Below are 57,380 nucleotides of genomic sequence, written 5' to 3'. Positions count from 1 at the left end.
GCGGAACTCCTGCGCCCCGAGAGGGGACGCGACGACGAGCACGAGGGCGGCGGAGGAGAGGAGATGACAGGCCATGCGCCGGGCTTTCCACCCTCGCCCTGCCCCGTCAAGTCTTTGGGAGGCGGTTCATCCCCCCGGCAGGCGAACTTTCCAGCGAATCCGACAAAACACTAGGATTATACAAGACGGGGCTTGCCGCCTTCCTCTAAGGGTGCCTGCAGGAACGTCCGGCATATCCGGCCGGAGCGTCTCGACATGCCGGGCATCCGGCGCAGCCCGGCGATCATCGCCGGATACAGCCAGCTGATGAGGGTCATGCGACCGGCGTCGGGCCAGCGGAAAATCGACACAACCTTTGGAAGCACTTATGACCCCTCGACCCGAGGCCACCGCGCGCGCCCGTTCCCTCCCTCGCTGCCTGAAGGCCCTGCTACTGGGGTGCTCGGCTCTGGTGACATTGCCGGGCGCCGCACCCGCGCAGGACGCCTAACCCCAGGACCCCAACGCCTACCGCCTCTCGCCCATCATCGTCGATGCCGGCGCCGCGGCCGATGACGACGCCAATTCCATCGTCGCGCAGGAGCTGTGGGTGGGCGGAAAGGTCGCCACAAGCCTCCTCGACACGCCCGCCTCGGTCTCGGTTGTCACGCAGAAGGAGATCCGGCAGCGCAACGCGACGACGACCGAGGAAGTACTGCAATATTCCGCCGGCATCGTCTCGGACTACTACGGCAGCGACGACCGCAACGACTATTTCCTCGTCCGCGGCTTCCAGGCCTCGACCTACCGCGACGGCCTGACCCTCGGCTCGATGCGCGGCGTGCGGGAAGAGCCCTTCGCCTACGAGCGGGTCGAGGTGCTGAAGGGCGCCAACTCCACCCTTTTCGGCGTGTCCGATCCCGGCGGATCGGTGAACTTCGTCACCAAGGCGCCCCAGTTCGCCCGCTTCGGCGAGATCTACGGCCAGATCGGCACCCAGGACCACAAGGAGATCGGCGTCGATTTCGGTGACGTGCTGAACCCCGATGCCACGCTCGCCTACCGCTTCACCGCCAAGGTCAGGGACAGCGCGCTCGACTACGACACGTCGCGCGACGATGAAACCTTCCTGATGGGCGGGCTGAGCTGGGCGCCGAGCGACGCCACCACCCTCTCGCTCATCTTCGACCATCTGGACCGCGACGGCACGCCCAACAGCGGCGGCTACCCGCTGGATCGCGAGTACGACCGAAGCAACTTCTTTGGCGAGGCCGGCTTCAACGACCATGACGTCGAGCGCGACACGCTGACCGCGATGCTCCGGCACGAGTTCGGCGGCGGGCTGAGCCTGAGCGCGAACCTGCGCTACAGCGACCTCAGCGACGACTTCGGCTACATCTATCTGTCGGATTTCGCGGGCCGAACCGGCACGGAGCTGTCGCGCTTCTACTTCGGAACCGACAGCACCGCCGAAGAGCTGATCGGCAACGCGATCGTGCAGTATGACACGAGCTTCGGCTCGACTGACAGCAGCACGCTGATCGGGATCGAATATCGCGATGCCTCGACCAGCCAGAGCTCCTACTACGGGTCCGCGGGCGTCATCGACATCGCCACCGGCATCGCGACCGGCGTGCCGTCCGCCCTTGCGCCCTACGAAGAGCGCGAGAGCAACTACAGGACGAAGTCCCTGTTCCTGCAGCAGAACCTGTCCTTCGCGGACCGGATCGTCGCCACGGTGGGCCTGCGCCACGACTGGCTGGATCTGACCACTCGCGGCCAGAGCTCTGGCGTGGCCTTCGACGATGCCGACGACTTCTCCGAGACCTCGATCCGCGGCGCGCTGACCTACAAGATCACCGACGAGATCTCGACCTATGTCAGCTATGTCGAGTCGGTGGCCCCGCCCGCGATCGGGGTCGAGCCCGAGCGCGGCGAGCAGTATGAGCTGGGCGTGAAATATCAGCCGGCGGGCATGAACGCCCTGCTGTCGGCGGCCATCTTCGATCTGACCAAGAACAACATCACCATCCCGGTCGTCATGGATGACGGTATGATCGAGCGGCAACTGATCGGCGAGACCCGCGTGCGCGGTTTCGAGATCGAGGGCAAGGCCGAGATCGCCGAGAACTGGGACGTGATCGCCGCCTATTCCTACCTCGACGCCGAGGCCACTCGGGCCGTGGTGCGCGGCACCGACGTCTCGGGCAACCGCTTTGCCAACGTGCCCGAGCACATGGCCTCGCTCTGGGTGAACCGCACGCTGCCGGCGACGGACGGGCGCGGCGAGATGACCTTCGGGGTCGGCGCGCGCCATGTCGGGTCCTATCACTACGCGCTGCAGAACAACACCGGCAAGAGCGAGGCCACGACCCTCTTCGACGCGGCCTTCAGCTACGAGATCGCCGAGAACACCGGCATGGGCATCAATGTGAGCAACCTGTTCGATGACCAGCATGTCGTGGGGCGCGGAACGGCCGACTACTACAACCCCGGCCGGACGATCACCGCCACGCTCCGCCGGACCTGGTGAGGTGCACCGCCCCGTCCGTTCCCTCGCGGATGGGGCAGCGGCACGGCGCGGCTAGCGCTGCGCCTCCATCAGGCGCGCCCGGCGCCACGCGCCGGGCGTCTCTCCCGTCACCTGCCGGAAGACGCGGGTCAGGTGCGCCTGATCGGTAAAGCCGAGACGGCCCGAGACTTCGGCCACGCTGAGGCCGCTTGCCAGAAGATCCTGGGCCAGTTCCACCCGCTGCCGCAGCTGCCATTTCAGCGGCGTCTCGCCGGTCGTGTTCTTGAAGAGCCGCGTGAACCAGCTTTCCGACAGGCCGACGCACTCTGCCATGTCCGCCACCGACAGGCTCTGTCCGCCTCCCTCGTGGAACCGGGCCACAAGCCTGCGCATCTGCCCGCGCGTCAGCCGCCCCTCGGCACCTCCGGGCCCTGCGGACTTGCCAAGATCCAGGACCCCCGTGACCAGCGCGGACACGAGGCTCTCGGCATGAAGGGGATGGCGATCGGGCGCGCAGGTCTCATCGACGACAAGCCTGGCCAGCGTCTCGACAAGGGGTTCTGCCCCCGTCTCGACCGGCCGCGCGAGGATGTCGAGGGCCTGCGCGCGTCCCACGGCTGGCGCCAGCATCTTCAGCAGCCGCTCCTGCTGGAGATGGATGTCGAGATGCGAGAAGCTGTGGTCGGCCGTGAACCGCGTCCACATCGGCAGACCCGCCGGAACGAACAGGACACGCTCCAGCGGTCGGCTTGAGCGCAAGTCGCCGCTGTCGGTCGACATCAGGATCGAGGAGACATCGTTGAAGAAGACCATGATCCGGGGCCGGTCCGAAAGGTAGTAGCCTCCCGCACCGCGCTGGCCCGAAGCCTCCCAGAAGACGCTCGTCATGCCGTCGAGGAGACGCCAGCGGGCCGGGCCCCTGGCGCGGATGCCTTCGGTCTTTCCGACAAATTGGTGATGAAAGCTCATCCAGCTCGGGCTCCGCAATCGCAGAAGGGATCATGGGCTGGCTGGCGGACAGGACCTGCGGTCATGCCCGGTGGCTTTTCGGCCCGCAACCACCGGAGGCGGCCGCCACCGGGGCACGCAGGGCCTGTCATTTCATGAAGGGCAATGGGCAGCGCGTCAAGGCTCGGGGCCCGCGCAGCACTTTCGGGCAGGCCAGGGGCCAGTGGCGCAAGAGCGGCGCGCCCGCACGTTTCGCCCGTGGGGGCACGCCCGCGCCGCCCGAGCCTTCGGACGGCGCAATGTTTCCAGGTCGGTCCCCGATCAGATCCGGCGCGGACCTCGGCTGCGCGGTCGCGGCCTACTCCATCTTCCCGATCGACCAGAACAGCGTCTCGCCCGAGCTGTCGTCGGTGCCGTCGTTGTCGGTCACGACCCAGCCCTCGCCGGCGGCGTCGATGGCGAAGCCCTCGACCTTGTCCACCACATAGCCGTTCAGCACCTTCAGATCGGGGATCAGGTCGCTCACCGTCTCTTTGGTGACAAGCGGCAACTCACCCCCCAGCGGCGCGGGCTTCAGCTCGGCCAGCGCGACGCGGGTCAGCTTCTTCACCGCGGCCCTGTCGGCGATCTGGTTGTCACGCTCGATCAGATAGGCCCAGTCGCCATGCACCGTGATCTCGGACAGACCCATCCAGGCGCCCTCGGCCGGCGCATCCAGCGGATAGCGCACCGCGCCCCAGCTGTCCGCCTGCGTGTCATAGGCCAGAAGCTTCACCTGACCCTTGGGGTCGTCCTTCCACTCGCGCTGCACCGCCATCCAGAGCACCTCGCCCACGCGCGTGATCCCCTCGAGGCCGAAGCGCGTCTCGCCGGCGAGCAGCTCGGCGGGCAGCGGGATCTCTTTCCGGATCTCGCCCTTGCCATCCACATGATAGAGGGCATGCGGCACCAGCCGGTCGCTGCGCCCTTCGGAGGCCAGCCAGAAGCCGCCCTCGCCATCCGTCGCGATCCCTTCCAGATCCAGCTTCTGCGCCGGCTGGCCCGACCGAAGGACGGGCAGGCTGTCCACGATCCGCGCCGGCTTCTGCGTGGCGTCGATCCGGTAGATCGTCGGCGCCATGCCGAAGACGCTGTCGGAAACGGCAAGAAGGTCGCCCGGCCTCTCGCCCGCGGCCAGCCCCGAAAGCGCGCCCCAGCCAATCAGCGGATCAGAGCCTTCCGAGGTGAGCATCGGATAGGCCGCAGGCCCTTCGGCACGCTGGTAGATCATCACATGCGCGGGTGCGAGCCCGTCCTCGCGCAGGTCGGCCTCGTTCGCGGTCACCAGCAGGTTGCGCGACGGGATCGCCACCAGACCTTCGGGCGAAACCCCTGAGGGCAGCAGTTGCAGAAGTTGCGGGGCGGTCAGGTCGCTCAGGTCATAGACCGCCACGACCGAGCCGCGCTCGGAGGCGACGAAGGCCAGGGGCGTGCCGTCGAAGGTGGCCACCTCGACCGACTCGATCTCGACCCCCTTCGATCCCGACCGATGCTCGGGGTAGTGGCCGATCGCGGCGATGGCCCGTTCGAGGCTGGCGCCCGACTCCCAGACCACGGTGCCGTCCTTGTGGAAGATGGTCCAGCCGCGCGAGCCGCCTTTCCAGTCGCCCTCGTTGGCCGTGGCGAAATGGTCGGCATCGATCCACTTGATGCCATCGGGTTCGCGCAGGCGGCCCGGCTGGCTGGCGGTGAAGCTCATCGCGCCGTTCTTCCTGGTGTCGATGCCGTCAAGATCGACGGCGCCGGCGGAAAAGTGGCTGATCGCCCCGTCGGCGCCGATCACCACGATCTCGTTGTTCTCCTGCAGGGTGACCGCGATCTCGCCCGCCTCATTGATCGAGACGAACTCGGGTTCGGGGTCTTCCGGGGCGATGGCGGCAAGCCCGGTCAGGTCGATCTTCTCCATCGCGGCGCAATCGGCCTCGCCGTCGCGGATCGGCAGCTTCACCACGAAGCCCGCGGGCATCTGCGGCAGCGCGCCGTCGTTCAGGTCCTCGTCGCGCTCGTTCTCGATGGCGATGGCGAGGAACGAGCCGTCCGGCGCCTTGGCGACCGAATCCGGCTGCCCGCCCAGATCGCAGCTGGCCACTTCCGCGCGTCTGGCAAGATCCACGGTCACCAGCCGGCCCGAGGGCGCGGCGAAGCTCTCCGAGGTGTTCACGGCGGCAAAGACCCGCTGGCCAAGGATCACCGCCGTCGTCGGCTCGCCGCCCATGGCGATCGTGCCCAAGGGCTGCGGCGCCGCCGGGTCGGTGATGTCGATCAGCCCGATCGCGCCCAGCGGGCTGTCGGTATAGACCAGCGTCAGGCCGTCCTCGGACGCCGAGACGATCTCGGCCGAGGAGGGGCGGGTCCGGTCCTCGCCTTCGACCATGTTCCGCGGCGTGGCAAAGCTTGCGATCCGGTTGAAGCTGATCTCGGCGGCCGCGGGCAGCGCCACGCCAAGGGCGACGACGGAAGTCATGGCGGCGAGTGTGTAGGTCATCGGGCATCCTGTCTCGAAACGGTTCCAGACAGATCGCCGCAAACGGTGACGTCCGCATGACAACGGCGGATCTTCATCGACCCACCGACAGTTCGGCTCGGCCCCTCGACAAGCGCGGCCCCTTCTTCCACGATGGCGGCAGATCTTCCCGTACGAGGCCTCCCATACCTGTCCTGCTGGCTGCCCTCCCGATCCTCACCGTGCTGCTCGCCATGGCGGCGCTCGGACGTTCCGCCGTCGTCGCCGGTGCCGCCGGGCTGGGGGTGGCGCTGCTTCTTGCGGCGACGAGCTTCGACCTGACGTCCGGCTCGGGCGGGGCGGTGACGGTGCCTCTGGCGGCGCGCGGCATCGGGGCGGAAGTTCTCCATTCCACCGCCACCATCCTCTGGATCATCCTGCCCGCCCTCGCGATCTACGAACTGCAACGTAGATCGGGCGCGATCGACCGCATCCGGGACCTTCTCACGGGCCTCTCGAAGGACCGGCGCATCCTGGTCCTGCTTATCGCCTGGTTCTTCGGTCTCTTCATGGAGGGTGCGGCGGGCTTCGGCACGCCGGTGGCGCTGGGGGCGCCGCTGCTTGTCGGCCTCGGCATCCCGCCGGTGCGGGCCGTCGTGCTGGCCCTGCTGGGCCACGCCTCGGGCGTGTCCTTCGGGGCCGCGGGCACGCCGCTGCTGACGCAGGCGGCCATCACCGGCGTGCCGGTGGGAGAGATCGCCCTGTTCGCCGCGCTGCTGCACGCCGCAACCGGGGGCGTGCTTCTGCTGGCGCTGCTGTGGCTCGCGGACGGGCGGGCGCTCTCGCGCGGGGATCTCGGCTGGGGGCTTGCGGCCGCCGCCTGCTTCTTCATTCCCTCGGTGGCCCTTGCCGCGCTGACGGGGCCCGAGCTTGCCACGCTCGGCGGCGCCCTTCTTGGCTGCGGGGCCTTCGTCCTGCTGCTGCGGCGCCTGTCTCCGGTGGCGGGCGCCGAGCGTCCGCGCGCCGCCCATCTGGCCGATCTGGCGCCTTATCTTCTGATCCTCGCGCTGGTGCTGGCCACCCGCATGATCCCCGCCGTGCAGGAACCGCTGTCGGCCGCGGCGCTGCGCTGGACCCTGCCGGGAGGTTTCAGCGGCGGTTTCCAGCCGCTCTACCATCCGGGCACGATGCTGGCGGCCGGGCTGGTCGCCGGAGCCCTGCTGACCGGCCGGGGGGCGCTGCTCCTGCCATCTGTCGCCGCGGCGTTGCGTCAGCTTCTGCCGGTGGCGTTGGCGCTTGTCATCATGCTGGCCCTTGCGCGGGTGATGGTCCATTCGGGCATGGTGGGCACGCTGGCCACCGCGGCCGCGCGGACGGGCGAGGTCTGGCCGATGCTCGCCCCGGCGGTGGGGGTGCTCGGCACCTTCGTCACCGGCTCGGCCACCACCTCGAACATCCTGTTTTCCGAGTTCCAGCTCTCCACCGCCGCGGTTCTGGCCCTTCCGCTGCCCGTGATGCTGGCGGCCCAGACCTTCGGTGCGGGCATCGGCAACATCGTGGCGCCGCACAACATCATCGCCGGCTGCGCCACGGTCGGCATCAAGGGCCAGGAAGGGCGGATCCTCGCCCTCACCCTCGCGCCCTGCGCTGTGGCCGTGCTGACGGCGGGCCTCCTGCTGATCGCGGCCTTTGCGCTGCCTTGAGCAGGTCGAGGCTTGCGCGCCCGGCGCCCTCGATCCGCCGGCAGGCCGCGGTCACGCCGCGCGCAGGGCGATGATGTGACAGGAGGGCAGCGCCTTGAGGGCCTGCCCGATCTCCTGCCGGTCCATCAGGCAGAAGGCGGTGCTTGCGGCATCCGCCACCGCCGCGCTCGGGGCGGTCACGCTCACGAGGCGCCAGCGCGCGGGCGCCGGCGCGCCCGTCCGCGGATCGAGGATGTGCCCCGCATCGCCCGAAGCGTCGAAGGTGGTCCCGAGCGGGGCGGAACTGGCCAGCGCCGACTGGCGGAGCATCACGCTTCCCTGCCCCTCGGCCAGCGCCACCGGCCAGCCTTGTCCGTCAGCCTGACCGCCCGGCGCGACAAGCTCTCCGGTATCGACCAGCACATCCGTCAGCCCCTCGGCCCCGAGGAGGGCCGCGATGCGGTCCGCGATGTAGCCCTGCGCGATCCCGTTCAGCGTCAGCGCCATCCCCGGCGCGAGACGGACGCCGCCCGTTCCGAACTCCACGCTCTCCCAGCCGACAAGCCTTCGCGCAGCGGCGATTTCCGCGGCCGAGGGCGGCGCGCCCGCCGCATGACGCTCGGCATGAAGACGCCAGAGCGGCTGGATCGTCGGGTCGAAGAGGCCGCCCGTCGCGTGATGCAGATGCGCCGCAAGGCTCAGGCATTCCAGCAGTTCGGGCGGCGGCGCGGGGATATGGCCCGCGCGGTTGAGGCGCGCGAGGTCCGACTCGCGGTGAAGGCTGAAGATCCCCTCGAGCCGCGCGATCTCGGCCAGCGCGCGCCGGCCTATGGCATCGGCGTCGGGATGGGCGAGCAGGATCTGCACGCCGGTCCCGAGGGCCTGCCCGCGGATCCGCGTCAGCGCGGGCGCGGCAAGTGCCGGACCGGCCACGAAGGCCGCGGCGCTGATCGACAGGAAACGGCGGCGGTTCATGCTGTCACTCCGTCCTCGGGGCCAGCCGGCCCAGCATATCTTCGTAGTCTTCCTCGTCTCCTCCCGCCTCCGGGGCGGGTGCGAGGAGGGATTCGTCGCGCACCTCGGCCAGCGTGACCACCTGCCCTCCGTGCCGGGCCGCAAACGCCTCGGCCGCCGCGCGATCCGAGAAGGGCACGAGTTCCGGTGCGCCCATCCCCCCCGTCGCGTCCGAGGCGGTCACGAACAGCGCCCCGTCGGTCGCGATCCAGTTCTCGGGCCCCGGCTCTTCCCAGCTCGCGCCGGGGGCGCCCATGTCGTTGACATAGACGGCCCGGATCGCCGCGCTCTGCTCGGGCATCCGCTGGTAGGCGAGCGCGTCGCGGACCTGACTGAAGAAGAGCGGCGGGCCGAAGTCGAGATGCACCTGCGCCTTGGGGCCGGGATGTTCGAGAAGGTTCATCTGGCAATAGTGCCCCACCGCCTCGGGCGTCAGGGCCACGGGCGCCGGCAGGGGCGCCTCCTCGCGGCAGCTGGCCAGAAGAAGAGCGGCAAGCAGCAGGCGCTTCATGGCGTGACCCTCCGGAAGGCTCCGACGGCGAGGCCGAAGGCCAGCACCGGCCAGAGCAGCACCGAGGCCAGCGCCTGCAGCGGCGGGATCGCCGCGGCCGCGCCACCCACGCCGGCGGCCGCCGCCGTCGCGTCGGAGGCCGCGAGATTGTAGAGCCGGAAGGCATCCGCCGGATTGCCCAGCAGCAGCCACGGGAAGACGCGGGTGGTGAAGGCGCCGCCATCGTCCGCCACCACCGCCGCCAGTAGCCCCAGATCCCACAGCACGATCAGCGCAAGCCACAGGCCGATGGCCATGCCCGCCGCCGCGCCGGGGCGCCGCGCCACGGCCGAGACCGCATAGCCCGCCGCAAGAAAGGCAGCCCCCAGCAGGAGCGAACTCCAGAACAGGCGGAAGAGCGCGGGCAGTCCCGCGGTCGCCTCGGGATCCACGCCGAGCGCGGCGCATGCGGCAAGGCCGTAGCCCACCGCCACGGCCAGAGCCAGAATGGCCAGATGAGCCACGAACTTCCCCAGCAGCAGCTCGGCCCGCGACACGGGGTAGGTCAGGGCCAGCGGCAGCGTTCCGCGCTCGATTTCGCCCGCCACGGCGTCGAAGGACATCAGAAGCGCCACCAGCGGCACCAGATAGACGGCAAGGCTGGTCAGGCTGGCCACGGTCACGGACAGCCGGTCGATGCCCAGCTCGCCCGTGGGCGCCGAGCCGGCCGCAGCCAGCACCAGCGAGAACAGCGCCATCAGCAGGGTGACGATGGCCACCCAGCGGTTGCGCAGCGCGATGCGCGCCTCGGCCGCGGCAAAGGCAAGGATGCGGCTCATGACGGCCTCCGGCTGTAGTGGCTGTAAAGGTCCTCGAGGCTCGGCGGCAGGATCTCGACATCCTCCACCATCGGGCCCAGTGCGGTGATCGCGCCCAGCCGGTCGAGCTTTTCGTCGGGCGCGCAGGACAGATCGACGGTCACGCCGTTGCGCCGCCCGCCCTTCAGCCGCTCGGCCACCTCGTCGGCGGCCCCCGGCCGGGCCGAGACCTGCAGCCGGATCGGCAGCGCCGCCTGCCGGCGCAGGTTCGCCAGCGTGTCGTTGGCCATCAGCCGTCCGCCCGACAGGATCACGATCCGGTCGGTCCGCGCCTCGACCTCGGTCAGCGCGTGCGACGACAGCAGGATCGCCGCCCCCTCGGCCGAAAGCTCGGCCAGAAGCGCGTAGAAGTCGCGCCGCGAGACCGGATCAAGGCCGCTGGTCGGCTCGTCCAGCACCAGAAGCCGGGGATGCCCGATCAGCGCCTGCGCCAGCCCCACCCGCTGCCGCATCCCCTTGGAGTAGGTGCCGATCCGGCGGCCGGCCGCCGCCCCGAGACCCACGCGGTCGAGCAGGTCGCCCGCCTTGCGCGCATCCTCGCCCCGCAGCCGCAGGTAGTGCCGCAGCGTCTCGAGGCCGGTGAGGGCCGGATGAAAGGCCGCGTTCTCGGGCAGGTAGGCCGTCACCGCGCGGGCGGCGCGGCTGCCCGGCGCATGGCCGCCCACGGAGATCCGACCACGGTCGGCGGCGATCAGCCCGAGCACGATCTTCATCAGCGTGGACTTGCCCGCGCCGTTGTGGCCCAGCAGCGCCACGCGCTCGCCCGGCGTGACGGACAGGCTGATGTCATCGAGGGCCGTCAGCCCGCCAAAGGTCCTAGTGACCTGCGAGAGTGTCAGCATCGGGAGTCTCTCCTTGTGGCCAGGGGGGCACGGCCGCCTCGAGGCGGGCCGCGGCGTCGGGCACGGGAATGTCGATCGCGGTCATCAGCGGATGCGAGTCGCGCACGCCGCCGGGCAGGGTCGCGGGAAAGCTCGCCTGGCTCCAGCGGATGAGCTGCACGGCGGGCGAGCCCACCAGCAGCGCCGCCGCGGGCTGCGACCACAGGATATGGTCCATCAGGTCGTTCGGCCGGAAAGTCGCATCCGCGATCCCGTCGCCGTTCAGATCGAAGGCCGGATGGTCCGACCAGAAGTTGCCGCGGCCCGCATGGCTCCATTCCACGCTGCGCGAGCTGACATGCTTGACCTGCGTCCGGTTGCCGATGAAGGCGTTGCCGGTCAGCGTGTTCTTCTCGGAGCCCGCGGTGAAGTGGATGCCGATGGCGCAGCCCGCGAAGCGGTTGTCGTGGATCACGTTGCGGTGGGCGTTGTAGATGAAGGTGCATTTGCCGGTGCCGCCGCGCACGAGGTTGCGGGCCACCTCGGCGTTGTTGACGTAGTTCAGCATCACCCCGTGGTCGCGGTCGCGCAGGCTGAGGTTGTCCGTCACCGTCAGATGGTGCGAATACATCAGCGCATAGCCAAGGTGGTTGCCGATCGAGACATTGCCCGTCACCTCGGAGTGGTGGGCATACATGTAGTGGATGGCGAAGCGCAGGTTCCGCATGGTGTTGTTGCGGAAGATGTTGCGCTCGGAGACATTCACGAAGATCCCGTCGCGGCCGAGGCTGATGTCGTTGCCCTCGACCACCAGCCCCGGCGCCATCCAGACATAGACTCCGTTGCCGCGGGCGGGCATGTGGGCGTCCGCGCGCCCCACGATCACGTTGCCGCGCACCGTGGCATCCACCGCCCCGTGGATATCGACCCCCACGAGGTTGCCCAGAAGCCGGTTGCCCTCGACCAATGCCCGGTCGCCGCCCTTCAGCAGGCGGATGCCCGAGTCGATCTCCTCGTGGGACGAGCCCGAGCCCACGATCTCCAGCCCCGCCAGCGTGACGTCGGGCGCGGTGACGGTGATGACCGAGCCGCTGCCGCCCCCGTCGATCACCGCCCCGGCCCGGCCGCGGAGCGACAGCGGCCGGTCAAGCAGCACCGGCCCGTCGTGACGGCCCGGTGCCAGGATGAGCACGTCGCCGGGGTCAGCCCCGGCGACGGCGGTCTTCAGCGCCCCGGCCTCGGCCGGCACCAGCCGTTCGGCCGCGGAAAGCGGTCCGGCCAGCAGGCAGAGCGCGAGGGCAAGGCGCAAGAGCATCGTCAGGCCGCCTTCGGCTCGACGAACATCCGGCCGCGCATCTCCATGTGGAGCGCGTGGCAGAACCACTGGCAGTAGTACCAGTAGACACCCGGCTGGCCCGCGACGAAGGTGACCGAGGCGGTGGCCATCGGCCCGACCTCCATCGCGACGCCGTGGTTGCCCATGGTGAAGCCGTGGGTCAGGTCGTCCACGTCGTCGAGGTTGGTGACGATCACCGTCACCTCGTCGCCCTCGGTCACGGTGAACTTCTCGAGGCTGTAGCTCGGCGCCACGCCCGACAGATAGACCCGGACCTTGTTGCCGTCGCGGATCACCTCGCCGGCGAACTCGTCGATGTTGACGCCATCCTTCTCGGCCTGCGCGCGCGCATCGGCCCAGGTGGGGTCGTTGCGGTCCCAGACCGAGCGGATGTTCATCTTCGAGGCATGGACCGCGATCGCGTCGTGGGGCTCGGCGAAGGTCGGGCCGTCATGGACGAGCACCATCTCGTCGCCCGAGATGTCCACCAGCTGATCGTTCTCGGGCTTGAGCGGGCCCACGTTCAGGAAGCGGTCCTTTGAGAACTTGCAGAGCACAACCAGCCACTTGCCGTCGGCTTCCAGCGTCTCGCCCATCGAGGTCTTGAGGTGCCCCGGCTGGTATTGCACATCGAGCTTCTGCAGGATCGGATCGACCTTCTCGCCGTTGTAGGCGCGGATGGCCTTGTCGATGTTCCACTTGACCACCTGGCTGTCGAGGAAGAGTGAGGTGTAGCAGTTGCCCGCGCCGTCGAAGGCGGTGTGCAGCGGCCCGAGGCCCAGCTCCGGCTCGGCGACCACGGTCGAGCGTGGCTCGGCGCCCTCGTAGAAGACCGCATCCAGCTTGCGGACGTCGATCACCGTCACCGTGGGCGAGAGCTTGCCGTTGATGCAGAGGTGGATCCTGTCCGGCGCCATGTTGCAGCCGTGCGGGTTGTTGGCGATCGGGATGTAGCGGGTGTAGTTCTTGTTCTGGCCCTTGCGGCCGTCGATCACCTTGACGCCGTTCAGTTCCTGATAATCGCCCGCGGCGATGCCCTTCTCGATCTCGGCGATGTTGAAGACCACGACATGGTCCATCTCGGCTTCCATCATCTCGCCGAGGTTGGTGCCCATCTCCGAGTTGTAGGAGGTCGAGAAGGCATATTTGCCTTCGTAGTCCGCGTCGGTGTTGTCGAGGTTGCCGGAAACCAGCACCTGCCACGCCACCTTCATCTCGTCCGCGTCGATGGCGGTGAAGAAGTTGACATATTGCGACGGATCGTCGAGCACCGTGCCGTCATTGACCATCGGCGCCTCGTCCTCGCCGTTGGCAAAGACGTAGTTGGTGCGCGGCCATTTCTGCGGACGCAGGCCGTGGATGCCCTTGGCGTTCGGGATCTCGAGGATCTTGTCGGTCTTCATCACGTCGCAGCGCACGCGGGCGACGCGGGTGTTGGCCTTGTCGTTCATGAAGAGGTAGCGGCCGTCGTACTTGCCTTCGGTGAAGGACATGTGGACGTGGTGCAGGTCGCCGTTGTCGTGGACCTTCTTGCCGTTCGCTTCCAGATATTTGCGGGTCTTCTCGGTCATGTTCTCGGTCATGACCTTGATCGACTCGTTCGTCTGTCCCCAGCCGGTGGCCGAGCAGCGGTTGAACACCGGCACCCGCATCAGCTCGCGCATCGAGGGGATGCCGAGGATGCGCATCTCGCCCGTCTGCCCCGAGGACCAGAAGCCGTAATATTCATCGAGTTCGCCCGGAGCGAGATGGGCCTTGGCGGCCGCCGAGGCCGCGCCGGTGGCTGCGACGGTGGCAAGGCCCGCGCCTCCGGCCAGCATCGCCGCCCGCGGCGCCAGAGCGCCGAGCGCCGCCCCTCCGGCCGTCGCACCGAGCAGGCCGCGCCGGCTGATGCCTCCCCGTTCCTTGTCAGACATGGGCTTTTCCCTTCACGTTTGGATGGTTCTGGATGGCTTGCTCCAGCGCCTCGCGCACGGCGGCGGTGTTCGCCGAGGCCGTCTCGCGGCGCTTGAGTTTCTTGATCACCACCGGGCAGGTGGTCTTCGACTGGTAGTGCACCTGACAGTTGAGGCAGTTCAGGCACTCGTTCGGGTTGATCTCGCCCGTGGGATGGATCGCCTGCACCATGCAGTCGCGGGCGCAGGTCTGGCAGGGATTGCCGCACTCGCGGTAGCGCTTGAGCCAGTCGAACATGCGGATGCGGGCCGGAATGGCGAGGCCGGCGCCCAGCGGGCAGAGATAACGGCAGTAGAAGCGCTCGACGAAGAGCCCGATCCCCAGCAGCACCAGCGCATAAAGGACGAAGGGCCAGGCGCGGTCGAACTTGAGGATGATCGCCGTCTTGAAGGGCTCGACCTCGGCCAGATGCTCGGCCTGCTCGATCGAGGCGAGGCTCACGCCGAAGAGGCCGAGGAAGAGGATGTATTTCACCGCCCAGAGCCGTTCGTGCAGGCCCCAGGGCAGCGTCACCTGCGGGATGCGGGCGAGCTTCGCCAGCCGGTTCGTCAGCTCCTGCAGCGCGCCGAAGGGGCAGAGCCAGCCGCAATAGGCGCCGCGTCCCCAGAAGACCAGCGCGGCGGCCACCGAGAACCACAGGATGAAGGTCATCGGGTCGAGCAGGAACGCCTGCCAGCTGAAGCCGTCGCGCAGCGAGCCCACCAGCGCCATGAGGTTGACGACCGAAAGCTGGGCGTTGGCATACCAGCCGAGGACGACGAGCGTCGTGGAGAGGAACGCGATGCGGAACCAGAAGGTCAGCCGCGCCGAGGCGGTCAGGAACGACTGGAAGAAGAAGGCGGCCGTCAGCACGCCGAGCATCGTCAGAAGCGCCGCGATCCGGCCGCGGTTGTCCTGCCAGATCCGCTTCCAGAGCTGGGCCTGCGCGGCGGCTTCGGTCTGGGGCCCTGCGCTGACGGCGGCGGCGGGGGCCACGGCGCGCAGGTAGCGGGCGGGAAGCTGGTAGCCGAGGTCGAAGGTGGTGAAGACCTTCTCGATCGGCCCCACCTCGCGCTGGACGAGAAGCTGGATGCGGAAGGGCTCCGCCGGATCGAAACCCGAGTCCGCGGGAATGCGGAACAGGTCCATCTCGGTCATCTGCGGCGCGCCGGCGGCGGCGATGGCGCCGAGGCGGCGGTGCATCCGGTCGCGGAAGCGGATCGAGACATCGCCCTGCACCAGCACGATCCGGTCGAAGATCCCGCCGCGGACATAGCCCGACCCCTTGTAGGAATAGGCTCCGCGTCCGGCGAGCATCAGCACATGATCGCCCGGCTGCACCCACTGGCCAAGGTTGGCCTGTTCCGCCTCGCCCAGCAGGCTGCGCCCGATCCCCGGCACGCTGACAAGACCCGCAACCATGTCGATGAAGGTGGCTTCGTCCGCCCCGGCATGGGGTCTTGCGGCCGCGCGCGGGTCCGAGTGGGCGGCGAAGGCCGCGTTGATCTGGGCCACATCCAGCGACAGGCGGCGCAGCGTGCCGTCGCCCGTCAGGCTGAGCCAGTCGGCGGGCGCCGCGGCCTCTGGGTCCAGCTCGAGGCGGGGCCCCTGACGGGCCGCCTCGGCCGCGAGCCCGCCGAGACCCAGCGCCCGCGCGACCTTCAGGCCCGAGCGCACGATCGAATCGTCGATGACCATGATGGTGACGGTCGCGCCCGAGATGATGTCGATCTCGTGCGCCGCCCCTTCCTCGGCCGCCTCGGCCACCAGATCCATGCCGACGTAGCCGGAGACCATCTTGCGGATCCTGGCGTCCGGGATGCCCACGAGGACGATCGGCTCGGAATGCTTGACCAGCTCGACCCCGCTCACGCGGCCATCGAGGCCGACCGCCATCAGCACATGAATGGGCTTGCCGGAATAGCCGGTCGTGCCGACGAAGTCGGAGGTGACAAAGGCGTAGCCCAGCGTCTCGGTCCCCTTCAGGACCGGAACCACCGCGATGTCCCCGCGCAGCGGGCCGTAACCGTCGGCGCCGGGAACCAGTCGGGCAGCCGGAACCTCGGCCGCGAACCGCGTGATGAAGGGCTCGTTCGCCTGCGCAAGCCCCGTCAGGAGCAGGAGGGTGGCGAGGGCTGCAAGGAGCCGGAGGAGGATGGCACGGCCCGGGGCCGGAAGAGATGGCATGGCTCAGGCTTTCTCGGGCGGGGGACCGCGGGCCAGGATCACGGCTTCCGGCCTCGGGGCGGGCGATGGAGGTGGCGCGGCCGCGTCGGGCGCGCGGCCGCCCGTGACCCAGGCCGCGGGCGTCGGGCCCGGCAGCACCGCCGCAAGCGTCCCCGTGCAGGCAGTGCAGGACGCCGGGCAGCCATCCGCTTCGGGATCGACAGGCTGGCCCGCCCGGTCCATCAGGATCGTGGACAGACCGCCGTCATGGTCGCAGATCACCATCTCGACCAAGGGCCCGCGCGCGGCCATCCGCACGGCCGCTGCGGCCGACGAGGCCAGCGCCGTCGCCAGCGCAAGGGCCAGCGCAAGACAGAGGCAGAGAGGGAACAGGCGGCGCGTCATGCCATAGCCCTAGCCGCCGCCTCCCGCCGCGACGTTGATAAGGATCAAACAATCTATCTCTTTATGGGGTGCCGCGTGCCGCCCTTCGGAACAGGGGCGCACCTTCGGCAATGGCCGACAGCGCAGCCGGTCTGGCCTCGCGTGGTCCGGTCGAAAGAGGATCGGCTGCTCCGTTGCGCGTCCGGGCACATGGGTCGGTCAGCGCCGCCACGTCCGAACCGCCGGCGGGGTTCCGGCGCCCCGGTCGCCGCCTGCGCCATGTGGTCAAGCGGGCCTTTTGGTCACTCCACCTGCTCGTAGAGCAGGCTGGTGGCCTCGACATCGGCCAGACGGGTGAGCGTGGCCAGTGTCGTGGCGGTTGCGCTGCGGTTCTCGCTTCGGATCAGGACCACGAGGCGTCCCTCCTGCACCAGGGCCACGGCGCAGCCGGGGATGGAGAGGACCCGCCGCATGACCGCCTGCTCGCGGCCCGGACGCACCCGGAGCAATGCGCTCGAGATGTGGGCCTGCGGCCTTCGTCCCTGTCCGGGACCCGGCCCGCGCTCGCTCTGGACCGGTGCGGCGAACCTCGACATTCTCTCCCCTCCGTTGACGGATCGCATGGGCACGGGACGCCGCACCATCGCGCCCGAGGGCCAAGGGTCGCGTCGAAATCCGGGACGGGGGCCGGACTCAGCCGTGAAAGAGGAACCGCGCGGGCGATCAGGGGACCGTGCGGGAGCCTTCAACCGGCGCAGCCGGAAACCCAGTGTCTTGGACGATACTGGATACCGCGGTTATAAGGATACTTTGGTATGCCCCTTTTTGCAACGCGCAAGGGCAACGCGCGTCCGGTTGCCGCGGGGCGGGCCGCTCCGAGGAATGCGTCGCTTGGCGGGAACGGAAGAGGCGCTGGCCGGTTCAGCGGCGGACAAACCGGCAGCAGGACGGGGCAACCCTCGAAGACGGGCGAGCCCTGCCCCACATCACGCGCGCGAGTGCCCGGCAGACCACCGCGGACCTGCATGAGGGCGGCGCAAGTGATCGGGCCCTGCCATCGCGACCGCAACCCGCCCGTTCCCGGGCACCCCGAGGAGGAGACCATGACCATGATCCGCACCCTGACCGCAGCCGCCACGGCGGCCACCCTGCTCGCCACCGCCGGCTGGTCGCAGCAGGCCACCACGAACGATCCCGCCGACTTTGCCCAGATGGCCGGCGTGTCGAACATGTTCGAGATCGAGTCGAGCCGTCTCGTGCTCGAAAAGCAGCTGGACGATGTCGAGGTGGCCGATTTCGCCCGGCACATGATCGAGGATCACACGATGGCCGGCGAGAAGATGATGGCCGCCGCCGCCGAAGAGGGGGTGAACGTGCCGACGGCGCTCGACGACGAGCACCAGGCCAAGCTGCAGGAGTTGCAGCAGGCCGAAGGTGACGCCTTCCGGCAGGCCTACGTTCAGGCACAGGTCGAAGCCCATGAAAAGGCGGTGACCCTGTTCGAGGGCTTTTCGCAACAGGGTCAGGAAGGGCCGCTGCGAAACTTCGCGGCCGAGACGCTGCCGACGCTGCAGGAGCATGAGCAGTCGATCCGGGCCATAGCGAACCAGGCCGCCCAGTGAACGACCCGGCAGGCCGCCCGGTCCCGGCGCGTCGGCGCCGGGCCCTCCCGCCGGCAACAGAGCGGGGCCGCGAAGGCCCCGGCTTTCCCCTTGCCGCGGGGATCCTGCTCGGCCTCGGGCTGGGGGGCTTTTTCGACGGGATCGTGCTGCACCAGATCCTCCAGTGGCACCACATGGCCACCAGCGCCGGCTATCCGCCGGACAGTGTCGAGAACCTCAAGCTCAACACCCTGCTTGACGGTCTCTTTCACGCGGCCACCTACATCTTCACGGTCGCGGGCCTCGTGCTCCTGTGGCGGGCGGCGCGCGAGCGGCACAGCCCGTGGCGCGCCAGCGCCCTTCTTGCGACGCTGCTGATGGGGTTTGGCCTCTTCAATCTCGTCGAGGGGATCGTGAACCACCACATCCTCGGCCTGCACCATGTCAACGAGACGGTGCCGCGGGACCAGTGGATCTGGTGGGATGTGGGCTTCCTGATCTCGGGAGCGGCGATGCTGGCGGGCGGATGGGCGCTCTGGCGGCGGGCGAACGCGCCGCGGCGCCCCTAGCGGCCCGCGCCGCCGAGCATCCCGGCCAGCCGCCCGACGTCGACCGGGACCGACCAGAGGAACCCCTGCCCCGCCTCGATGCCAAGATCGGTAAGGATGCGGCGCTGCATCTCGGTCTCGACCCCCTCGGCGATCGAGCGCAGCCCCATCCCGCGCGCGATCTCGGCGATGGCCGCGACGATGGCGCGGTCGTCGCGCCGCTCGGCAAGGCCCGCCACGAACTGCCGGTCGATCTTGATCTCGGCCACGGGCACCTTCTTGAGATGCGCCAGCGAGGCATGGCCGGTGCCGAAATCGTCGAACGACAGGCCAAAGCCCCGTCCGACCAGCCGCTCGAGCACCTCGGCCGCCCCATCCGTCCCGCGCCCGACGAGACATTCCTCCGTGATCTCGAGCGCGAGGTGCTGGCCGGTGATCCCGCGGGTCTCGAACATGTCGATCGTCTCGAGCAGCGTTTCGGAGGACTTGATGTCGTCGGGATGCAGGTTGAGGGCGATCTTCGGCGCGCGAACGCCCTGCCGGCGCCATCGGCCGATGTCGTCGGCCACCGTCTCGGCGATCTGGCGCGACAGGGCGGGCAGCAGCCCACGCTCGGAGGCGACGCCGAGGAACCGCTCGGGCGATGGCGCCTCAGCGCCGTTGCCCGGCCAGCGCACGAGGGCCTCGGCGCCGACGATGCCGCCGTCGGACAGGGAGAACTGGGGCTGGTAGAGGACCGTGAAGGACCGCGCATCCAGCCCGGCGCGCAGGCCCGCCTCGATGCCGTCCTCTTCCGCCGCGCGGCGCTGAAGATGGATGTCGAACTGCATCGAGCGGCCGCGACCGCCCTCCTTCGCGCGGTTCAGCGCCAGATCGGCCTTCAGCATGAGGTCGGCCGGGTCTGTTCCATCGCCGGGGCAGAGGGCCGCGCCGATCGAGGCCCCGGCGCGGATGATCGGGCCACCCAGTCGGGCCGGGCGGTTCAGTTCCCTGAGCAGCCGCCCGCTGACGGCCGAGATCGCCTCGGCATCGGGAATGTCCCTCAGGATCACGGCGAACTCGTCGCCGCCCACCCGGCCGATGATGTCCTTGCGCGCCAGCGCCCCGCGCAGGCGCTGTGCCAGTTCGGCCAGCAGCTTGTCGCCGACCCCGTGGCCATAGAGGTCGTTCACGGTCTTGAAACGGTCGAGATCCAGCAGGAGCAGGCCAAAGGACTCTCCCGACGTCGTCTGACGCGCCACGGCGGCCTGCAACGCCTCGTGAAAGGCCTTGCGGTTGAGAAGCCCCGTCGCGAAGTCGATGTTGGCCAGCCGATGATTCTCGTCTCGCGCCTGCCGCAGGCTCTCGACCGCCTCGGAGAGGGCGGCCACCGACTCGTCGCGCTGCCGGGCGGTCCGGCCGGCTGTATAGGTGAAGTAGGCGAGGTAGGAGCCATAGACGATCGCATAGGCCGTGACCGGCCAGGCCACCCCCCATCCGCCGAACTGGAACGAGAAGACGACCGCCGAGAGGATCGTCCAGACATAGGCGAGCGAGGCGACGAAGGCGCGGTGCAGCATGAAGGCGCCCCCCGACAGCATCCCCGTGCACACGAGCAGCACCAGCATCTCGTCGCCCGCGCCGTGAAAGGCCACCACATGGATCGGAAGGGCGGCCCAGGGCGCGGCCAGCACGACCGAGGTCAGCACCAGCCTGCGGGCCGCGCGCCGGGACACGCGCGTGATCTGTCGGCCGGCGGCCTTGGCGGACATGCGCACGAAGATCATGCAGAGGACGAAGACCACCGACAACCAGAGCGTCGTGAAGAGGGCGTTGTCCGCCCCCACCGTCGCGGCCGCATAGACCACCGCATTGACGGCCGTGACCGAAGCCCCCGCAACGGTCCCGCTGATCACGCTGGCGGCGTCTTCGGGGCTGGGATGCAGCGTCGCGGCCCGGAGGGTCACCTCCCGGACCTTGCGCAATCCCTCCCGCACTGGCTCCCCCGACCTGTTCACCCAAATCCCCCCGGCTCGGATCGCAGTCTCAGGCCTTCTGCCTTAAACAACCGTATGCGGCGGCAGGAGACGGGTGATCGCATCGGACAGGAGAGCATCCGTCACCGACCTCGCCGAAAGCGTGTGCCCAACCTGCGGAAGTTGGATGTGGCCCGACCGGCGGCGGCCGGAGCCGATCCTGCGAGGCACCCTGCGCCACCTCTCCTCGGGACGCCTGCATGAGCGGGCCAGCCGTCCGGCCACAGGACAACGGCGGCTGTCAGGCCTCAGTCGGCAGCGAGACCCGGCAGCGGACGCCCTCGGGCTCGAAGCTGACGTCCGCCCCGCCGCTTTCGGCATAGGCAAAGGCGTTGCGGATCACCGTCTGGCCAAAGCCCCAGCGCGTTGGCTCGGCGACCACGGGGCCCCCGCGCTCCAGCCACTCGAGCCGGACGATGCCCGCAGGGCAGTCCTCGCGCGGCAGGCAGCGCACCGACACGGTTCCGCCGGATGCCGAGAGCGACCCGTATTTCATCGCGTTGGTAGCAAGTTCGTGGATCACGAGGCCGAGCGCGATGGCCGAGCGCGGTTCGATCTGGACGTCGAGAACCTCGATCGTGACGCGGCGGGACTGTCCTTCGTTGTAGGGCGCCAGCTCGCGCAGCAGGATGTCCCGGATCGAGATCTCGTTCCAGGATTTGGCGGCCAGCAGGTTGTGCGTCGCCGCCAGCGCCTGGATGCGCGCGGTGAAGGCCTTCTGGTAGCCTTCGAGCGTGTCCTCGTAATGCATCGTGCGGCGGCTGATCGACATGACCAGCGCCAGCGTGTTCTTCACCCGATGGTCGAGTTCGCGCAGCAGAAGCTGCTGATGACGCTCGGCCGCCTTGCGCTGCGACAGATCGACCATGGTGATGACACAGCCGCTGACCGGCTCACCCGGCACCTGCAGCGGCGCCGCGCTGATGAGGTAATAGGGCGTCCCCTCCCGCTCGGCCGCCACGGCCTCGATCCCCTGCACCGGGATGCCCTCGATCGCCTGCGCCACGATCTCGCCGATCGAGAGCAGACCCGCGGCCTCGGCGATGGTCAGGTCCATCACCCGCGCAAGCGGACGGCCGATCGCGTCCGTGCCCAGCAACGCGGCGGCGGCCCCGCTCAGGTGCGTGATCCGCCCGTCGGTGTCGCAGACGAGGACGGGCTCGTTGGCGCAGGCGATGATCGCAAGCGCCGCCTTCTCGTTCTGCCGCGCCTTTTCGGCCGCAACCTGTTCGGTCACGTCGGTAAAGGTGACCGCATAGCCCGACACCGTGCCCAGCCGCAGCTTGCCGCAGGAGAGAACCACCTGACGCCGGGCCTCTTCGGGGCCGATCAGGATCCTGCGCCGCTCGAGCCGGCCTGCGAGGATCTCGGCCTCGAGCCCCGGATCGCCCGCAAGTTCCCCCAGACCGATCCCCTCAAGCTCCGCCAGTGGCCGCCCCAGAAGACCCGCAAGCACCCCGTTGGCAAACAGCACGCAGCCCGAATCGTCCAGCGCGGCGGCCCCGATCTCCATCATCTCGATGAAGCTGCGGCATATGTCGGGATCCCCGCCGATCATGTACACGTCGCTGTCGTCCGAGACGCCGACCACGAGCGCATCCACGTCACCCTGCCGGATCGCCAGCAGCGTCTCCTCTGCCTCGCGCAGGCGACGCCGAAGATCGTCGATCTCGGACAGGTTCATCGCCATCACTCCAGGTCGAGCTTCAGGTTCACCAGCACCTGCTCCTTGTCGGACAGGTCGCCGATGATCTTGCGGATCGGAACCGGCAGTTCCCGCACGAGCGTCGGGATCGCCACGATGCTGTGCTCCTTGGCGAGACGCGGGTTCTGCTTGAGGTCGATCACCTCGACCTCGTACTGGCCGGGCAGATCCTGTTCGCAGATCCGGCGCAGGTTGCCAATCGCGGCGAGTGACTTCGGCGTCTGGCCGGCAACATAAAGAACCAGGCGGCGCACGCTCATTTCCCTCCCTCCGCGGATTCCGGCACAAAACGGTCGGCCCCGCGGCTGCGGGCCAGCTCGGCCACATCTTCGGCGCGCTGGCGGTTCTGGATCTCTTCGGAGGCCAGAAGCGCCTGCAACGCGATTTCCTCGGCCCTCAGTTCCGCCTCGAGCGCCTCGATCTGCGCGCGCGCGCGGCGACGGCGCTGCTCGATCTGCTGCTGCAGCCGGCCGCTCTCGGCAAGCCGCTCGGCCTCGAGACGCCGCAGGCGCGCCTCCTCGGCCTTCCGTGCCGTCCCCGTCAGCGCCCCGCCCTCACCCAGATGCGGAGGAACGAGCGATATCCCCTTGTCACTCATTACGAATTCCCGAACCTGATTGGAATGGGCAGTGCCCCGCGCCTTGAGCAGATAGAGCTCGCGGTTGAATTCGCCATTCACCTCGCGGTTCAGCATCAGCACCCAGCCATCCATCAGAGAGGACATGCCCGCGTCCGTCGTCGCCTCCTCCCGTCCGTGGGCCAGATGGGTGAAGATCCCCGTGATGCCGCGGGCCTTGAGGAAGTCCACGATCCGCAGCAGCATCGACTGGACCTCGAGCGGATCGCCGCTTTCGGTGAAGGCCGAGATCGGGTCAAGCACCACCACTGTCGGCTCGAACCGGATGACCTCGCGCAGGATCACGGCAAGATGCATCTCGAGGCTGTAGAAGGTGGGCCGCGCCGCCATGAATTGCAGCAGTCCCGCATCGCGCCAGCGCCCGAGATCGAGCCCCAGCGAGCGCATGTTGCGCACCGCCTGATCGGCGGCCTCCTCGAACGAGAAGTACATCGCCCGCTCGCCCCGCTCGCAGGCGGCGGCCGCGAAATGGGCCGCCAGCGACGACTTTCCCGAACCGGCCACCCCCGAGACGAGGATCGACGATCCCCGGAAGAACCCGCCCCCCGTCAGCATCGCGTCAAGGTCCGGCACGCCCGAGGCGATGCGCTCTTCGTGCACCTGATGCGCAAGGCCGATCGAGCTGACCGGCAGGACCGAGAATCCGTCCGTGTCGATGAGGAACGGATATTCGTTGGTCCCATGCGCCGTGCCGCGGTATTTCACGATTCGCAGGCGCCGGGTGGAAATCTGGTTGTGGACGCGATGATCGAGCAGGATCACGCAATCCGACACATATTCCTCAAGCCCCTGCCGCGTCAGCGCCCCGTCGCCGCGCTCGGCGGTGATGACGGTGGTGAGGCCGCGCTCCTTCAGCCAGTCGAACAGGCGACGGATTTCGGCGCGCAGGATGGCGGGCTTGGAAAAGGCCGAGAACAGGCTTTCGATCGTGTCGAGCACGACCCGCTTGGCCCCGACGGAGTCGATCGCCAGTTCCAGACGCAGGAACAGCCCCTCGAGATCATAGTCCCCGATCTCGGCTACCTCCGACGGATCGACGGCGATATGCTCCATCGCGATCAGCCCCTGATCCATCAGGGCGTCCAGCTCGAATCCCAGCGAGGCGACGTTGGTGACGATGTCCTCGGGCCGTTCCTCGAAGGTGACGAAGACGCCCGGCTCGTCGTGCTGGCGGACGCCATTGATCAGGAAGGTCGAGGCGAAGAGGGTCTTGCCGCAACCGGCCGACCCGCAGATGAGGCTTGGACGACCCGTCGGCAAACCGCCCAACGTGAGGTCATCAAAGCCCTGGATGCCCGTCGGCGACTTGCCGACACCAAGCTGGGAAGACATTCCTACTATTGCCCCGGTCCTTGAATGCATGGATGCGACAGTTGGCGACAGTTACTTTTTCGGAGAAGTATCACTCGGAAGAAGCCTTTCTCAACCGCTGTCGTGCATGGCTCGCAAAAATAGGGCCGCATAGGCCACCGCCGGAAAGATGATTGCGCCACGCGCGCAGCGCCAATGCGGAAGGTGTCTTACCGGCGCGAAGCTGGTGCCGGCGGCGCGGTGCAGGGGCGGTTCGTGTCCGGCAGGGCGCAGGGCCGACGGCCCCCGTGCCCGCCTACGGCGCGGCCTGATCGGGGGGCACCCCAAGGCGCGCACGGAATCGCGCCATCTCGCGCGGCTCGGGGCATGTGCCGGTGTAGATCTCGACGTAGTTCGGGATGCGCGAGAGGCGCGTCTCCATGGTCTCCTCGGCCCGCATCGAGATGTAGCCGATCTGGACCAGATAGACCGTTCGCGCTCGGACATCGGCATCCTGCGCCGCATGGCCCCAGCGCACGAGCATGTCGGACAGGGCGGCCAGCCGCCCGGCGTCCGCCGCCTCGACGGCGGCCGCCATGGCCGGGTCCTGCAACGCCCAGCTGCGCGCCGCGAACTCGAACCGGGCGTCGAACCGACCCGACAGGAAACAGGCGAGCACGTTCAGCATCGCCTCGGATCCGCTGTCGGCATATTCGCCGCAGGCCGCCACGAGCGGGACGGTCGTGGCGGCGGCCCATTGCGCGCGCAGCGCGTCAAGAACGTCCGCCCGGTCCTTGAAGAACCAGTAGAAACTCGTCCGCGCGAGCTTCATCCGTGCGGCGAGGGTCATGATCTTGACCGATTCCACCCCGCCCTCGATCAGCGACTCGTAGGCGGCCTGAAGCCACGCCTCGCGCGAGCCGCGCAACCCCGTCTCGACTGCCGGTTCATCCATCCCCTACTGGTAGGCGGCCCCGCCCCGGCGTGCAAGCGCATCTCCTGCGGTGAACCGCGGACGGGTTCCTTCGACGGATCAGTGCGGCACGATCACCGGCCGTCCCTCGCGCGAGGTGAGGATCTCGGCACCGATGCGCCAGACGCGGGCGACCTGTGCCTCGTTCAGCACCTGCGCCGGAGGGCCCGCCGCCGACAGGTGCCCGTCCTCGACCAGAAGCAGCCGGTCGCAGAACCGCGCCGCCATCGTCAGATCGTGGATCGCGACCAGCACGACGCCGCCCGTCTCCTCGGCATGGTCCCGCACATGGCGCAGCACCTGAAGCTGGTGATGCAGGTCAAGCGCGCTCGTCGGCTCGTCGAGGATCAGCAGCACCGGCCGCCGCAGCAGCCGCTGCGCCAGCAGGACCAGTTGCTGCTGCCCGCCCGAAAGCGCCTCCATCGGCCGGTTCGCAAGCGGCGCCAGCCCGAGCCGCGCCAGCATCCGCTCGGCGGCCGACACCTGCTCGGGCCGGATCCGCCAGCCCAGCCCCTCCCGGAGCCCCAGAAGCAGACACTCCAGCACCGTCAGCCGAGAGCGCACGGCGAAGGCCTGCGGCAGGAAGCCCACCTCCTGCGGGGACAGCGCCCGCTCTTGCCAGCGGACCGATCCGCCGGCCGGCAAAAGCCCGGCGACCGCGGAAAGCAGGGTGGACTTGCCCGCCCCGTTCGGGCCAACCACCCCCGCCACGCAGCCGCGCGGCAGGCAGAGGTTCACCGGCGCCAGCACCTGCCGCCGGCCCCGCCAGACCGAGAGATCGGAAAGAACCAGCGTCATGGGCGGCCTCCGTCGCGCAGGATGACGGCCAGCAGCATCGGAACACCGGCAACCGCGGTGATGATGCCGACGGGGATGACGGCGCCGGGCGAGAGGATCTTGCCGATCACCGAGGCCGCGACCAGAAGGACCGCGCCCATGATCGCCGCAAGCGGCAGGGCAAAGCGGTGATCCTCGCCCACCATCCGCCGGGCGACATGCGGGGCGATGAGGCCGATGAAGCCGATCGTGCCGGTAAAGCTCACCGCGCCCGCCGTCAGCAGCGCGACCAGCACGAAGGACCGACGCCGCAACCGCTCGATGTCGAGCCCCAGGCTCGCCGCATTGGCCTCGCCCAGCCGGAGCGCCGTCAGGCTCCAGACATCGCGCGCAAGGACCGGCACCGCCACCGCCATGATCAGCGTGATCGCCTGCACCGAGGTCCAGCTCGCTTTCAGCAGGCTTCCGAACAGCCAGAAGACGATCTGCTGCAGCACCTCGGGCGCGGCAAGGAACTGCAGGAGCGACTGGAGCGACTGGAAGAAGAAGAGCGTGGCGATCCCGGCCAGCACCAGCACCTCGGCCGAGGCACCGCGAAAGCGCGCCACGGCATAGACAAGGCCGCAGGCCAGCAGGGTCATGGCGAAGGCCGAGGCCGGCACCACGATCCAGATGGCCAGCGGCAACAGACCGCCGAACATGATCCCGAGCGCCGCGCCGAAGCCCGCCGCCGCCGAGAAGCCAAGCGTGTAGGGCGAGGCCAGGGGGTTGGCGAGGATCGTCTGCATGACGAGCCCCGAGATGCCGAGGCTGGCGCCGACCAGCACCCCCGTCAGCGTCTGCGGCATCCGCAGCTGCCACAGGATCGTGGCGGCCGCGCGGTCGAAGCCGTCGGGCCCGGCCAGCAGCGCCTCGGTCACCTTCCCGAGCGAGAGCCCCGAGGGGCCGGTCACCAGATCCGTCACCGCCAGCACCAGCAGCGCGAGCAGCGCGGCGCCAAGCACCGCCAGCCGTGCAGCGCTTTCGCGTCGGCCGGCCCCTGCCCTTGCAGTCAGCGCGACCGTCATTTCGACCGCACCATGAACGGGCCTTCCGGCGCCACGGGCAGCCAGTCGCGGTAGAATTGCGCAAGCTCGGCGGCCGGGTCCACATCGGCGAAGGCATCGGGATGGATCGCCTTGGCGACGTAGCGGACGAAGGCAAAGTCCGACAGCGTCCGCGACCCGCCGTGATAGATGCCGTAAACCCGGCCCTCGCGCGCGGCGGGCAGATCCGTCCAGCCCGGCCGACCGAGATAGGCCGCGATCCGCTCCTGTGCCAGCGCCTCGTCCTGCCCGAAGCCGAGAAGCACCGCCTCGGGCTTGTTCCGCCACTCGGAGCCCGCAAGCAGGATCACCTCGGGCTGCTCGGCCAGCACATATTCCGGCGAGAGGGGCCCCCAGTTCTCGATCTGGCCCGCCGCGATGTTGCGGCCGCCGACCATGTCGATGACCCCTGCCCACATGCCGCGGCCGTAGGAGTTGCCGATCTCGGCCGGCCCCTTCTGGGCAAGCTCGACATAAACGCGGCGGGCATCCGGCCCCGCCTGCGCCACACGATCCAGCGTGTCCTGCATCCGCTCCTGATAGAGGGCGGCCAGTGCCTCGGCGCGCTCGGCCTGCCCCGTGACGGCCCCCAAGAGGCGGGTGGAGGCGACATGGGTCGCAACCGTCTGGGCGTTGTAGTCGATCGCGACCACGGGAATCCCCGCGGCCTCGATCTGCTGCACGCCCTCGCCAAGCGCGTCGAATTGCCAGGTGGCGAGAATGGCCAGATCGGGCCGGGCGGCGATGACCGCCTCGACCGAGAAGGTGCCGGATTCGACATCTCCCACGTCCGGAAGGTCGGCGAGCGAGGGCAGCGCGGCGGTGTAGGCCGCCCATTGGCCGGGGCGCCAGTCGGCCCAGGGCCCGCGCGAGAGGGCCGCGATCCGGCGCTCGCCGCCGGGGCCCGTGACGGCCAGGAAGTCTTCGTAGTTGAAGCCGAGAAGCACATGTTCGGCGGGGGCTTCGAGGGTGACGCTGCGGCCGCGCAGGTCGGTGACGGTGATCTCGGCCATGGCCGGAAGGGCGAGCGCGCAGAGGGCGCTCCCCAGCAAGAGGGTGAATTTCATGATCCTGTCCGGGTTCAAGAGGCGCACGGGGGCGCCGTTCGGGTTCACACGCGGGCGAGACCCGAGGCCGGGGGCGCGCGTGCGCGCAGGATCACGGGCGGGCGGAACCCGCCCGGCGACGAGGGCGGCGGCAGAGCCAGCCGGGCCACGCGCAGCGGCGTGAACTCCGCGCCGCAGCCAGCCCCGCCCGGCGAGGCCGCGGCAATCAGGTGGCAGAAGAGGCAGGACTCCCCGGTGCCGCCGGCGGGCGTGCTGTCGCCATCGTGGCAGATCTCGACGGGAAGCAGGAACGCCGCCAGCAGGGCCTCGGAGCGATGCGGCGCCGCGGCCGGACGCGCGCCCAGCAGGGCGAAGGCCGCGACCAGCGCGAGCAGCAGGGCCTGCATCCAGGGGCGGCGCCCGACCATCAGCAAGGCCGCTTCCCCACATCGCCCGGCCGGGCCGGCTGCCGCCCGGTGCCCGGCCGAGGGGCCGGGAGCGTGAGTGGCAAAACAGAGATGCGGGATCGCCCTTTCATGCCTCCTTCTACCACGGCAGCGGCGGCGTGACTTGTGCCAAATCAAACTTCCGCGCGACGCAGGCAGAGGCGCCCGTGCCCCGGGATCAGGCGAGAATCAGGCGCCCGCGGCCGCGACGGCAGCACCACCCGGATCGCGTCACGTCCCTTGGCCTGCAAGGCTTTGCAGATGTCCCGCCATCGGCCCGAGATGCCGCGCAAGCGGCGAGTTCCTGCGCCAGACCAGGCCAAGCGTGCGGCGGGGCCGCGGCTCCCGCAGCCGCGCGATGGAGACGGACGCCGAAGCCGTCTCGAGCGGGATGGCCATCTGGGGAATGAGCGTCACCCCGATCCCCGCCCCTACCATCTGCACCAGCGTCGAGAGCGAGCTGCCCTCCATCAGGTCCGAGGGGGCCGCAGGCATGTTGCAGAAGGACAGCGCCTGATCGCGGAAGCAGTGGCCCTCCTCCAGCAACAGCAGCCGCATCTCGCGCAGGCCCGCCGAGTCGGGAACCGGCCTCCCCTCGTCGGCCAGCGGACGCACCAGCATGAACTCCTCTTCGAGGATCGGCTCCTCGTGCAGCAGGGGCTCGGACACCGGCAGCGCCATGATCGCCGCATCGAGGCGACCCTCGTTCAGGTCCGCCAGCAGCTTTCGCGTCGTGGCTTCGCGCGGACGAAGATCCAGCCGCGGATGATGGCGGGCCAGAAGCTGGATGATGGCCGGCAGCAGATAAGGCGCCACCGTGGGGATCACCCCCAGCCGGAAGCGCCCGTGCAGAGCCTCGCCCGACGCGCGGGCCAGCTCTCCCAACTCATCCACCGCGCGCAGGATCTCGCGCGCCCGCGCGACGAAATCCTCGCCGAGACTGGTTAGCCGGATCCGCTTTGGCCCCCGTTCGATCAGGGCGGCGCCCAGCATCTCCTCAAGCTCCTTCATCTGCAGCGACAGCGCCGGCTGCGTGATGCGGCACGCCTCGGCGGCGTGGCCGAAATGCTGGTGCCGGGCCAGAGCCTCGAAGTAGCGAAGATGCTTCATCGAGATGTTCATCATTAGCGCAACTCATCGCAATCATCAGAAATACAAAGTAGCCTAAATGGCCGGATCGGGCTATCCGTCTTTTCGCGCGCAGAGCCGCCCAGCGGCTCGCGCTTCAGGGGAAAGATGGAGTCGCGACATGGACGGAAACGGTATCGGTTCGACCGGCAAATGCCCGGTAATGCATGGTGGCAACACCGCCATGGGCACCTCGAACACGGATTGGTGGCCGAATGCGCTGAACCTCGACATCCTGCACCAGCACGACAGCAAGACGAACCCGATGGGGCCGGGCTTCGACTATCGCCGGGCGCTGCAGGGGCTGGATGTGACGGCGCTCAAGCGTGATCTGCACGCGCTGATGACCGACAGCCAGGACTGGTGGCCGGCCGACTGGGGCCATTACGGCGGGCTGATGATCCGCATGGCCTGGCACGCGGCCGGGTCCTACCGCACCGCCGACGGCCGCGGCGGCGGCGGCACCGGCAACCAGCGCTTCGCGCCGCTGAACTCGTGGCCGGACAACGTGAACCTCGACAAGGCCCGCCGGCTTCTGTGGCCGGTCAAGAAGAAATACGGCAATGCCATCAGTTGGGCCGACCTGATCATCCTCGCCGGCACCGTGGCCTACGAGTCGATGGGGCTGAAGACCTTCGGCTTCGCCTTCGGCCGCGCCGACATCTGGCACCCTGAAAAGGACACCTACTGGGGCGCCGAGAAGGAATGGCTTGCGCCCTCGGACAGCCGTTATGGCGATGTGGCCGATCCGGCCTCGATGGAGAACCCGCTGGCCGCGGTGCAGATGGGCCTGATCTACGTGAACCCGCAGGGCGTGAACGGCGAGCCCGATCCGTTGCGCACGGCGCTCCATGTCCGCGAGACCTTCGCCCGGATGGCGATGAACGACGAGGAGACGGTGGCGCTGACGGCGGGCGGCCACACGGTCGGCAAGTGCCACGGCAACGGCGATGCCGCGCTGGTCGGGCCGGACCCCGAGGCGGCGGACGTGGTCGAGCAGGGGCTCGGCTGGATGAACCACTCGACCCGCGGCGTCGGCCGCAACACCGTCACCAGCGGCATCGAGGGCGCCTGGACGACCCATCCGACCCGGTGGGACAATGGCTATTTCGACCTGCTGTTCGGTTATGAATGGGAGCTGCGCAAAAGCCCGGCCGGCGCCTGGCAGTGGGAGCCGATCGACATCCGCGAGGAAGACAAGCCGGTCGATGTCGAGGATCCCTCGATCCGCTACAATCCGATCATGACCGACGCGGACATGGCGATGAAGATGGACCCGATCTATCGCCCCATCGCCGAGCGGTTCCACCGCGACCCGGCCTATTTCTCGGAGGTCTTCGCTCGCGCCTGGTTCAAGCTGACCCACCGCGACATGGGTCCGAAGGCGCGCTACCTCGGGCCGGACGTGCCGCAGGAAGATCTGATCTGGCAGGATCCGGTTCCCGTCGGCCGCACCGACTATGATGTGGCCGCCGTCAAGGCGCGCATCGCGGCCTCGGGCCTCTCGGTGGCCGAGCTGGTCTCGACCGCCTGGGACAGCGCGCGGACCTTCCGCGGCTCGGACATGCGGGGCGGCGCCAATGGCGCGCGGATCCGGCTGGCGCCGCAGAAGGACTGGGAGGGCAACGAGCCCGCCCGCCTCGCAACCGTGCTGGGCGTGCTCGAGGGCATTGCGGCCGAAACCGGGGCGAGCGTCGCCGACGTGATCGTGCTGGGCGGCAATGTGGGGATCGAGCAGGCGGCCCGCGCCGCGGGCGTCGAGATCACCGTGCCCTTCGCGCCGGGCCGGGGCGATGCGACGGACGAGTTGACCGACGCGGCCTCGTTCGACGTGCTGGAACCGATCCACGACGCCTTCCGCAACTGGCTGAAGAAGGACTACACCGTCAGCCCCGAGGAGTTGATGCTCGACCGCGCCCAGCTCATGGGCCTCACCGCGCATGAGATGACGGTGCTGCTGGGGGGCATGCGCGTCCTTGGCACCAACCACGGCGGCACGAAGCACGGCGTCTTCACCGACCGCGAGGGTGCGCTGACGACCGACTTCTTCGTCAACCTGACCGACATGGCCAATGTCTGGAAGCCGGCCGACGCCAACCTCTACGAGATCCGCGACCGGCGCACCGGCGCGGTGAAGTGGACGGCGACGCGGGTCGATCTGGTCTTCGGCTCGAACTCGGTGCTGCGCGCCTATGCCGAGGTCTATGCCCAGGACGACAGCCGCGAGAAGTTCGTGCAGGACTTCGTGGCGGCCTGGACCAAGGTGATGAACGCCGACCGCTTCGACATCGCCTGATCCCGCGCGACAGGCCAAGGCACAGGAACAGGGCTGCCCCCGGGGCGGCCCTGTTTTGCGTCGTCGCGGCCACGCGCCTTCGATCGCTTGCTCACCAGCTGCTGGCGCCGCTGCGGCGGCAAGCCTGCGCGGGCGGACCTCATGGGTTGCATCGCAGCTCATGCCCTGCATCCGTCCGCCGCGATCTGCCGGATTGACGGCAGTGCCCGCGATGGCGATACCGCCCTTGCGGCGCCCTCACGCCGTGGGGCCCGCTGGCGGCCCGACGACAGAAGGACCCCATGACAGGATCGGCCAGCACCTCCCGCAGCCTCGCACTTCTGGCGGTCGTCCTTGCGGCGATCCTCTGGGGCACCACCGGCACGGTGCAGAGCCTGCTGCCAGCCGACCGCGAACCGCTGGTGGTGGCCGCGATCCGGCTTGCCATCGGCGCTGCAACCCTGACGATCATGGCGCTGTTGGCGCCCGCCAGCCGACGGGCCTTCGCCCATCTGCCCTGGCGGCCGGTTCTGGCGGCCGGGGTCTTCATCGGCCTCTACAACCTTCTCTTCTTCGTCGCCGTGGTCGAGGCCGGCGTCGGTGTGGGAACCGCCATCGCCATCGGCAGCGCCCCGATCTGGGTCACGGCCTACGAGGCCCTCGTGCTGCGCCGCCTGCCCGGCCCCTTGCGCGCCGCCGGCCAGGGACTTTCGATCGTTGGAGCCGCGCTTCTCGTGACCGACGCAGGCGCCGGCGCGGCCTCGACGATCGGGGTCCTGCTGGCGAGCCTGGCCGGCGCGTCCTATGCCGCCTATTCGCTTGCGACAGGACGGGTCGGCGGCGCCGTGCCGGCCGGCACGCTGGCCGCCTCCACCTTCCTCGTCGCCGCCATCGTGACGGCACCCGTTCTCGCACTGGTGCCTGTCGCCTGGGCGGCGGATCTGCGGGCGTGGCCGGCGCTCCTCTTTCTCGGCACGATCACGACCGGGCTTGCCTACGCGCTGTTCACGAGGGGGCTGGCACGGCTCACCACCTCGACGGCCGTCACCCTCTCGCTCGTCGAGCCGCTGACCGCCTGGCTCCTCGCCATCCTCGTGGTGGGCGAGCCTGTCACCACGCAACGCTTCCTTGGCGCGATGCTGATCTTCGTGGGCCTCGCCATCGTGAGCCTCGCCCCGAACCGGGGCGCGGAGCGCGCCGCGTGAGGCGAGTCTCGGGGGCGCGCCCCCTGTCCGACCGATGATTCCCGGCCTCTTCCGGCCAGGGCGTGCGACTTGTCCACAAGAAACTGCGCGCGGCGGATCAGGGCCGCGCACATTGGCGCAGGCCGGAAAATCCGCCATCCGTTGCCAAAAAGCGAACGATGCCATGGGATTGCAGCCGTGTTGTCATGAAGTTGTAGATTGACTTCCGTCATGTAGCGGCGACACTGCCTGCGTCGCTCTGGCGGCAATGGTGCAGGAAGAGGAGGACTGCCCCATGATACCCGAACCGACTGAACGGCGCCGAGCCCTGTTCCGCAGCCGAAGGGGATCGATGCCGCATGAAGTGGAGAGGTCGGCAGCCCCGCCCGACGCGACAGCCGAGTCGGGCTGCGTCTGGAAGTCTGCGGGGCTCTGCCCGGGTCAGCATCAGGTCGATGCGAACGGCCGAATGGTCTGCCTGTGCGCGCAGGTGCTGATGGCGCCCTCGCCCGACCGGGTGATCGACACGCTGACCGATCTCGGACTGAGTGACGAGCAGATCGGCCGCTATTTCCACATCCCGGTGAGCTGCGTCACGGCGTTGCGGCGCCCGACCTGAAACCAGCTCCGGCGATGGCGTAGCCTCGCCGGAGTCTCATCCGAACCAGCCGCTCGAACAGGGCCTCGATCCGCTCCGGCGGGCCCGAGGATCGGATCGCCATGCGCCCCGCCTGGCCGATCCGGCCCCACTGGACCACGAGCGAGCCACTCTCGAACAGGTCCCGTTCCTTTCGGATCAGGTAGAAACGGAAGCAGTTCCGCTCTGGCTCGATCTTCTCAAGGCGGATCTCCATGCCGGCCCCCTGCTGCACAGGCCTTCAGGAAAGCCGTCGCAGCCGTTTTGCGCAAGCGCGATCCTGCGACAATGCCGCATTGAAGCGGGAAGGCGCCGCTTTCGGACATGCGTCGCGGACAGGACGAAGCCACTCTTGAAGATGGAGCCCCTCCGCCCGAGCGGTGCGCAGCTCTCGGCCCGTATCCGCCGGGCCCGCTCTCGCACAGGTTTCGCGGCCACCGTCAGCCGGCTGCGACACGGGTGCGCGGGCTGAACAGACGACGGCACCGACAGAAGGTTGGGGACTAATCGCGCCTCTGTCGGTGCCGGACCGGGCGGGCCTTCTGGCGCAGGCCCTTGAGTCTGCCGGTGCTGCCACCTTAGGTCGGCGCCATGGCCGTGCATTGACGGGCAGCAAGAGGAACCGGCGACAGCCTGACGCAGCCTAGCGCTTCCGGGCGGCGACATCCTCAAGCAGCAGCGCCTCTTCCGCCGTTCGGCGCATGAGGCATTCCGAGGCCACGACCATCCGGTCGGGCTTGCCGCGACGCCGCATGGCTTCGAAGAAGCACCGCTTCTCGCTCCAGTCCTTCCAGGCCTCCTGCATCTTCTCGAGATCCTCGGTCATGCGTGGCGCACCCTGCGAGATGGGCTTGGCAAATTCCACATCGCGCAGGGCGGCCTCCTTCATCGCCGCCTCATAGGCATGGCCCATTCGATCGCGCCACCAGTTGGCTTCGGCGGCCATGCAGGCTGCGGCCTCGACCTCGGTCGCGCCCTTCGTCTCACGACGGCAGAGGTCCGCAGCCAGGCCGATGCAGGCCTCACGCTGCGGTCCGGTCTTCTTGCCCGAGAGACAGTCCTCGATCCTCTCGGGGTGAAAGGGAATGGGCTGGGCCGTCAGGCTCGCCGGCGCGGCGAGCATCATCAGGATCAGCGCAAGGCGCGGCATGGAGGGGCGCAGGCACAACATGGCAGCTCACTCTTTCTGAACGATCGCCGCGACGAGTGCGCGGCCTGCGCAGGATAGCCCTGCGGCCGCGCCTGATCCTGTGACAAGGTCACGCGGACCGAGGCCCGTCAGTGCCGCGCGCCGCTCCTCATGTGAAGCATGAACAAGTGCCGCCAAGTCCCTAAAGATATGGCTCGATCAGCTCACGAATTGCGACGCGTGCCCGTAGCCGGCTGGCCAGGAGATACATCCCTCCGAACTTGCGCTGGATGTAGAAGGTCTCGACCGGCGGCAGATGGTGGACCTCGCGCCGCTCGCCGATCTCCATCCCGAGGTCGCGCAGACGCAGCGCCACGTCATTCGCGCCGAAGTCGAAGCAAGCCGCGCGAAGCGGCTCCATCGAGATCTCGAGCATCTGCAGCATCAAGGCGCGCAGATCCGTGGGCACCGCCTCGGACAGGAAGCCAAGTTCGAACATCGCCGCCTGCATGGCGTCGCTCTCGCCAGCGAGGCCCGCGTGCAGGAGCATGCGGTAGCCCTCGGCCATCTCCGTTCCGACCTCGCGGGTGGCGCCGAAGTCGAGCAGCACAACCTGACCCGTGGAGGGATCGTGTCGGTAGTTGGCGAAGTTCGGGTCGGTCTGCATCAGGCGGAAGTCGAGCAGCTCGCGGAACATCAGCCCGATCAGAAGCCGCATGACCCGGTCACGCTCCGCCTGCGGGGCCTCGAACAGATCCTCGACGGGGTTGCCCGCGACATGCGCCATGGCAAGCACGTCGCGCCCGGTCAGACCCTCATGCAGCGCGGGCACCCGAAACTCGGGCGCGCCCGTCAGGAGCGCCCCGAAGCGGGCGAGACAGCGCCCCTCACGCTCATAATCCGCCTCCTCGTGCAGCTGCCGCTTGGCCTCGGCCAGCATCTGCGCGAGGTCGAGGCCCTTTGGCAGGAGGCCCGAGATCCGCATCAGCGCCGCGACATTGTCCACGTCGCTGTCGATCGAGCGGCGCACCCCCGGATACTGGACCTTGATCGCCAGATCCTCGCCCTCGACCGTCGTTGCCCGATGAACCTGGCCGATCGAGGCCGCCGCGATGGGCCGGACGTTGAAGGTTCGGAACCTGCGGTGCCAGTCCTTGCCCCAGGCCGCGTCCAGCACGGTTCGGAGCTGCCGGGGCGGCATGTAATGCGCCTCGGACCGAAGCCGCGCCAGAATGTCGGCCAGTTCGGGCGGCAGCATCTCGCCCGCATCCATCGACAGAAGCTGCCCCACCTTCATCGCGGCGCCACGCATCTGCGACAGCTGCTCGGCCAGCCGCGCGACATTGGCGGGCGTCAGGATCAGATCGCTCATCACCGGGCGCCGCCCCTGCGCGAGCTGCCGGGCGCCGTGCAACGCCACATTGCCGGCGATGCCGGAGGCCAGGCCCCCGAATCGCGCGAGGCGGGAAATCCGGCCGCTCGGAACGGACAGGGCGCGGGGTTCGGGTCGATGGCTGGACACGATGCGGAGCTCTATCTGGGATGCCGAAAACATAGGTCGGACGGGGCCGTTCACAACGGCAGACTGCGGCATAGTGGCCACAGAACCTACTTTCGTCGGTGACTTGGTCACCCGCGGACAATCCCGCTTGATTGTGTCACAATGACACTCTATCGCCTTAGGATAGGAAGGGTTACAACCCTTAGTAGATACCACCTGCAGACGAGCGGATCCCTCTGAACCTATGCGAAATGATGTGTCCATGGTGCCGAGTGAACAAGCCCAGCCAGAGCTGGTCAGCAATGCCGCCTCCGTCCAGATCTGCCGGGCAAGAGCGCAGACAGCCAGGAATGGCGAGGGACGCCGCAGCGGCATCCGCCCGCTTGCCAGCTACCGGTTTGAAAGCTGGCGTCCCGGCCCCTCGTTCTGGGGCCCGGCAACCGATCACCATGAAGGTCCGCTGCAGGTTGAGCATGTCCTTCTGTCGCTCACCGGGCCGATGATCGTGGCTGCATCGGTGCTGATCAGCATCTTTCTCATCGTGACCTGAACGAAAAGGCGCGGGCCTTGCGGCACCGCGCCTTGCCTTGGCTTGTGGCAGGCGGCCTCAGGCGACCTTGGCCCGCTCGAACGCCGCGTCGATCTCGTCATCCCCATGAAGCTCGAAGTCGAAGCCGCCGCCGCGCACGCGCTGTGGAACAAGCGTCGGAGCGGACCTGCGAAGCTCGGCAGCAGGAGCGATGGGCGCGGGTGCGCTGCCGGCGCTGACGCGGAAGTAGCTGACGGCCTGGCGCAGATCCTCTGACCGTTCGGACAGGTCGGCGGCGCTGGCGGACAGTTCGCTGGCCGCCGCGGTGTTCTGCTGGGTCACCGTATCGAGCTGCTGGATGGCCATGCTCACCTGTGAAGCTCCGGCGGCAAGCTCTTGCGACGCCACCGATATACCCGAAACGAGGTTGGCGGTTTCCTCGATGTCGGGCACGAGGCCCTCGATCATCTTGCCCGCCGTCACGGCCGAATGGGCGGTGCCGGTCGAGAGGTTCGAGATCTCCGCCGCCGCCGCCTGGCTCCGCTCTGCCAGCTTGCGCACCTCTGCGGCGACCACAGCGAAGCCGCGGCCATGCTCGCCGGCCCGCGCCGCCTCGACGGCCGCGTTCAGGGCCAGAAGGTCCGTCTGACGCGCGATCTCCTGCACGACGAGGATCTTCCCCGCAATCGAGCGCATCGCTTCGACCGCGCTCGAGACCGCATCGCCGCTCTGGCGTGCGGCATGGGCAGAGCCTGTGGCCACCTGCTCGGTGCGCGACGCATTTTCCGCGCTCTGCTTTATGGTTGCCGCCATCTCTTCCACCGAGGCGGACGCCTGGACCGTGGCGGAGGCCTGCTCGTTGGCGCCCTGGCTCAGCTGCTCGGACGTGGCCGCGACCTCGGCGCTGCCCGCGGCCACCTGTCCGACGGCGGTGGTCACCCGCGACACCACTTCGCGCAGGCGCAGCACCATCCCGTTCAGGGCCGCCAGAAGATCGGTGATCTCGTCATTGCCGCGCAGCGCCGCCGTTTCGGTCAGGTCGCCGTCGGCTACGCGCCGCGTCACCTCCAGCGCCCGCGCGAGGCCCCGCCCGATCGAGAGGATCAGCCATGCCGCCGCACCGATTGCGATGATCGAGGCCAGCGTGATCGTCCCGCCCATCAGCATGAGGGTCTGAAACCGGGCCTGCTCCGCCGCCGCCTGCATCTGGTGCAGATGCGCGATGCTGCCATCCCGCAGCCCCTCCATGATCTGCATCCGCGTATTCTGAAGACGCGAGAAATAGTCGCCCCACAGAAGCTTGCGCGCCTCTTCGGTGCGGCCGCCCTCCGAGAGGAGCAGCGCCTTGTCGTTCACCTTGATCGACTGCTTCCACAGCTCCTCGTATTCCGCGAGCTTGTCCTGGTCAGCGGGGGGCGAGACGGCCACCAGCGCGTCGAACGCCTCGCGCATGTTGACACGCGCCTGGGCCACGGCCTCCATGTCCCGCGCCTTGCCCTGCGGCGGCGACAGCATGTGATCGCGGATGGCGCCCTTCATGCGGAGCTGTTCGGCGTTCAGCCGCTCGGTCAGCCGCACGCGCTCGAAGTCGCGCTCGACGAGCGTGTTGATGTCCTCGCTCAGCCGGTCGATCGTATAGAGCGCATAGAGGTTGGTGCCGCCCGCCATGGCGAAGATGACGAGGAAGGTCGCCCCCAGCTTGTTGCGGATCGAGAATCTCATGTCGGGTCTTTCATGAAGTGGCCGGAGGGCGCGCTGGCCGCCGGCGGATAGAAACGGGGCAACCGACAGAACTCTGCCCCCACTGGTCACCATTCCGCCTCAGCCGAGGACCTTCTTCATTACGGCCAGCAGCTGCGCCTGGGTGAAGGGCTTCACCATCCAGCCAAGGGCTCCGGCCTCGCGCGCCTCGGCCTTCAGCTTGTCGGCCGACTCGGTCGAGAGGAACACGATGGGCGTGCCCTTGCCCTCGGGATGGCTGCGGTAGGCGCGGATGAAACCGAGGCCGTCGAGACGCGGCATGTTCTGGTCGGTGAGGATCGCATCGACGCGGCGCGAGAGCGCGACCTCTAGGGCCTGCTGACCGTCCGAGGCCTCGATCACCTCGTACCCCGCTTCGCGAAGCGTCAGGGCCACCATGCATCGGATCGAGGGTGAATCATCCACCGCAAGGACCGTGCGCGTCATGGCGTGCCCCCTGATCCTGCCCGATTCCCGCCGCCCCGGCTCCCGCTGCTCTGCATCTGTTGTCCTTGCCCTTGCTGCACGGGCCGATGCCGTGCTCAACTCTGGCGAGATGAACGACCGGGCGCGGAAACATTTTAAGTGCGCGGCGTGAGAATCTCCCTGCCCCGTGGCCAGACGCCGCAGCCGCCCTTCCCTTCGCAGTGGGAAGATTGCGGGATACCGCAGGTCATTGCCGTTGCGTCACAGCCTGAGGCGCGGCGCGGGAAGCCCCTCGGCCCCCGCCTCCAGCTCGAACGTCTGCCCCGAAAGCGGATGGTCCGCCAGGGCGGTCTCGCTCATGCCCTCGCGGGCCGAGGTGACGAACATGCGGCCTCGCTCGGTCAGGCAGGGACAGGTCACCTGTGGCGCAGGCAGATCGAGCGCGCGATCGAAGCGCCCGTCGGGCCGGTAGCGGGCGACGCGGCCCGCCCCCCACTGCGCGCTCCAGATGCCGCCCTCGGCGTCGGTGACGGCCCCGTCGGGCGACAGGCCCGGAAGGTGTGCCAGGAGGGTCGGCTCCCCCAGCGGCCAGCCCTCTGCATCCAGCGCAACCGTCATGAGGCACGAGCGCGGCGTGTCTGCAAAGTAGGCGCGCCGGCCATCGGGGGCAAAGCAGATCGCGTTCGGGATGGTGAGGTTGGCAAAGAGCCGGCTGATGCGCCCCTCGTGGAAGCGGTAGATCGCCCCGGAGCCGGGCTCGGCGTCCTTCCCCATGGTCGAGATCCAGAAGCCGCCCGCCGGATCGGTCCGCCCGTCGTTCGAGCGGGTGCCGGAGCAGTCCTCTTCCAGAGCCACGATCCGCTCCCGCTGCCCCGTGGCGATCTCGAACCGCCAGAGGCCGGTTTCCGAGGCGATCAGCAGCCGGTCCCGGTCAATCCAGCCCGCAGCCGACACGGCTTCGCCAAAGCTCCATTCGGCGGGCTCGCCGCGGATCCGGGCCATGAGCTTCCCGGCCGCGATGTCGAACCAGAAGGGCTCGCGCCGCTCGGGGTGCCAGAAGGCTCCTTCGCCCAGGGTGCAGGGGCGTGCGTCGAGGATCATGGCGCGCTGCTCCGGTCAAAGGCTGCGACGAGCGTCCGCGCCCGTTCGGCCACCTCCGCGGCGCTGCGACCGGGGCGGTAGAGGGCTGTGCCGATCCCGAAGCCGTCGGCCCCCGCCCTGCGCCAGTCCTGCAGATTGGCCTCTCCGGCGCCCCCCACGGCAAAGACCGGCAGATCCCGCGGCAGGACCGCCCTCAGCGCCTCCAGCCCCGCGGGCCCGAGAAGCGTCGCCGGGAAGAGCTTGAGCGCGTTGGCGCCCGCCCGGATCGCCGCGAAACATTCAGTCGGGGTGAAGACGCCCGGGATCGAGATGAGCCCCGCGGCCCGCGTGGCCGCGATGACCTCGGGGTTGCAGTCGGGCGAGACGACGAGCCGCGCCCCGGTGGCCGCCACACGGGCCACATCCTCGGGCGACAACACCGTGCCCGCCCCGATCAACGCCCGCTCGCCAAGGCGGCGGACGAGGCGCTCGACGCTCTCCAGCCCGTCGGGCGAGTTGAGCGGCACCTCGATCCGGTCGATCCCCGCCTCTACCAGCGCCTCGGCGACGGGCTCGGCTTCGGCGGGCGTGATGCCGCGCAGGATGGCGATGATGGGACGGGACATGGGCACCTCGGGTGGATCGGCCCCAGCCTCGGACAGCCGGGCCCGCGACGCAAGCCGGGATCGGGTCCGCGCGCGGGATATGCCCCTGAAGGAGCCTTGCCGGCCCCTGCTTGCGGGGGCGGGCCCGGTTCAGGCCGGCCCCCGTTCGCGGATCAGCAGCCCACCACGGCGCAGATCTGACGGCGGTAGGCGCGGTTGGCCTCGCTTTCCGAGGTGGTGTCGCCGGGGGTGGCGGTGGTCTCCGCCTCTGGCGGATCGCAGGGCAAGCGGTAGCCGGGGGCAAGGCCCGCGTTCACACATTCGCCGATGTCCCAGCCTGCGGGCAGCTCGGTGAGGTTCACCTGCTTCCACTTCGGGTGGCCGGTCTGCTGCAGGGTCTGGAAGCGGCTGCTGATCACATGCGAGATGTCCGAGACCGCCTTGCAGCTCTCGCGGTGGTAGGCGTTGCGCCGCGGGTCGTAGCCATAGGTCATCAGCACCGCCTTGACCGCGATCGCCTCGACCGGCCCGGTCTGGAACGGATAGGTGCCCGCGGGGATCTCGGTCGGCTTGTACACCTGGCGCAGCACCTCGTCGGCGACGGGCACGAGATGGAAGCGTTCGGCGTCGATCTCCTCCGAGGAGAAAAGCTTGGCCGGAACGCCCGCCACGTAGAAGAAGGCGTCGATGTCGCCCGCCAGCAGGGCCGCCAGCGACTCGTCCTGCGTGATCATCAGGCGTTCGCCCGGCGACACCTGCGCCAGGTCGAGGACCAGCGAGGCGGTCAGGAACGTGCCCGAGTTTTCGACCCCGATGGCCACGCGCTTGCCTTCCAGATCGGCAAGCCCGCCGATCTCCTTGCGCGCCAGCAGATGCACCTCCTCGTCATAGAGTGGAAAGGCGATGCGCACCCCGAAGATGGCGCGGCTCACCTCGGGGTCGTTGGCGGCGAAGGTCTTGAGATATTCCAGCACGTCCGACTGAACGATCCCGAACTGCGTGACCGGGCGCTGTCTGACCCCGAGAAAATTCTCGAGCGAGCCCGCGCTTTCGTGGACGGTCATGCCGAGGCCGCATTCATCGGCGGCCTTGGCTATGTCACGGCCGATCTGGATGTAGGTTCCGGTCGGTCCTCCGGTGAGAATGTTGATCTCCACGGCCGGCGATCGCGCCGGCAGGATCGCAAGCAACAGGGCAATCGCGATCAATCGGGCAACGGGCAAGGCTTCCTCCTGCTGTTGGACTGTCGGACGGTCAGCAGCCGCCCAGGGATCTGACGAGCGCGACCAGCGTCTGGCGGTTCACCGCGCCGGTCACCTCGCGAAGGGCATCGACCGGGCACACCCCGGTCTCGAGCAGCGAGAAGAGCCGCTGACGGGCGGCGCTTCCGGGCTCGGGCAGGCCGGGCGCTTCGGCGAGCGCCCGCGCCACCTCGTCCGGCTCGCGGGGCGCCCCGGCGGGAAGCGCCACGGCAGGCGGCGGTTCCACCGCGGGCGGGGCCGGTTCGGGCGCAGGCGGTGCGGCGGCCAGCTCCTGCTGCTTGCGCTCGAGCAGCGCGTCGAGTTCGGACACCCTCGCCCGCGCCTCCTCCTCGGCCGCGGCCAGCGCCGCAAGCCGCGTCTCGGCCTCGGACAGGTCGCGCGACTGGCCGGAGGCCCTGTCCTCTCGCTGGGCCTGAAGCTGCGCCAGCCGCTTTTCCTCGTCGCCCACCGCGACCGTCAGCCGGACAAGCGCCGCCTCACCCTGCTCAAGCTCGCGCTGGAGCGCCTCTGCCCGCTGCCGGGTCGCGGCCTCCGCCGCCTCGAGGGCCTCCACCCTTTGCCGCGCCTCGGCCTCCGCCTTGCGGAGTGCCTCGACCTGCGCGCGCGCCTTTGCCTCGGCTTGTTCCTGATCCTTCCGCGCGGCGGCAAGATGCGCCTCGGCATCGGCCAGCAAGCCTTGCCGCCGCGTCAGATCCTCGGCAATCTCACCGGCCGCGCGCGAGAGATCCGCCTGCCGCGCCTCGAGCGCCTTGACGGCTTCAGACCCTTCGCCGACGGCCCGCGTCAGTTCCAGATGGCGAGCCTCCAGAGCCTCGGCCTCCTCGCGCTGGCGGGCGGCGCTCTCGGCCGCGGCCGCTGCACGCTCATCCAGCGCCTGAAGGGCCTCCTCGCGCTGCGCCACGGCCGCGGTCAGTTCCGAATGGCGGGCGGCGAGCTTTTCCAGCTCGCCCTCGCGCGACGCGATGGCCTTGGTGAGACCCTCCTGCCGGTCCACCAGCACGACCAGCTCCGCCTCGCGCTGCGACGCGGTCTCGGACAGGGTCCGCAGCCGGGCCGCCGCATCCGTGGCCTCACGTTCCAGCCGCTCGACCTGATCGGAGAGCCGCTTGCGTTCGGCCTCTAGGCGCACCGCTCCCCCGTCGGCCCGCGGAGGCGGCGGATTGGCGACCAGCCCGGCCGGCTGCATGGCCGCCGCCGAGGTCGGCTCGGCGAGGGCCGCGGCCACCGCCTCTTCCAGCCGGCCCCGTTCATGCCGGAGCTGCGCCAGCTGCTTCTCGACGCGCGCCGTCTCGTTACGGGTCCGTTCCAGCCTCGACAGCTCGCGCCGCCGCTCGGTCGTCAGCACCGCGATGCGCGCCTCGAGGCCCGAGATCTCGCTCTCCAGCATGCTGATGATGGATCGATAGGACCCTTCCGTGGCCGCGGCGGCCTCGGGAGACACGGCGGCGGAGGCTGTGTCCTCGGCGCCCACAGGAATCGGGCAGAGCGCAAGAACGCTCAGCAGGAGAAAGACATGTTTCAAATGACTCGAGCTCATGGCCGTAGTCCCGGCATGGCAACTGGCGTGCGATCAGGATGGCATGATACCCCGCAACCGGCGATCCACGTCAATAGGCTTCGCCTCAATCAGAAGTGGTAGACGGCTCGCCTTTTCTGATCGCCATCGGGTTGAGAAGGCTCTTCCCATGGGTGCGCCCCTCCTCGAGGAGGAAGGACATGACCGACCGTTCGCGGGGCAGCGGGCGCACGTCACGGTGGCAGGTCAGCCAGTAGGTGCGCCGCAGAACCACCTCATGCGGCAGGACCATTTCAAGATCGGGAAACATCCGCGCGATATAGAACGGCAGGACGCAAAGCCCGAGTCCGTTCCGCGTCGCCGCCAGCTGGTTGAAGATCGAAGAGCTCTTGAAACTCGCCCGGATCCCCGGATGGACCTCGCCCAGATAATCGAGGCCCGGCGCGAAGATCATCTCCTCGATGTAGCCGATGAACGGGTGCTTCAACAGGTCATCGCGGTGGCGCACCGGCGGATGCTCGGCCAGGTAGGAGCGCGTGGCGTAGATGTGCAGGCTGTAGTCAGTGATCTTTTCGGAATGATAGGGGCTTGCCTTGGGCGGATCGAGCGTGACCGTCAGATCCGCCTCGCGCCGCGACAGCGACATGATCTGCGGCAGCGTGATCAGCTCCAGCGAGATGTTGGGGAAGCGGCTGGTGAAGGGGCCAAGGAGCACGCGGCTGAACCAGCTTCCGAAACCCTCGGGGACCGCCATCCGCAGCACACCGCGCTGGCCGGGGCCATCGCCCAGCAACTCGACCTGCATCCGCTCGGTCTCGGCCTCCATCCGTTCGGCCGTCTCGATCAACCGGCGCCCGACCGGCGTCAGCTCGTAGCCACGGGGGTTGCGCTCGAAGAGCCGCATCCGCAGCGCCGCCTCCAGCCGGTCGATCCGCCGCGAGACGGTTACATGGCTGGTCCTGAGCTGGCGGGCGGCGCGTGACAGCTGGCCCGTCCGCGCGACCGCAAGGAAGAACTGCAGGTCGTCCCATGTGAAGTTGCCCAAGCGTCACCCGCCCTTGTACGAAAACGAACAGATCTTGTTCCGAAATAGCTGCGACAATTTGCTTGAGTCCCGCCTCGAAACATCTGATCCTCCATTCGTGCCCCGGGTTTGAGGAGACCCGTGCGGCACATTCATGAACAGGACGGAACCGCACCAGCCCGCGCGCTGTGGCAGGGACGGCAACCGCCCAAGGGAGGATATGGAATGCGGAAAGCCCTTCTTTCTGCGGTGTCGCTGGCTGCGCTGGCCGCGCCTGCGGCGGCGCAGGTTTCGGATGACGTGGTCAAGATCGGCATCCTGAACGATCAGTCCGGCGTCTATGCCGACTTCGGCGGCCGGTTCAGCTTTGAGGCCGCGCGGATGGCCGTCGAGGATTACGGCGGCACCGTGCTGGACAAGCCGGTCGAGGTCGTGACCGCCGACCACCAGAACAAGGCCGACATCGCCTCGAACATCGCGCGCCAGTGGTACGACACCGAGCGCGTGGACGCGATCATGGAGCTGACGACCTCTTCGGTGGCGCTGGCCGTTCAGGCCCTCTCGCAGGAGAAGCAGAAGGTCACGATCACCACCGGCGCGGCCACGACCGAACTGACCGGCAAGCAATGCTCGCCCTACGGCTTCCACTGGGCCTATGACACCCACGCCCTCGCCATCGGCACGGGCGGCGCGCTGGTCGAACAGGGCGGGGACAGCTGGTATTTCCTGACCGCCGACTATGCCTTCGGCTATTCCCTGGAAGAGAACACCGGCAATGTCGTCAAGGAGCGGGGCGGCCAGGTGCTCGGCGCGGTCCGCCATCCGCTGGCCACCACCGACTTCTCCTCCTTCCTCCTGCAGGCCCAGGCGTCGGGCGCCAAGGTGATCGGCCTCGCCAACGCCGGGCTCGACACGCAGAACGCCATCAAGCAGGCGGGCGAGTTCGGCATCGTGCAGGGCGGGCAGCGGCTGGCCGCGCTTCTCTTCACGCTGGCCGAGGTGCACGGGCTCGGGATCGAGTCGGCCCAGGGCCTGACGCTGACCGAAAGCTTCTACTGGAACCGCGACGAGGAAACGGCCGAGTTCGGCCGGCGCTTCATGGAGCGGACGGGCGCCATGCCCAACATGGTCCATGCCGGGACCTATTCGGCCGTCCTCTCCTATCTCAAGGCGATCGAGGCGGCCGGCACGGACGAGACCGAGGCCGTCGCGGCCAAGCTGCACGAACTGCCCGTCGAGGATGTCTTCGCCAAGGGCGGAACGGTGGCGCCGAACGGGCGTATGATCTCGGACGTCTATCTGCTCGAGGTGAAGAAGCCGGGCGAAAGCGACGTGCCGTGGGACTATTACAACGTCCTCGCCACGATCCCCGGCGATCAGGCCTATCTCGACCCGGCCCAGAGCGGCTGCCCGCTCGTCACGAACTGACGATGGCGCCGGTCGCAGACCACGAGCCGCGGGTGGTCCTGTCCGCCCGCGGCCTCGGCAAGGATTTTGGCGGCTTCACGGCCGTCAACAATGTCGATCTCGATGTCCATCACGCGCGGATCCACGCGCTGATTGGCCCGAATGGTGCAGGAAAGACCACCGTCTTCAACCTGTTGACGAAGTTTCTTCAACCAAGCAGGGGCAAGATCACCCTGCTTGGCACCGACATCACCCGCACGCGCCCTGACAAGGTGGCGCGCATGGGCATGGTGCGGTCGTTCCAGATCTCGGCGGTCTTTCCGCATCTGACCGTGCTCGAGAACGTGCGCGTCGCGCTCCAGCGCCCGGCCGAGCTTGCGGTGCAGTTCTGGCGGCCGCTCTCGGCGCTCGACCGGCTGAACGGCCGGGCCGAGGTTCTGCTCGAGGAGCTGGGGCTCGAGGCTTACCGCGACACGCGCGCGGCCGACCTGTCCTACGGGCGCAAGCGCGTGCTCGAGATCGCAACCACCCTCGCCCTCGATCCCGAGGTGCTGCTTCTGGACGAGCCAATGGCCGGCATGGGCCAGGAGGACGTGCAGATGGTGGCCGAAATCATCCGCGAGGTCGCCCGCCATCGCGCGGTGCTGATGGTCGAGCACAATCTCAGCGTCGTGGCGGACATCTGTCATCAGGTCACGGTGCTGCAACGGGGCGAGATCCTCGCCCATGGCGACTACGCCACCGTCAGCACCGATCCGCGCGTGCGCACGGCCTACATGGGAACGGAGGACGCATGACGCTCCTGGAGGTCACCGGCCTTCACGCCTGGTATGGCGAGAGCCACATCCTGCACGGGGTCGATCTGTTCGTCGAGGAAGGCGAGACGATCTGCATCCTGGGCCGCAACGGCATGGGCAAGACCACGACGCTGCGCACCATCATGGGCATCCTGAGGAAGCGCACCGGCACGATCCGGTTCGCGGGCAAGGACATGATGGGTGTGCCGCTCCACCGCACCGCCCGCGAGGGTCTGGGCTTCGTGCCCGAGGAACGGGGCATCTTCGCCACGCTCTCGGTCGAAGAGAACCTGACACTGCCCCCGGTGGTCGCCAGGGGCGGCATGTCGGTGGGCGAGATCTACGAGCTTTTTCCGAACCTCAGGGAGCGACGCTCAAGCCCCGGCACCAAGCTGTCGGGCGGTGAGCAGCAGATGCTGGCCATGGCGCGCATCCTGCGCACCGGCGCGCGCTGCCTGCTGCTGGACGAGCCGACCGAGGGCCTGGCCCCCGTCATCATCCAGCGGATCGGCGAGGTGCTCGTGGAGCTGCGCGACCGGGGCATGACCGTGGTGCTGGTCGAGCAGAATTTCCGCTTCGCCTCTAAGGTTGCGGACCGTTTCTACCTGATGGACCACGGGCAGATGGTGGCGGATTTTCCGGTCGAGGATCTGGCTGCGAACATGCCGATGCTGAACTCGGTGCTGGGGGTGTGAGATGGTGACGATCTTCGGCATTCCGACGGCGGCCCTCTTCGGCCAGCTTCTCGTGGGCCTCATCAACGGCTCGTTCTACGCGCTTCTGTCGCTGGGGCTGGCGGTGATCTTCGGCCTTCTGCGGGTGATCAACTTCGCCCATGGCGCGCAATACATGGCCGGCGCCTTTGCCGCGCTTCTGCTGCTGACGCAGACCGGCATCGGATACTGGCCGGCGCTGATCCTTGCGCCGCTGATCGTGGGCCTTCTGGGCGCGCTGATCGAGCGGACGATGCTTTCGCGGCTCTACAAGCTCGATCACCTCTACGGGCTTCTCTTCACCTTCGGTCTGGCGCTGACGCTGGAAGGGACGTTCCGCTGGTTCTTCGGCACTTCGGGCCAGCCCTATGCCCCGCCCGCGGCGCTGACGGGGGCGGTGAACCTGGGCTTCATGTTCCTGCCGATCTACCGCGGATGGGTGGTGGTGGCCTCGCTCGCCGTCTGCATCGGCGTGTGGCTTCTGATCGAAAAGACCAAGCTCGGCGCCTACCTGCGCGCCGCCACCGAGAACCCGGTCCTGGTGCAGAGCTTCGGGGTGAACGTGCCGCTTCTGCTGACTTTCACGTACGGGCTGGGGGCGGCGCTGGCCGCCTTTGCCGGAGTGCTCGCCGCGCCGGTCTATCAGGTCTCGCCGCTCATGGGCTCGAACCTCATCATCGTCGTGTTCGCGGTGGTCGTGGTGGGGGGCATGGGCTCGATCCTGGGCGCGATCATCACGGGCTACATGCTCGGCATCGCCGAGGGGCTCACCAAGGTCTTCTACCCCGAGGCCTCCAACATCGTGATCTTCGTGATCATGGCGATCGTCCTGATCCTGCGGCCTGCGGGACTCTTCGGAAAGGATGCGTGACATGGCGCGCGGTTCTGCAACTCCGGCCGTCGAGACGGTGGCCGCCCATCCCAGGGCCGGCATGCTGAAGCTGGTGCTGCTCGTCCTGGCGGCGGCGGCGCTGATCGCGGCGCCCTTCTTCCTCTACCCGATCTTCCTGATGAAGCTTCTGTGCTTCGCCCTTTTCGCCGCAGCCTTCAACCTGCTGCTGGGCTATACGGGCCTTCTGTCCTTCGGGCACGCCACCTTCTTCGGCGGGTCGGCCTATTTCACCGCCCATGCCGTCAAGGTCTGGGGCTGGCAGCCCGAGTTCGGGATCCTGCTGGGCGTGGCCGGGGCCGCGGCGCTGGGGCTGGTGATGGGGGCCATCGCCATCCGGCGGCAGGGGATCTATTTCGCCATGATCACGCTCGCCCTCAGCCAGATGTTCTTCTTCTTCTGCCTTCAGGCGGGCTTCACCCATGGCGAGGATGGGATCCAGTCGGTGCCGCGCGGGCGCCTGTTCGGGGTCATCAACCTCAACGACACCACCAACATGTATTTCTTCGTGCTGGTCGTGTTCGCGCTGGGGATGCTCGCCATCTGGCGCTTCGTGAACTCGCCCTTCGGCATGATCCTCAAGGCGATCCGCGAGAACGAGCCTCGGGCGATCTCGCTCGGCTACTCGGTCGCGGAATACAAGCTCGGCGCCTTCGTGATGTCGGCGGCCCTCGCGGGGCTGGCGGGCGGGGTCAAGGCGCTGGTGTTCCAGTTCGCCACGCTGACGGATGTCACATGGCAGATGTCGGGCGAGGTCATCCTGATGACGCTGCTCGGCGGGATCGGGACGCTGGTGGGCCCGGTCGTCGGCGCGGGGCTGGTGGTGACCTTGCAGAACTACCTCGCCACCTCGCAGTTTCCGGTGACGATCATCACCGGCCTCGTCTTCATGGCCTGCGTGCTGCTCTTCCGGCGCGGGATCGTGGGCGAGTTCTACGCCTCGCGCCTCGGCCGCAAGCTCGGCTTCCAGTCGGAGCGTTGAGATGGAGGCCGACTACATCGTCGTCGGTGCCGGCAGCGCGGGTTGTGTGCTGGCGAACCGGCTGTCCAGGGACCCGCGCAACCGGGTTCTGCTGATCGAGGCCGGCAAGCGCGACAACTACCACTGGGTCCACATTCCCGTGGGCTACCTCTACTGCATCAACAATCCCCGCACCGACTGGTGCTTCACCACCGAGCCCGAGGAAGGGCTCGAGGGACGCAGCCTGATCTATCCCCGGGGCAAGGTGCTGGGAGGGTGCTCCTCGATCAACGGCATGATCTACATGCGCGGACAGGCCGAGGATTACGACGGCTGGCGCCAGATGGGCTGCACCGGCTGGGGGTGGGAGGACGTGCTGCCCCTCTTCCGCCGCCAGCAGGACCACCACCTCGGCGAGAACGAGCATCACGGTGCGGGCGGCGAATGGCGGGTCGAGCGCGCACGGGTGCGGTGGGCGGTGCTCGATGCCTTCCTCGATGCAGCCGAGCAGGCGGGCATTCCCCGGACCGAGGATTTCAACCGTGGCTCGAACGAGGGCGGCGGCTATTTCGACGTGAACCAGAGGTCCGGCATCCGCTGGAACACGGCCAAGGCCTTCCTGAAGCCTGCCCTCGCCCGGCCGAACCTCCGGGTCGTGACCGAGGCGCAGGTGGTGCGGCTCATCGTCGAGGAGGGAGAGGTCCGCGGGGTTGACTACCGGCAGGCGGGCGAGCTGCACGAGGCGCGGGCCGCGCGCGAGACGGTGCTTTCGGCGGGCGCCATCGGCTCGCCGCACATCCTCGAACTGTCGGGCATCGGCGACCCCGAGGTGCTGGGCGCGGCGGGTGTCGAGACCACGGCCGCCGTGCCGGCGGTGGGGACGAACCTGCAGGACCATCTGCAGCTTCGCCTCGTCTTCAAGGTGCAGGGCGTGCCCACGCTGAACGAGAAGGCCACGAGCCTCTTCGGGCGCGCGGCGATCGGGGCGGAATATCTCCTCCGCCGTTCGGGGCCGATGTCGATGGCGCCGAGTCAGGCCGGGATCTTCACCCGCTCGGGGCCCGAGAAGGCCACCCCCGACCTTGAGTTCCATGTCCAGCCGGTCTCGCTCGACAAGTTCGGCGACAAGGTGCATCCCTTCCCCGGCATGACCGCCAGCGTCTGCAACCTGCGCCCCGAAAGCCGCGGCAGCGTGCATCTGAAGAGCCCCGACCCCACGCGCCAGCCCGCCATCGCGCCGCACTACCTCTCGACCGAGGGGGATCGCGAGGTGGCGGTGCGTTCGATCCTGCTTGCGCGCCACATCGCGGCGCAGCCCGCCTTCGCCCGCTTCCACCCCGAGGAATACCGCCCGGGGCCCGAGGTGCAGAGCCGCGAGGATCTGGTGGCGGCCGCGGGCCGCATCGGCACCACCATCTTCCATCCCGTCGGCACCTGCCGCATGGGCGCCGACGAGGCGAGCGTGGTCGATCCGCGGCTGCGGTTCCGCGCGCTCGGCCGGCTGCGCATCGCGGATGCTTCGATCATGCCGACCATCACGTCGGGCAACACCAACTCTCCGACGCTGATGATCGCCGAAAAGGCGGCCGAGATGATCCTCGAGGACGCGCGCCATTCCGTCTGATTGGGGGAACCTGCCCGGCGGAAGATGCGTTGGTTCCTTCATTCGCCGGGTGACCCGAGTGCCGCCGACCGTCCAGTTCATCGACCTCCTCGCCGCCGCCGCGCTTCTCCTCTGGGGGCTGCGGCTGATCCGCACCGGCGTCATGCGCGCCTTCGGGGCAACGCTGCGGCAGCGGATCTCGCGCGCGACACGCAACCGGCTGGTGGCGGCCCTCTGGGGGATGCTCGCCACCCTCGGGTTGCAGTCGAGCACGGCCACCGCGGTCATCACCGGCTCTTTCGCGGCTCGCGGGATCATGTCGGCGCCGATGGCGCAGGCGGTGATGCTGGGCGCGAACCTCGGAACCGCGGTGGTGGCGGCCATCCTGTCCGTCGATGTCCACTGGATCGCAAGCCTCTGCATCCTGACGGGCGTCGTGACCTTCTCGACCGCGCAGGCGACGCGGGGGCGCGGCATCGGGCGGGCGCTGATCGGGCTGGGGCTCATGCTGCTGGCGCTTCGGCTGATGGGTGAGGTGACGGCGCCGCTCCAGCATTCGGAGACGCTGGCGCTGGTGATCGCGGGGCTGGGCGAGGCGCCGCTGGTGGCGGCGCTGCTGGCTGCGGGGCTGGCAATTCTCAGCGCCTCCTCGCTCGCGGTCGTGCTCCTCGTGATGGTGCTGGCAGCGGGCGGGCTGATCGACACGGTTCCTGCGCTGGCGCTGGTCGCGGGGGCGAACGTGGGCGGCGCCGTCACGCCCTGGCTCGCCGTGGCGGTCGAAGGGCCGGCCGCCCGGCGCATCACCCTCGGCAATCTCGTGGTGCGGATCACGGGGGCGGCCCTCGTGCTGGGTCTGACCGACCCTCTGGCGCTTCTGCTCGAGGAGACGGTCGCAGGCCCCGGCCTTCGCGTGATCGCCGCCCATATCGCCTTCAGCGCCGTGCTGCTCGTGCTGTTCCTCCCCCTGGTGGGCCCGCTCTGCCGGCTGGTCGAGCGGTTCCTGCCCGATCCGCCCGAGGGTGTCCTTGGCGCAGCCTTCCTCGATGAAAGCCTGCTCGAGACGCCCGCCATGGCGCTCGCCGTCGCCGCGCGCGAGACGCTCCGTGTGGGCGACATCGTGGGCGAGATGCTGGAGCGGAGCCGGCAGGCCCTGCTTGCCAACGACGAGCTTGCCGCGCTCGAGGTCTCGCGGCTCGAGCCCGACATCGACCGGCTCTCCGAGGCGATCAAGCTCTACATCACCCGCCTCTCGCGCGCGGAACTCGACGAGGCCGACGTGCGGCGCGCGAACGAGATCACCTCCTTCGCGATCAACCTCGAACATATGGGTGACATCATCGAGGCCGGGCTGGCCGATGCGGCGATGAAGAAGATCCGCAAGCGCCTGGCCTTCTCGCCCGAGGGTGCGGCGGAGCTGGCCGACGTTCATGACCGGACGATCGCAAACCTGCGGCTCGCGCAGGCGGTGTTCCTCGGCCGCGATGCCGCCCTTGCCCGGCAGCTTGTGGAATCGAAGATCGAGATCCGGCGGCTCGAGGCGGTCTCGGCCGAGCGCCATCTGGGCCGCCTGCGCGCCGGCCGGCCCGAGGCGATGGAGACGAGCACGATCCATCTCGATCTCCTGCGCGACCTCAAGCGGCTCAACGCCCATGTCACCTCGGTGGCCCATCCGATCCTGACCGAGATTGGCGTGCTTCGGGAAAGCCGCATGCGCGCCAGCACCCCCAGACGCAGCCTGCGCGAACAGACCGACCCCGACATGTGACGCAGCGGAAGGGAGCGGACACGAACAATATGAACTTGCGAAAATGTTCGAAACGTCCGACGCTTCGGCGGTCACGGACGGTCGCACATCGGCCAGCGCGGGAGTGGAGGCCCGCCAGATGTCGCACAACCGTCACGCGGGCCGGCTATGCCGCACGGCATCCGGCCATCCAGCAGGGAGAGAAAAGCCAATGAAACGACGCACATTCCTTACCGCCACGGCCCTGGCCCTCGTGGCGCAGGCGGGCGTTGCCGCCGCCCAGACCGACATCAGCTGGTGGCACGCCATGACGGGCGCCAATGCGGAAGTGGTCGAAAAGATTGCCTCGGACTTCAACGCCAGCCAGTCTGACTACCGGCTGACGCCGGTCTTCAAGGGCACCTACCCCGAGACGTTGAACGCGGGCATCGCCGCCTTCCGCGCGGGCCAGGCCCCGGACATCATCCAGGTCTTCGACGTGGGCACCGGCGTCATGATGGCGGCCGAAGGAGCGATCAAGCCGGTGGCCGAGGTGCTCGGCGACAGCTTCGACAAGTCGGCCTACCTGCCGGGCATCGTGGCCTACTATTCCAAGCCCGACGGCACGATGCTGTCCTTCCCCTACAACTCCTCCTCGCCGATCCTCTATTACAACAAGGACATCTTCGAGAAGGCCGGCCTCGACGCCGACACGCCGCCCGCGACCTGGGCCGAGGTCTGGGACATGTCCCGCAAGATCAAGGAAAGCGGCGCCGCGCCTTGCGGCTATACCTCGACCTGGCTCTCCTGGATCCATCTCGAGAATTTCGCGGCCTGGAACGACGTGGCCTATGCCACGAACGAGAACGGGCTTGCCGACGTCAACGCCGAGCTGAAGATCAATGAGCCGATCTTCGTGAACCACTTCCAGGCGCTCGCCGATCTGGCCAGGGACGGAACCTTCCGCTACGGCGGCCGCACCTCCGAGGCCAAGCAGATCTTCCTCGCCGGCGAATGCGGGATTTTCACTGAAAGCTCAGGCGGTTTGGGCGACATCGTGAAGTCCGGCATGAACTACGGGATCGGGCAGCTGCCCTATGACGAGGCTGGCAATGGCCCGCAGAACACGGTTCCGGGCGGCGCAAGCCTCTGGGTGATGGGCGGCAAGTCCGACGAGACCTATGAGGGTGTCGCGGCCTTCTTCCGCTATCTCTCGCAGACCGACGTTCAGGAATACCTGCACCAGACCTCGGGCTACCTGCCCGTGACGCTGGAGGCCTACGAGTCCACCAAGGCCTCGGGCTTCTACGACGAGAACCCCGGACGCGAGGTGCCGATCACCCAGATGATGGGCAAGGAGCCGACCGAGAACTCCAAGGGCGTGCGGCTGGTGAACCTGCCGCAGGTGCGCGACATCGAGAACGAGGAGTTCGAGAAGATGCTCTCGGGTCAGCAGACGGCGCAGCAGGCGCTGGATGCCGCCACACAGCGTGGCAACGAGGCGATCCGCCAGGCCGTCGGCGGCTGACGCATCGGCCGCCCGTCCTTTCGGCGGGCGGCCCTCCTCCCCATGCATCGCGCAACCTTCCCCCACCGTGTCCTGCCCTGGCTGCTGATCCTGCCTCAGCTGCTGATCTCGGCCGTCTTCTTCTACTGGCCCGCGGGTCAGGCCCTCTGGCAGTCGCTGCTGCGCGAGGATGCCTTCGGGCTGAAGTCCACCTTCGTGGGCCTCGCCAACTTTCGCCGCGTCCTGTCCGATCCGGCCTGGCTCAACTCGATCCAGGTGACGGCGGTCTTTTCCATCCTGACCGCCTTCTTCTCGATGGCGATCGCGCTTCTGCTCGCAGTTCAGGCCGAGAAGGTGGTGCGCGGCCGCGGCTTCTACCGCACGCTGATGATCTGGCCCTATGCGGTGGCGCCCGCCATCGCGGGGATGCTCTGGCTCTTCATGTTCAACCCGTCCTTCGGCACGCTGGCCTGGCCGCTGCGGCAGCTTGGCATCCGCTGGGATCCGCTGCTCGACGGCAACCAGGCCATGGCCCTCGTCGTGGCCGCCGCAAGCTGGAAGCAGATCAGCTACAATTTCCTCTTCTTCGTCGCGGGCTTGCAGGCCATTCCTCGATCTTTGCTCGAAGCCGCGGCCATCGACGGCGCCAGCGCCCGGCGGAGGTTCTGGACCATCACCTTCCCGCTTCTTGCGCCCACGACCTTCTTCCTGCTGGTGGTCAACTCGGTCTATGCGCTCTTCGACACGTTCGGCATCATCCATGCGGTCACCGGCGGCGGGCCGGGAAAGTCCACCGAGACGCTCGTCTACAAGGTCTATAACGACGGCTTCGTGAACCTGCGGTTCGGGGATTCCGCCGCGCAGTCGGTCGTTCTCATGGTGATCGTGATCGCGCTGACCGCCTTCCAGTTCAAATACATCGAGCGGAAAGTCCACTATGGCTGAGCACGAGATGATCGGCACCTCGCGCCAGAGCCGGATCATGGCGCATTTCCTGCTGGTGATCGGGGTGATCGTGGTCGCCTTCCCGATCTGGTATGTCTTTGTGGCCTCGACCCACCCGCTGCAACAGATCCTGCGGCCGCCCCTGCCACTGCTGCCCGGTGCCGAAGGCCCGTCGAACTACGCCCGCGCGCTGACGGGCGACATCGGGCGCATCGGTGGCGTGGGGGTGGACAGGCTCCTCTTCAACACGGCCTTCGTGGCCTTTGGCATCGCCATCGGCAAGATCGTGATCTCGATGGCCTCGGCCTATGCCATCGTCTTCTTCCGCTTTCCGCTCCGGATGGTCTGCTTCTGGATGATCTTCATCACCCTGATGCTGCCGGTCGAGGTGCGCATCCTGCCCACCTACAAGGTGATGGTGGACCTGCGCCTGATCGACACCTACGCGGGGCTCATCCTGCCTCTGGTGGCCTCGGCCACGGGGACGCTTCTCTTCCGGCAGTTCTTCATGACGATCCCGAACGAGCTGATGGAGGCCGCGCGCGTCGATGGCGCGGGGCCGTGGCGCTTCTTCAAGGACATCCTTCTGCCGCTCTCGGCCACCAACATCGCGGCACTGTTCGTGATCCTCTTCATCTACGGATGGACGCAGTATCTGTGGCCGCTGCTTGTGACGAACTCGAACTCGATGAACACCATCGTGATCGCCCTGAGAAAGATGATCTCCTTCGCCGATGCCGACACACCCTGGGACCTCGTGATGGTGACCTGCGTGCTGGCCATCCTGCCGCCGATCCTGATCGTGGTCCTGATGCAGCGGTGGTTCGTGAAGGGACTTGTGGAGACGGAGAAGTAAGTGGCGGAAATCTCGCTCAGGGACGTGCGCAAGAGCTATTCGGGGCTCGAGGTGATCCACGGGGTCGATCTCGAGATTGCGGACGGCGAGTTCGTGGTGATCGTCGGCCCCTCGGGCTGTGGCAAGAGCACCCTGCTGCGCATGGTGGCGGGGCTCGAGGAGATCACCTCGGGCGAGATCGCGATCGGCGGCCGCGTGGTCAACCGGCTCGAGCCGCGCGAGCGCGACATCGCGATGGTGTTCCAGAACTACGCACTCTATCCGCACATGACGGTGCGCGAGAACATGGCCTATGGCCTCAAGATCGCGAAACTGTCGAAGGCGGAGATCGAGGAGCGTGTGGCCCGTTCGGCCGCCATGCTGGAACTGGGCCAGCTTCTCGACCGCAAGCCGCGCCAGCTCTCGGGTGGGCAGCGGCAGCGGGTGGCGATGGGCCGTGCGTTGGTGCGCAATCCGGCGGCCTTCCTGCTCGACGAGCCGCTCTCGAACCTCGACGCCAAGCTGCGGGTGCAGATGCGGTTGCAGATCAAGGAGTTGCAGCGCAATGTTCGCACGACCTCGATCTATGTCACCCACGATCAGGTCGAGGCGATGACGCTGGCCGACCGTCTCGTGGTGATGAACGGGGGCCATGCCGAGCAGATCGCCACACCGGCCGAGATCTACGATCGGCCCGCCACGACCTTTGTGGCCGGCTTCATCGGATCGCCCGCGATGAACATGCTGCCCGCGCGCGGGACCGGCGCGGCCGTCGAGGCGGCGGGCCAGACCTTTGCCGCCCCTGCTCCGGCCGGGCGCGAGCTGATCCTTGGCATTCGGCCCGAACATCTCCATCCTGCCGGGCCGGGCGAGCCGGGGATCGAGCTTCATGTGCAGGCGGTGGAATGGCTCGGCGCCGACGCCTTCGCCCATGGCCGGCTGCCCGGGGGCACCGAGCTTGTGGTGCGCCTGCCGGGACAGGCGCCGGTGCGCGACGGAGACCGCCTGACGGTGGCCCCCGACGCGGGCAGCCTGCACCTGTTCGATGCTGCAACCGGGCGGCGGGTCTAGCGCCCCGCGCCTGGCGGCCCGCTCAGGTCCTGCAGTGCCGCGCGAAACGTGGGAGCAAGCGGCACCGGCCGGCGGGTCTTGGCATCCATGTTGATTTCCACGCAGAACTGACCCGGGAGGGCGCGTAGTTTCCACTGAGATTT

48 protein-coding genes and 4 pseudogenes (1 of these 52 running past the window's edge) are annotated in these 57,380 nt (G+C 68.5%); 20 read left to right on the top strand and 32 right to left on the bottom strand.

Going from position 1 to position 57,380, the window contains the following annotated elements:
- A pseudogene (locus FG154_RS09035) lies at window positions 1-75 on the bottom strand (iron-siderophore ABC transporter substrate-binding protein) (it extends 899 nt beyond the left edge of the window).
- Window positions 76-367: 292 nt separating this feature from the next.
- On the opposite strand from FG154_RS09035, the pseudogene FG154_RS09030 reads away from it, so the two are divergent.
- A pseudogene (locus tag FG154_RS09030) lies at window positions 368-2,512 on the top strand (TonB-dependent siderophore receptor).
- A 51-nt stretch (window positions 2,513-2,563) separates the two neighbouring features.
- On the opposite strand, the gene FG154_RS09025 reads toward FG154_RS09030, so the two are convergent.
- Both FG154_RS09025 and FG154_RS09020 read right to left on the bottom strand, forming a co-directional pair.
- Window positions 2,564-3,460 (bottom strand): helix-turn-helix domain-containing protein, encoded by an 897-nt coding sequence (locus FG154_RS09025; RefSeq protein ID WP_145106779.1) that lies wholly within the window; start codon window positions 3,458-3,460, stop codon window positions 2,564-2,566.
- A 337-nt stretch (window positions 3,461-3,797) separates the two neighbouring features.
- Window positions 3,798-5,963: an esterase-like activity of phytase family protein gene (locus FG154_RS09020; protein ID WP_145106777.1), complete on the bottom strand. Its 2,166-nt coding sequence runs from the start codon at window positions 5,961-5,963 to the stop codon at window positions 3,798-3,800.
- Window positions 5,964-6,019: 56 nt separating this feature from the next.
- Between FG154_RS09020 and FG154_RS09015 the strand changes: the two genes are divergently transcribed.
- A complete protein-coding gene (locus tag FG154_RS09015; protein ID WP_281282057.1) occupies window positions 6,020-7,624 on the top strand; it encodes an L-lactate permease in 1,605 nt (534 codons plus the stop codon).
- Window positions 7,625-7,675: 51 nt separating this feature from the next.
- Here the strand turns inward: FG154_RS09015 and FG154_RS09010 are convergent, their stop codons facing one another.
- From FG154_RS09010 to FG154_RS21715, 9 genes are all read right to left on the bottom strand, one after another.
- Window positions 7,676-8,578, bottom strand: a complete 903-nt coding sequence (locus FG154_RS09010) for an FAD:protein FMN transferase (protein ID WP_145106774.1) — start codon at window positions 8,576-8,578, stop codon at window positions 7,676-7,678.
- 4 nt (window positions 8,579-8,582) lie between these two features.
- The gene (locus FG154_RS09005; RefSeq protein ID WP_145106772.1) at window positions 8,583-9,128 is read right to left on the bottom strand and encodes a nitrous oxide reductase accessory protein NosL; all 546 of its coding nucleotides are present in this window, start codon (window positions 9,126-9,128) and stop codon (window positions 8,583-8,585) included.
- Window positions 9,125-9,946: an ABC transporter permease gene (locus FG154_RS09000; protein WP_145106770.1), complete on the bottom strand. Its 822-nt coding sequence runs from the start codon at window positions 9,944-9,946 to the stop codon at window positions 9,125-9,127. The genes FG154_RS09005 and FG154_RS09000 overlap by 4 nt, the downstream gene beginning before the upstream one ends.
- Window positions 9,943-10,827 carry an ABC transporter ATP-binding protein gene (locus FG154_RS08995; RefSeq protein ID WP_145106769.1) on the bottom strand — a complete coding sequence of 295 codons (885 nt, stop codon included), beginning with the start codon at window positions 10,825-10,827 and terminating at the stop codon, window positions 9,943-9,945. Before FG154_RS08995 ends, FG154_RS09000 begins: the two co-directional genes overlap by 4 nt.
- A complete protein-coding gene (locus FG154_RS08990) occupies window positions 10,802-12,121 on the bottom strand; it encodes a nitrous oxide reductase family maturation protein NosD (protein ID WP_145106766.1) in 1,320 nt (439 codons plus the stop codon). Before FG154_RS08990 ends, FG154_RS08995 begins: the two co-directional genes overlap by 26 nt.
- Window positions 12,122-12,123: 2 nt before the next feature.
- Window positions 12,124-14,058: a TAT-dependent nitrous-oxide reductase gene (nosZ, locus tag FG154_RS08985; RefSeq protein ID WP_145106763.1), complete on the bottom strand. Its 1,935-nt coding sequence runs from the start codon at window positions 14,056-14,058 to the stop codon at window positions 12,124-12,126.
- On the bottom strand, window positions 14,051-16,264 hold the full coding sequence (locus FG154_RS08980) for a NosR/NirI family protein (protein WP_145106760.1): 2,214 nt from the start codon (window positions 16,262-16,264) through the stop codon (window positions 14,051-14,053). The genes nosZ and FG154_RS08980 overlap by 8 nt, the downstream gene beginning before the upstream one ends.
- A 3-nt stretch (window positions 16,265-16,267) precedes the next feature.
- Window positions 16,268-16,648, bottom strand: coding sequence for a hypothetical protein (locus tag FG154_RS08975; protein ID WP_145106757.1), 381 nt, complete (start codon window positions 16,646-16,648; stop codon window positions 16,268-16,270).
- 281 nt (window positions 16,649-16,929) lie between these two features.
- Window positions 16,930-17,223 carry a chaperone NapD gene (locus tag FG154_RS21715; RefSeq protein WP_145106755.1) on the bottom strand — a complete coding sequence of 98 codons (294 nt, stop codon included), beginning with the start codon at window positions 17,221-17,223 and terminating at the stop codon, window positions 16,930-16,932.
- A gap of 507 nt (window positions 17,224-17,730) precedes the next feature.
- Here FG154_RS21715 and FG154_RS08965 point away from each other — a divergent pair.
- Both FG154_RS08965 and FG154_RS08960 read left to right on the top strand, forming a co-directional pair.
- A complete protein-coding gene (locus tag FG154_RS08965; protein WP_246100186.1) occupies window positions 17,731-18,249 on the top strand; it encodes a DUF4142 domain-containing protein in 519 nt (172 codons plus the stop codon).
- Window positions 18,246-18,797 carry a DUF2243 domain-containing protein gene (locus FG154_RS08960; RefSeq protein WP_145106753.1) on the top strand — a complete coding sequence of 184 codons (552 nt, stop codon included), beginning with the start codon at window positions 18,246-18,248 and terminating at the stop codon, window positions 18,795-18,797. Before FG154_RS08965 ends, FG154_RS08960 begins: the two co-directional genes overlap by 4 nt.
- Here the strand turns inward: FG154_RS08960 and FG154_RS08955 are convergent.
- The 10 genes from FG154_RS08955 to FG154_RS08910 form a co-directional block, all read right to left on the bottom strand.
- The gene (locus tag FG154_RS08955) at window positions 18,794-20,740 is read right to left on the bottom strand and encodes a putative bifunctional diguanylate cyclase/phosphodiesterase (protein WP_246100184.1); all 1,947 of its coding nucleotides are present in this window, start codon (window positions 20,738-20,740) and stop codon (window positions 18,794-18,796) included. The genes FG154_RS08960 and FG154_RS08955 overlap by 4 nt on opposite strands.
- 292 nt (window positions 20,741-21,032) lie before the next feature.
- Window positions 21,033-22,475, bottom strand: a complete 1,443-nt coding sequence (locus FG154_RS08950) for a sensor histidine kinase (protein WP_145106748.1) — start codon at window positions 22,473-22,475, stop codon at window positions 21,033-21,035.
- A gap of 5 nt (window positions 22,476-22,480) precedes the next feature.
- Window positions 22,481-22,756, bottom strand: coding sequence for a circadian clock KaiB family protein (locus FG154_RS08945; protein ID WP_186312321.1), 276 nt, complete (start codon window positions 22,754-22,756; stop codon window positions 22,481-22,483).
- Window positions 22,753-24,465, bottom strand: coding sequence for a circadian clock protein KaiC (gene kaiC, locus FG154_RS08940; RefSeq protein ID WP_145106746.1), 1,713 nt, complete (start codon window positions 24,463-24,465; stop codon window positions 22,753-22,755). The genes FG154_RS08945 and kaiC overlap by 4 nt, the downstream gene beginning before the upstream one ends.
- Window positions 24,466-24,739: 274 nt before the next feature.
- On the bottom strand, window positions 24,740-25,378 hold the full coding sequence (locus FG154_RS08935; protein WP_145106744.1) for a TetR/AcrR family transcriptional regulator: 639 nt from the start codon (window positions 25,376-25,378) through the stop codon (window positions 24,740-24,742).
- Between the two features lie 78 nt (window positions 25,379-25,456).
- Window positions 25,457-26,194 (bottom strand): ABC transporter ATP-binding protein, encoded by a 738-nt coding sequence (locus tag FG154_RS08930; RefSeq protein WP_145106741.1) that lies wholly within the window; start codon window positions 26,192-26,194, stop codon window positions 25,457-25,459.
- On the bottom strand, window positions 26,191-27,240 hold the full coding sequence (locus tag FG154_RS08925; protein WP_145106738.1) for a FecCD family ABC transporter permease: 1,050 nt from the start codon (window positions 27,238-27,240) through the stop codon (window positions 26,191-26,193). Before FG154_RS08925 ends, FG154_RS08930 begins: the two co-directional genes overlap by 4 nt.
- Window positions 27,237-28,325: an ABC transporter substrate-binding protein gene (locus FG154_RS08920; protein WP_145106736.1), complete on the bottom strand. Its 1,089-nt coding sequence runs from the start codon at window positions 28,323-28,325 to the stop codon at window positions 27,237-27,239. Before FG154_RS08920 ends, FG154_RS08925 begins: the two co-directional genes overlap by 4 nt.
- 44 nt (window positions 28,326-28,369) lie before the next feature.
- A complete protein-coding gene (locus FG154_RS21040) occupies window positions 28,370-28,738 on the bottom strand; it encodes a hypothetical protein (protein WP_186312320.1) in 369 nt (122 codons plus the stop codon).
- Between the two features lie 243 nt (window positions 28,739-28,981).
- Window positions 28,982-29,875: a LysR substrate-binding domain-containing protein gene (locus tag FG154_RS08910; protein ID WP_145106732.1), complete on the bottom strand. Its 894-nt coding sequence runs from the start codon at window positions 29,873-29,875 to the stop codon at window positions 28,982-28,984.
- 124 nt (window positions 29,876-29,999) lie between these two features.
- Here FG154_RS08910 and katG point away from each other — a divergent pair, with 124 nt between their 5' ends.
- From katG to FG154_RS08895, 4 genes and pseudogenes are all read left to right on the top strand, one after another.
- Window positions 30,000-32,174, top strand: a complete 2,175-nt coding sequence (gene katG, locus FG154_RS08905; RefSeq protein WP_145106730.1) for a catalase/peroxidase HPI — start codon at window positions 30,000-30,002, stop codon at window positions 32,172-32,174.
- A gap of 281 nt (window positions 32,175-32,455) precedes the next feature.
- Window positions 32,456-32,878: pseudogene (locus tag FG154_RS21870) on the top strand (EamA family transporter); the annotation flags it as partial.
- Window positions 32,879-32,926: 48 nt separating this feature from the next.
- Window positions 32,927-33,358, top strand: a pseudogene (locus FG154_RS21865) (DMT family transporter); the annotation flags it as partial.
- A gap of 331 nt (window positions 33,359-33,689) precedes the next feature.
- Window positions 33,690-33,956, top strand: coding sequence for a hypothetical protein (locus FG154_RS08895; protein ID WP_246100182.1), 267 nt, complete (start codon window positions 33,690-33,692; stop codon window positions 33,954-33,956).
- Here the strand turns inward: FG154_RS08895 and FG154_RS08890 are convergent.
- From FG154_RS08890 to FG154_RS08880, 3 genes are all read right to left on the bottom strand, one after another.
- Window positions 33,931-34,191 carry a WGR domain-containing protein gene (locus tag FG154_RS08890; protein ID WP_145106723.1) on the bottom strand — a complete coding sequence of 87 codons (261 nt, stop codon included), beginning with the start codon at window positions 34,189-34,191 and terminating at the stop codon, window positions 33,931-33,933. The genes FG154_RS08895 and FG154_RS08890 overlap by 26 nt on opposite strands.
- 426 nt (window positions 34,192-34,617) lie before the next feature.
- Window positions 34,618-35,145: a lysozyme inhibitor LprI family protein gene (locus tag FG154_RS08885; RefSeq protein ID WP_246100180.1), complete on the bottom strand. Its 528-nt coding sequence runs from the start codon at window positions 35,143-35,145 to the stop codon at window positions 34,618-34,620.
- Window positions 35,146-35,305: 160 nt separating this feature from the next.
- Window positions 35,306-36,625, bottom strand: coding sequence for an ABC1 kinase family protein (locus FG154_RS08880; protein WP_145106721.1), 1,320 nt, complete (start codon window positions 36,623-36,625; stop codon window positions 35,306-35,308).
- A 241-nt stretch (window positions 36,626-36,866) separates the two neighbouring features.
- On the opposite strand from FG154_RS08880, the gene FG154_RS08875 reads away from it, so the two are divergent.
- Window positions 36,867-37,154, top strand: coding sequence for a hypothetical protein (locus FG154_RS08875; protein WP_145106719.1), 288 nt, complete (start codon window positions 36,867-36,869; stop codon window positions 37,152-37,154).
- Between the two features lie 57 nt (window positions 37,155-37,211).
- Here the strand turns inward: FG154_RS08875 and FG154_RS08870 are convergent, their stop codons facing one another.
- The 7 genes from FG154_RS08870 to FG154_RS08840 form a co-directional block, all read right to left on the bottom strand.
- The gene (locus tag FG154_RS08870) at window positions 37,212-38,855 is read right to left on the bottom strand and encodes a methyl-accepting chemotaxis protein (RefSeq protein ID WP_145106717.1); all 1,644 of its coding nucleotides are present in this window, start codon (window positions 38,853-38,855) and stop codon (window positions 37,212-37,214) included.
- Window positions 38,856-38,954: 99 nt separating this feature from the next.
- The gene (locus FG154_RS08865; RefSeq protein WP_011910241.1) at window positions 38,955-39,320 is read right to left on the bottom strand and encodes a response regulator; all 366 of its coding nucleotides are present in this window, start codon (window positions 39,318-39,320) and stop codon (window positions 38,955-38,957) included.
- A 240-nt stretch (window positions 39,321-39,560) separates the two neighbouring features.
- On the bottom strand, window positions 39,561-40,400 hold the full coding sequence (locus tag FG154_RS08860; protein WP_145106714.1) for an SMP-30/gluconolactonase/LRE family protein: 840 nt from the start codon (window positions 40,398-40,400) through the stop codon (window positions 39,561-39,563).
- The gene (locus FG154_RS08855) at window positions 40,397-41,005 is read right to left on the bottom strand and encodes a 2-dehydro-3-deoxy-6-phosphogalactonate aldolase (protein WP_145106712.1); all 609 of its coding nucleotides are present in this window, start codon (window positions 41,003-41,005) and stop codon (window positions 40,397-40,399) included. Before FG154_RS08855 ends, FG154_RS08860 begins: the two co-directional genes overlap by 4 nt.
- A gap of 152 nt (window positions 41,006-41,157) precedes the next feature.
- On the bottom strand, window positions 41,158-42,207 hold the full coding sequence (locus tag FG154_RS08850; RefSeq protein ID WP_145106710.1) for a TAXI family TRAP transporter solute-binding subunit: 1,050 nt from the start codon (window positions 42,205-42,207) through the stop codon (window positions 41,158-41,160).
- A 31-nt stretch (window positions 42,208-42,238) separates the two neighbouring features.
- On the bottom strand, window positions 42,239-43,783 hold the full coding sequence (locus FG154_RS08845) for a coiled-coil domain-containing protein (protein WP_145106707.1): 1,545 nt from the start codon (window positions 43,781-43,783) through the stop codon (window positions 42,239-42,241).
- Window positions 43,784-43,868: 85 nt separating this feature from the next.
- On the bottom strand, window positions 43,869-44,807 hold the full coding sequence (locus FG154_RS08840; protein WP_145106705.1) for a LysR family transcriptional regulator: 939 nt from the start codon (window positions 44,805-44,807) through the stop codon (window positions 43,869-43,871).
- A 204-nt stretch (window positions 44,808-45,011) separates the two neighbouring features.
- On the opposite strand from FG154_RS08840, the gene FG154_RS08835 reads away from it, so the two are divergent.
- From FG154_RS08835 to FG154_RS08785, 11 genes are all read left to right on the top strand, one after another.
- A complete protein-coding gene (locus FG154_RS08835) occupies window positions 45,012-46,214 on the top strand; it encodes an ABC transporter substrate-binding protein (protein WP_145106702.1) in 1,203 nt (400 codons plus the stop codon).
- Between the two features lie 2 nt (window positions 46,215-46,216).
- Window positions 46,217-46,990 carry an ABC transporter ATP-binding protein gene (locus tag FG154_RS08830; RefSeq protein WP_145106699.1) on the top strand — a complete coding sequence of 258 codons (774 nt, stop codon included), beginning with the start codon at window positions 46,217-46,219 and terminating at the stop codon, window positions 46,988-46,990.
- Window positions 46,987-47,685, top strand: a complete 699-nt coding sequence (locus FG154_RS08825; protein WP_145106696.1) for an ABC transporter ATP-binding protein — start codon at window positions 46,987-46,989, stop codon at window positions 47,683-47,685. The genes FG154_RS08830 and FG154_RS08825 overlap by 4 nt, the downstream gene beginning before the upstream one ends.
- A gap of 1 nt (window position 47,686) precedes the next feature.
- A complete protein-coding gene (locus FG154_RS08820; protein ID WP_145106693.1) occupies window positions 47,687-48,574 on the top strand; it encodes a branched-chain amino acid ABC transporter permease in 888 nt (295 codons plus the stop codon).
- 1 nt (window position 48,575) lies between these two features.
- Window positions 48,576-49,574: a branched-chain amino acid ABC transporter permease gene (locus FG154_RS08815; protein WP_101342078.1), complete on the top strand. Its 999-nt coding sequence runs from the start codon at window positions 48,576-48,578 to the stop codon at window positions 49,572-49,574.
- A gap of 1 nt (window position 49,575) precedes the next feature.
- Complete coding sequence (locus tag FG154_RS08810; RefSeq protein WP_145106691.1) at window positions 49,576-51,177, top strand: GMC family oxidoreductase; 1,602 nt, start codon at window positions 49,576-49,578, stop codon at window positions 51,175-51,177.
- 58 nt (window positions 51,178-51,235) lie between these two features.
- A complete protein-coding gene (locus tag FG154_RS08805; protein WP_186312319.1) occupies window positions 51,236-52,921 on the top strand; it encodes a Na/Pi cotransporter family protein in 1,686 nt (561 codons plus the stop codon).
- A 190-nt stretch (window positions 52,922-53,111) separates the two neighbouring features.
- Window positions 53,112-54,407, top strand: coding sequence for a sn-glycerol-3-phosphate ABC transporter substrate-binding protein UgpB (gene ugpB, locus FG154_RS08800; protein ID WP_145106686.1), 1,296 nt, complete (start codon window positions 53,112-53,114; stop codon window positions 54,405-54,407).
- A gap of 42 nt (window positions 54,408-54,449) precedes the next feature.
- A complete protein-coding gene (ugpA, locus tag FG154_RS08795; protein ID WP_145106682.1) occupies window positions 54,450-55,331 on the top strand; it encodes a sn-glycerol-3-phosphate ABC transporter permease UgpA in 882 nt (293 codons plus the stop codon).
- Window positions 55,324-56,187 carry a sn-glycerol-3-phosphate ABC transporter permease UgpE gene (gene ugpE / locus FG154_RS08790; protein ID WP_044249157.1) on the top strand — a complete coding sequence of 288 codons (864 nt, stop codon included), beginning with the start codon at window positions 55,324-55,326 and terminating at the stop codon, window positions 56,185-56,187. Before ugpA ends, ugpE begins: the two co-directional genes overlap by 8 nt.
- Entirely contained in the window at window positions 56,188-57,237 is a 1,050-nt protein-coding gene (locus tag FG154_RS08785; protein WP_145106679.1) for a sn-glycerol-3-phosphate import ATP-binding protein UgpC, read from the top strand.
- Window positions 57,238-57,380 lie beyond the last annotated feature (143 nt).

This window comes from Cereibacter sediminicola (genome assembly GCF_007668225.1).
Classification (GTDB): domain Bacteria; phylum Pseudomonadota; class Alphaproteobacteria; order Rhodobacterales; family Rhodobacteraceae; genus Cereibacter_A; species Cereibacter_A azotoformans.
This window is presented reverse-complemented; position numbering and strand designations above follow the sequence as displayed.

Bases quoted from the DNA above. Each gene is read 5' to 3' on its own strand.
- FG154_RS08975 (WP_145106757.1), bottom strand. From the start codon at position 16,648: ATGACGCGCCGCCTGTTCCCTCTCTGCCTCTGTCTTGCGCTGGCCCTT.
- FG154_RS08950 (WP_145106748.1), bottom strand. From the start codon at position 22,475: ATGAACCTGTCCGAGATCGACGATCTTCGGCGTCGCCTGCGCGAGGCA.
- FG154_RS09020 (WP_145106777.1), bottom strand. From the start codon at position 5,963: ATGACCTACACACTCGCCGCCATGACTTCCGTCGTCGCCCTTGGCGTG.
- FG154_RS08855 (WP_145106712.1), bottom strand. From the start codon at position 41,005: ATGTCCCGTCCCATCATCGCCATCCTGCGCGGCATCACGCCCGCCGAA.
- nosZ (WP_145106763.1), bottom strand. From the start codon at position 14,058: ATGTCTGACAAGGAACGGGGAGGCATCAGCCGGCGCGGCCTGCTCGGT.
- FG154_RS08990 (WP_145106766.1), bottom strand. From the start codon at position 12,121: ATGCTCTTGCGCCTTGCCCTCGCGCTCTGCCTGCTGGCCGGACCGCTT.
- FG154_RS08860 (WP_145106714.1), bottom strand. From the start codon at position 40,400: ATGATCCTCGACGCACGCCCCTGCACCCTGGGCGAAGGAGCCTTCTGG.
- FG154_RS08920 (WP_145106736.1), bottom strand. From the start codon at position 28,325: ATGAAATTCACCCTCTTGCTGGGGAGCGCCCTCTGCGCGCTCGCCCTT.
- FG154_RS21715 (WP_145106755.1), bottom strand. From the start codon at position 17,223: ATGTCGAGGTTCGCCGCACCGGTCCAGAGCGAGCGCGGGCCGGGTCCC.
- FG154_RS08995 (WP_145106769.1), bottom strand. From the start codon at position 10,827: ATGCTGACACTCTCGCAGGTCACTAGGACCTTTGGCGGGCTGACGGCC.
- FG154_RS08910 (WP_145106732.1), bottom strand. From the start codon at position 29,875: ATGATGAACATCTCGATGAAGCATCTTCGCTACTTCGAGGCTCTGGCC.
- kaiC (WP_145106746.1), bottom strand. From the start codon at position 24,465: ATGTCTTCCCAGCTTGGTGTCGGCAAGTCGCCGACGGGCATCCAGGGC.
- FG154_RS09000 (WP_145106770.1), bottom strand. From the start codon at position 9,946: ATGAGCCGCATCCTTGCCTTTGCCGCGGCCGAGGCGCGCATCGCGCTG.
- katG (WP_145106730.1), top strand. From the start codon at position 30,000: ATGGACGGAAACGGTATCGGTTCGACCGGCAAATGCCCGGTAATGCAT.
- FG154_RS08865 (WP_011910241.1), bottom strand. From the start codon at position 39,320: ATGACGCGCACGGTCCTTGCGGTGGATGATTCACCCTCGATCCGATGC.
- FG154_RS09015 (WP_281282057.1), top strand. From the start codon at position 6,020: ATGACAACGGCGGATCTTCATCGACCCACCGACAGTTCGGCTCGGCCC.
- FG154_RS08875 (WP_145106719.1), top strand. From the start codon at position 36,867: ATGGTGCCGAGTGAACAAGCCCAGCCAGAGCTGGTCAGCAATGCCGCC.
- FG154_RS08945 (WP_186312321.1), bottom strand. From the start codon at position 22,756: ATGAGCGTGCGCCGCCTGGTTCTTTATGTTGCCGGCCAGACGCCGAAG.
- ugpA (WP_145106682.1), top strand. From the start codon at position 54,450: ATGCATCGCGCAACCTTCCCCCACCGTGTCCTGCCCTGGCTGCTGATC.
- FG154_RS08830 (WP_145106699.1), top strand. From the start codon at position 46,217: ATGGCGCCGGTCGCAGACCACGAGCCGCGGGTGGTCCTGTCCGCCCGC.
- FG154_RS08885 (WP_246100180.1), bottom strand. From the start codon at position 35,145: ATGTTGTGCCTGCGCCCCTCCATGCCGCGCCTTGCGCTGATCCTGATG.
- FG154_RS08895 (WP_246100182.1), top strand. From the start codon at position 33,690: ATGCCGCATGAAGTGGAGAGGTCGGCAGCCCCGCCCGACGCGACAGCC.
- FG154_RS08965 (WP_246100186.1), top strand. From the start codon at position 17,731: ATGACCATGATCCGCACCCTGACCGCAGCCGCCACGGCGGCCACCCTG.
- FG154_RS09025 (WP_145106779.1), bottom strand. From the start codon at position 3,460: ATGAGCTTTCATCACCAATTTGTCGGAAAGACCGAAGGCATCCGCGCC.
- FG154_RS08845 (WP_145106707.1), bottom strand. From the start codon at position 43,783: ATGAGCTCGAGTCATTTGAAACATGTCTTTCTCCTGCTGAGCGTTCTT.
- FG154_RS08870 (WP_145106717.1), bottom strand. From the start codon at position 38,855: ATGAGATTCTCGATCCGCAACAAGCTGGGGGCGACCTTCCTCGTCATC.
- FG154_RS08890 (WP_145106723.1), bottom strand. From the start codon at position 34,191: ATGGAGATCCGCCTTGAGAAGATCGAGCCAGAGCGGAACTGCTTCCGT.
- FG154_RS08980 (WP_145106760.1), bottom strand. From the start codon at position 16,264: ATGCCATCTCTTCCGGCCCCGGGCCGTGCCATCCTCCTCCGGCTCCTT.
- ugpB (WP_145106686.1), top strand. From the start codon at position 53,112: ATGAAACGACGCACATTCCTTACCGCCACGGCCCTGGCCCTCGTGGCG.
- FG154_RS09010 (WP_145106774.1), bottom strand. From the start codon at position 8,578: ATGAACCGCCGCCGTTTCCTGTCGATCAGCGCCGCGGCCTTCGTGGCC.
- FG154_RS08815 (WP_101342078.1), top strand. From the start codon at position 48,576: ATGGCGCGCGGTTCTGCAACTCCGGCCGTCGAGACGGTGGCCGCCCAT.
- ugpE (WP_044249157.1), top strand. From the start codon at position 55,324: ATGGCTGAGCACGAGATGATCGGCACCTCGCGCCAGAGCCGGATCATG.
- FG154_RS08835 (WP_145106702.1), top strand. From the start codon at position 45,012: ATGCGGAAAGCCCTTCTTTCTGCGGTGTCGCTGGCTGCGCTGGCCGCG.
- FG154_RS08935 (WP_145106744.1), bottom strand. From the start codon at position 25,378: ATGGATGAACCGGCAGTCGAGACGGGGTTGCGCGGCTCGCGCGAGGCG.
- FG154_RS08925 (WP_145106738.1), bottom strand. From the start codon at position 27,240: ATGACGGTCGCGCTGACTGCAAGGGCAGGGGCCGGCCGACGCGAAAGC.
- FG154_RS08930 (WP_145106741.1), bottom strand. From the start codon at position 26,194: ATGACGCTGGTTCTTTCCGATCTCTCGGTCTGGCGGGGCCGGCGGCAG.
- FG154_RS09005 (WP_145106772.1), bottom strand. From the start codon at position 9,128: ATGAAGCGCCTGCTGCTTGCCGCTCTTCTTCTGGCCAGCTGCCGCGAG.
- FG154_RS08820 (WP_145106693.1), top strand. From the start codon at position 47,687: ATGGTGACGATCTTCGGCATTCCGACGGCGGCCCTCTTCGGCCAGCTT.
- FG154_RS08810 (WP_145106691.1), top strand. From the start codon at position 49,576: ATGGAGGCCGACTACATCGTCGTCGGTGCCGGCAGCGCGGGTTGTGTG.
- FG154_RS08825 (WP_145106696.1), top strand. From the start codon at position 46,987: ATGACGCTCCTGGAGGTCACCGGCCTTCACGCCTGGTATGGCGAGAGC.